The organism is Marinomonas sp. ATLA20 (assembly GCF_057180105.1).
In genome coordinates, this window is the sequence record NZ_JBXUKU010000001.1 from 57672 (window position 1) to 115342 (window position 57671).

Genomic DNA, 57671 nt, shown 5'->3' on the forward strand with positions numbered 1-57671 from the left:
AGCCTCCTCTTAAGATTTCCCAGAGAATGTTACGAAACACCGCGAGCGAAGATAGATCTGGTTTTAACCACATCATCAAACCCGTCGTTTTGTCAGTCTCTCTTCTAAAGTGAAGCATCAATTATGAACACTAAAGCCGCCAATTCTGGGTCAGGACAGACTCAGTCAGGACGTCCTGCGCGCCTAAGCTTGGCCGATTGGATGCCTAAAATCGTTATGGCCCCAACGGTACTGGTTACCTTGGTGTGCATCTACGGCTATATGATATGGACTGCCGTACTCTCTTTTACTGGTTCTCGTATGTTGCCGTCGTACAATTTTGTCGGCTTCGATCAATACGAGCGCCTATTCAACAACGACCGCTGGATGGTAGCCCTATCCAACCTTGGGATCTTCGGTGGTTTGTTTATTGCTATCTGTTTGTTCCTTGGCGTGACACTTGCCATTTTCTTGGATCAAAAGATTCGCGCTGAAGGCGCGATCCGCACTATCTATCTTTATCCAATGGCGATTTCTTTCATCGTAACCGGTACCGCTTGGAAATGGTTGCTTAACCCAACCAACGGCCTAGAAAAAATGATGATCGACTTCGGTTTTGAAAACTTCAAATTCGACTGGTTGATTAATCCAGACATGGTTATTTACTGTTTGGTTATCGCGGCCGTTTGGCAAGCTTCTGGCTTCGTCATGGCATTGTTCCTAGCTGGCCTTCGTGGCGTAGATGGCGATCTTATTAAAGCCGCACACCTTGATGGTGCCAGCACATTTACGACTTACCGTCGTATTATTTTGCCATCACTTAAGCCTGTCTTCTTCAGCGCCTTGGTCGTTCTGTCGCACATTGCCATTAAGAGTTTCGACTTGGTGGCGGCTTTGACCAATGGTGGCCCAGGCTACGCGTCTGATTTGCCTGCTAACTTCATGTACACCTACACCTTTACTCGTAGCCAAATCGGCTTAGGTTCGGCGTCTGCTATGGTGATGCTAGGTTGTGTATTGGCGATTTTGGTTCCTTATTTGTACTCTGAATTGCGAGGTAAACGCCATGAGTAACCTTAATTCTACAAGTAAACAGGCCGTTGGCCGTAAAACGTCTGGCCTAGACAAACTATTACGCGTTGCCTTGTACACCGTATTGATCGTGGTGGCAGCGTTTTATCTGATGCCGTTTATCGTCATGTTGATTACTTCACTAAAAGACGTAGAAGAAATTCGTACAGGAACACTGTTGTCTTTGCCTGCTACCTTGAATTTCGAGTCTTGGTCAAAAGCCTGGTCAAGTGCTTGTACTGGCGGTAGCTGTGGCGGTATCTCGCCTTACTTCATGAACTCGTTTCAAATCGTGTTGCCTGCGGTAGCCATTTCGACTTTATTGGGTGCTATCAATGGTTATGTTATTTCCCTATGGAAATTCCGTGGCAGCGATTTTTTCTTTGCCGCCATGTTGGTTGGTTGTTTCATTCCGTTCCAAGTTATCTTATTGCCAATGGCACAAACGCTAGGCTGGTTAGGCATTGCCAATACCACCTCAGGTTTGGTCTTCGTGCACGTGGTTTACGGTGTGGCCTTTACGACTCTGTTCTTCCGTAACTTCTATCAGTCGATTCCAGGTGAATTGGTGAAAGCAGCACGCCTTGATGGCGCTGGCTTCTTTACGATTTTCTACCGCATTATTTTGCCGGTTTCTACACCGATTATCGTCGTAACGGTAATTTGGCAGTTTACGCAGATTTGGAATGACTTCTTATTTGGTGTGGCCTTCTCTGGTTTTGATACTCAGCCAGTCACGGTTGCTTTGAACAACTTGGTAAACACCAGCTTCGGCGGTAAAGAATACAACGTCGATATGGCCGCGGCCATTATCGCGGCACTGCCAACACTGGCCGTTTACGTATTTGCAGGAAAGTACTTCGTCCGTGGTTTAACAGCTGGCGCTGTGAAGGGCTAAATAAAGGCCCTAAGCAAACTAGCGAACAATAAAGACAAAATGCACTCGTGCCTTTTACCTAACACAGCACGAGTGATCTAAAAAATTCGGAGTAATAACATGGCAAACCTAGTCATTGATAATGTTAAAAAACGCTACGGCGAGACTGAAATCTTAAAAGGCATCAATATTTCCATCAAAACGGGTGAATTCCTGATTTTGGTTGGACCATCTGGTTGTGGTAAATCCACCCTGATGAACTCGATTGCGGGCCTAGAAGATGTATCTGAAGGTCGCATCCTAATCGCAGACAAAGACGTGACTTACACCAGCCCAAAAGATCGTGATATCGCGATGGTGTTTCAGTCTTACGCCTTGTATCCAAATATGACCGTAGAGCAAAACATCTCTTTCGGTTTGGAAATGCGCAAAGTACCAAAAGAAGAACGTGACGTAGAAGTTCAACGCGTTGCTGAATTATTGCAAATTAGTCACCTGCTTGACCGCAAACCAGCGCAATTGTCTGGTGGTCAGCGTCAACGTGTTGCCATGGGACGCGCCTTAGCACGTCGTCCTCAGCTTTACTTGTTTGATGAGCCATTGTCTAACCTAGATGCTAAATTGCGTGTAGAGATGCGTACAGAGATCAAGAAGCTGCACAAAAAACTGGGCACAACCATCGTTTATGTAACACACGATCAGATCGAAGCCATGACGCTAGCGGATCGCATTGCGGTAATGAAAGACGGTGAAGTGCAGCAGCTTGGTACACCACAAGAAATCTACGATAACCCAGCAAATTTGTTCGTTGCAGGTTTCATGGGGTCACCAGCGATGAACTTCATTCCAGCGAATGTCATTGAAAAAGACGGAACGCCTATGTTGGAACTGGCTACTAGTACAACCGTTGCCTTACCATTCCCGAAACCAGAGGCACTAAAAGACTACGTAGGTAAAACTATCCTACTGGGTTTACGCCCTGAAATGATCACGGAGCCTCAGCCGCACAAAGAAGGTCAGCCTTTTGTGACAACAACGGATATCGAAGTCGAAGTAACTGAGCCTATGGGCGCGGATACCATGATTTTGACCCGTGTAAACGATGCCGAAATCAACTGCCGCTCTAACCCAATGTACCCAGCTGACGCAGGATCCATCATTAAAATGATGTTTGATACCTCAAAAGCGGTAGCCTTTGATAAAGAAACAGGTCGACGTCTAGATCTTTAATCGTTTACCACGACGCTAAACGGTTAACCTTTTAAGCAAACCTGCCACAACCTTTTTACTGTGGCAGGTTTTTTTTGGCTAAAATGCCAAGTAATTGCACAAATGGTCAAAATTACTGCACAGTCTCTCGAACTTGTCATAAATATGAGATACATTTTAAGAACTGTAATCAAACAAGCGACTCTAAAGTGGCCTTTGGTTATCTCGAATTGAAGCACTGTCGATTAATATCATGTAAAGGAATCAAACCATGAATTTTACTAAGCGTTTTATCACGCAGCTGGCCATTACTGGTGTCGCGTTATCTGTGACTGCATGTTCTATGATGGGACCGCAAAAGCCAGATTGGCAAGAAGACAAAGAATATCGAGTCACCATCTTGCACACCAATGACCACCATGGTCGTTTCTGGCAAAACGGCAATGGCGAATACGGCATGGCCGCTCGTAAAACCTTGATCGACAATATTCGTGAAGAAGTGGCATTAGACGATGGCAATTCCCTTTTACTATCGGGTGGTGACATTAATACAGGCGTTCCAGAGTCTGATCTACAAGACGCAGAGCCAGATTTCCGTGGCATGAAGATGCTGAAATACGATGCGATGGCATTGGGTAACCACGAATTCGACAACCCGCTTTCTGTCCTGAAGAAACAACAAGAATGGGCTGGTTTTCCTTTCCTTTCTGCGAATATTTTAGACGCAAAAACGGGCAAGCCTTTGTTTGACGCTTACAAAATTTTCCAAGTAGATGACCTTAAAATAGCGGTTGTGGGCTTCACCACTGACGACACAGCTAAACTGGGTAACCCTGAGTTCCTAGGTGGCATCAAGATCGAATCCCCGATTACTGTCGCGAAAAAACTGATCCCTGAGCTACGTAAAAAAGCCGACTTAGTGGTTGCTGTGACTCACATGGGTCACTACCAAGACGGCAACTACGGCGGTAATGCACCTGGCGATGTTACGCTAGCCCGCACGGTTCCTGGCATCGATGTCATTGTTGGTGGCCACTCACAGAATCCACTGTTCCAGCCGGATGAGCAAAACGGCACACTTATTCTTCAAGCACACGAATGGGGTAAATACGTTGGACGCTTAGACTTTGTCTACAAAAATGGCGCGATCGTTTGGTCTGAATACAAACTCATTCCAGTTAACTTGAAGAAAAAAGTCAAAACCGCCGATGGCAAATCTGAGCGCGTCTTCATCGAAGAAGAAATTGCACAAGATCTAACCATGCTTGAAATGCTAACGCCTTTCCAAGAAAAAGGTCAGAAAGAGCTTAATATTGAAATTGGTTTCTCAGAAGCAGATTTTGTTGGCGAGCGCAGCGTAGTGCGTAACCAAGAGACAAACTTGGGCAACTTAATAGCTTTAGCAATGAAGCAAAAAGTCAGCGCAGATATCGGCATCATGAACTCCGGTGGTATCCGTGACAACTTAGAAAAAGGCGTTGTGACCTACAAGAGCGTGTTGAAAGTTCAACCTTTCGGTAACATGGTGTCTTATGTAGATTTCAATGCAGACGAGCTAACGGATTACCTTTCTGCAGTGGCAGCAAAACAAGCTGGCACAGGCGCATTTGCTCAGTTCAGTGGCGTCTCTTTAACACTAAAAGATGGCAAAGCAACTAACATCATGGTGAATGGTAAAGCATTAGAAGCTGGCAAAACGTACCGCGTCGCGATGAATAACTACTCAGCATCAGGCGGTGATGGCTACCCTAAAATCGTTGATCATCCAAACTACGTTAACTCAGGTTATGTAGATGCTGACGTTCTAGTGGAATACATTCGTAATAACTACCCACTTAAAGGCGCTAAATTTGCCCCAACAGGTGCTGTGAAGCGTTAATAGAAAGACAAAGCCCACAAGAAAGCCCCAATAGACATCTATTGGGGCTTTCTTATTCATCACCTTAAGAGAAACGGCTTAGCAAAAGCGTTACTCTTTTTTATAGGACAAGGACCAGGTCAAAGGTGTCGGTAGCTTTTCGGATTCTAGCTTAACCGTAAACAGCAATTCATCATCACTTACTTGTTTCCACGTGTTGGTGCGTTTACCTCGCTCAGATTCAAGTACCACAACCACAGCATCATTCGTTTGCTGGTAGGTACCTGATATTTCGATGCCTTCTTCATCTTTCTTGATCACTTCGCCATTAGCGCTAAGCGGTATGTTATTGGCTTCTTCACTGTCACACTGCCATTGGAACTGTTTGGCTTGCCAACCCAAAGTCCATTGCTGACAAATCTGTGTTTGTTTTTTCAATACCGGTCGCGCCAAAGCACGAATGAAAAAATTCATCTCTTGCGCCACGTTTTCAACCGCTTCGTCCAGCTTGGCTTGCGTACTATCAGCGTTTTGCAACATCCACTTACCAGCCAAAACATCGCCTGATGCATATGCACCTGAACTAAGCACCATTGTGGCTACAACTCCAATACCAATCAGTTTCTTCACCTTGCTTCTCCTTATTTTTATTGTTGTTAGAGACCTTTCCACCAAGCTAATGCTTAACCATTGTGGATGGTATCTAATAGAATGATCGCAAAGAACCAATAGATTGTAAGGCGCAAAAACGCGCACAATGACTGACATTTAGCGCCAATCTTGGTGTTAAGCGTTTTGGAACTGCAATGGGAAAGTAATATCACCAGAAAGATATTGCGTTGCCAGGTCGACGTTGACAGGTTTAGAAAAGAAATACCCCTGATATTTCTCACACCCCATGTTTGCTAGAATGTCTTTTTCTTCCTGATACTCCACCCCTTCAGCCAACACAGATAGATTCATATGAGTCGCCATAGACACGATTGTATTAATGATCACATGGCTCTGTGGATCACTCGTTAAATCACGTACAAATGATTGGTCGATCTTTAATTGCGTAATAGGAAAGTGCTGCAAATAACGCAGTGAAGAATACCCCGTCCCAAAGTCATCAATGGAAAAACGTATATTGTGTTCTTTGAGTTGCCACATTTTCTCAGCAACAGAAGCGATGTTATCCACCAGCATGCCTTCGGTGATCTCTAAATCAAGCAAGCCTGCATCAACTTCGGAACGATCGATCACATCACAGACAATTTCAACAAAGCACTCCTTGGCAAACTGATATGGGCTGATGTTTATCGCTACGCCTTTAAACGTCGATGGCAAGCCCATGTCTTGCCATATTTTCAATTGCTGACAAACATTTTCTAACACCCAGTTGCCAACACTGTAAATTAAACCAACCTCTTCAGCGACTGGAATAAAGCGATTGGGAGGCACTAACCCAAGCTCTTCATTAAACCAACGAATAAGCGCTTCAAAACCTATTAGTTGCCCGTCTTGGTTTACTTGTGGCTGATACACCAAGTAAAACTCATTATTGCCAATCGCGCTGTGTAAGGCTTTTTCCAACTTAGCTCGCTCGGAAACCTGCTGTTGCATTTCTTGTCTATAAAAACGGTAAGCATTACGACCACTTTCCTTTGCTTCATACATGGCGGTATCGGCTTGGCGTAAAATCTGAGCATCGTTCGCCCCTTCAAACGGAAACAAGCAAATGCCAATGCTCGCTGATATAAATAAATCCGTTTGTTCTAAACAGAACACCTTAGATAACTGTGACAACAAGGTTTCTGCTAACAAAGTCACTTTGCTTTGTGCTTCTTCGAACGTCCTTCCCAACACAGGAATCAATAACACAAACTCATCACCGCCCATTCGAACCGCAATATCCGCGTCCGACAAACAAGCCAAAAGGCGTTTTGAGGTTTCAACCAAAAGGGCATCACCAACGTGATGTCCCATGGAGTCATTAACATTTTTAAAGCGATCTAAGTCGATAAATAACAAGCCACCAACATGATCATTATCCTGCGCGGTATTGATGACATTTTCGATGTTCTGATTTAAAAACCGTCGATTTGGCAAATTGGTCAGAGCATCGTAATAGACCAAAAACTGAACCTGTTCTTGATCTAATTTTCGTTGTGTAATATCTCGAAAAGAAGCCAAAAAATGCGCTTCATGATCCAAAGTAATAATGTTTCCACATACTTCGACCGGAAAGTCGACACCATTACTTCGACGATAGTTAGTTTCATAGACCTTAGCCTCGCCTTGAGGCCTCTTGGCCCATTCTTTCAACTGCTCTGGTGTATGATCAAAATCTATATGTTGAATTTTTAACGTCAATAATGTGGGTTTGTCATAAGCCAATAATCGACACGCCTCGCCGTTGCAGTCGAGAATTTGCCCTTTCAAATTGGTCAGTAACATACATTCACTAGACTGGTGCAGTACCGCTTTAAAGTAGGCTTCGCTTTTTGCCAGCTCAGTTTCGACCTTTTTCCGCTTATGCCAAAGTGCGGTAATAGTACGAGCCAAAATCCCCAACTCATCTTCTCGAGCAGTTTGCTTAAATTGCAGTTGCACAGGATCATTGCCGTCTTTTTCCAACCAACTTAATTGATCAATTAGCCGAGAAAGAGGCCGAGATATTTGTACATAAAAGAGAATAAAGATGGCAGCACCAAGTAGGAACGCAGATAAAAACGAAGTACTAATTAAACGGATATTACGACGTAAGAAAGCATTCGTTACCGCGCCACTATCGATCGAGACAATAACGGTTCCCACAGAAAAGTGAGTATTCCGCATTAACGTCAAGCGGAAATCCTGTGGCAATTCACTGAACACTTGTTCAGATAATCCCCGCAGAAACATAGGTTGCAAAGGACGATACGTGCTTGCCAGCTCGTTGCCCAAATCATCTTCCAAACGCGTTTTATAAAAACTACCCGAACGCATCAGTCCAGCAAGGACTTTTTTGGCTAAGCCCTCATCCAATAAATAGGCCGCTTCCGTCGCCGCACTCTCGGCAATGTACAATGTCGACATGACTTGGGATTTAATAGTGGCTTTCTCGTCTTGCCAGTCTACAAAAATCTGCAAAGAGCTCATCGACAAGCTCAACAATAAAATCAGTATCAATGCCCATTTGGCCTGTTTATAAGAAAGTCGTTTGCGTAATGCCAACATGCAGAGTTATAAACCTTCTTCCGAATATGGAATACCATAACGAACATAAATCGCTCTGGATTCGCCAGATTGCTTAATTGCTTTCAATCCCTTATTCAATTTGTCTCGCCACATACTGGCTCCCTTGTAAGATCGGCTAAAGCAAACCGTATAATACTTATACTCCATGTCTGTGATGTTATAAAAACTCAATTGATCAGCAATACCCAATGTATTGGCGACATAAGCGATACTTTCTTTCCCTGTCATAAATACATCGTGATTACGGCGCAACAGCAACGTCAAACCTTGTCTATCTTCATTAACAATACTGTAAGGTATTCCATTCGCATCCAAAATATTCATTGGTGCCCAGCCGTTTACTACTAACGTTTTGTATTTTTTTAACTCCTGTAATGAATGGCTGCCGTCTGATAAAAAATTACGTCGTGTGACGAAAGCAAGAGAGGAGCGACTGACTGGGTCGGAGAATAAAGAAAAGGGTTCTCTAGAAGGAAGAGGATGGCATGAAATACCACCAAGAATAAGGCCAGCCTCCACATCTCGCATAACCCGAGTCCAAGGCATTATTTTGTAGCGAACGGACACACCTTGAGTTGCATAGGCAGCACGAATTAAGTCCACATCTAACCCATACAAGCCATCGTCATGTTTGAGCGGCGTAGACGACGGGACTTCTTTAGAATCAATAGTGTAAGGAGGAAAATGCACCGTATAAAGTACAACCTCCTCCGCTTGAACCATTCGGCAGAAAAGAGTCCCAATAATACATAAAGCAATGCAGCAATAGCGACTCATAACTTCTCCAATGAAATCTAGGTAAATAAAATAACCTTATTGATTTTAAAAAGCAGTCGGCCTCAACAATTAACCTATATTAAATATGATGTATAAAACGCAGTACCTCAAGTAAATACAAACGATTACCGCCAAACTTAGGCACAAAAAAAACCAGACGCCGTATTTTGACGTCTGGTTTTCATTAATACATACCTGTTCTAAATCTTTATTTGTCGAACAAGGCCGCGCGCTGCGCTTCCATGATTTCATTAATTCCTTTGCGCGCCACAGCCAACATGCCCATCATCTGCTCATCACTAAAGGCTTCACCTTCGGCAGTGCCTTGGATCTCAATGAAACCGCCTTTGTCGTTCATGATAACGTTCATGTCTGTTTCAGCGTTTGAATCTTCTGGGTAGTCCAAATCCAACACAGGCACGCCTTTATAAACGCCCACAGAAATCGCTGCAATTTGCGATACGATTGGATTCGCTTTGATTTTTTTGTTCTCAACCAAGACACGCATCGCGTCCGCTAACGCAACAAAACCACCAGTGATAGACGCGGTACGAGTGCCGCCGTCGGCTTGAATCACATCACAGTCAATCGTAATCGTGTTCTCGCCCAATTTTTTAAGATCCACCGCCGCACGCAAAGAACGGCCAATCAAACGCTGAATTTCAACCGTACGGCCAGTCTGTTTACCACGGGCGGCTTCACGATCCACACGGCTGTGCGTAGAACGCGGCAACATACCATATTCTGCCGTGATCCAACCTTGGCCCTTGCCTTTCAAAAAACGCGGCACGCCATGAACCACAGTCGCAGTACAAATAACTTTCGTGTCGCCACATTCGATCAGCACCGAGCCTTCGGCATGTTTGGTAAAATTACGCGTGATTTTCAGGGGACGTAATTGATCTGCTTCTCTTCCGCTTGGACGCATACTTGCTCTCTCTATCGATAAACATCATAAAGGCGCAATTATAACGAACCCACATAAAATTGCGCCCCCAGCGACAGGAAAACATGACATTGAGCACACCTGTCGAACACAGTCTGGTTAGGCTACAATGTCGCCTCTATTTTTAACAAAGTACTGGCAAGCACAGTAATCGTGCAAAGGTCTCTCTATTTATTTTTTACTTAGGTACTCAACATGACAGCAAGCATGACCGCCTTCTCACGCCAAGAAGCCGTATACGATTGGGGAACCATCAGCTGGGAAGTTCGCTCAGTGAATCAGCGCTACCTAGAGCCTAGTTTTCGTCTACCAGAAAACTTCCGCGAGCTTGAGTTTGCTTTTCGTGACGTGCTGCGTAAAAAAATCAACCGCGGCAAACTAGAATGCCAACTGCGCTTCCAAGGCGTAGACAAAGCCGCTACCAATCTGACAATCAATCCAAATAACGCCCAAGCCTTAGCAAACGCCATAGAAACGCTTGGCACATGGTTCAAAGATCTGGATCCTGCCAATCCTCTCGACATTCTGAAATGGCCTGGCATCCTCAGCGAAGAAGGCAGTGACTTTGAGATCATCAAAAAAGCCGTGGTGGAACTCTTTAACCAATCGGTAGACGAACTCATCCAAGTTCGCCTACGTGAAGGCGCACAACTCAAAGACATCATCGAACAACGTCTTGATGCCATAGACGCCATCGTTGTAGAAGTACAAGCCAAGCTGCCAGAGATCATCGCGGCGCAAAAACAAAACTTACTGGATAAACTCGAAGCCGCCAAAGTCGACCTAGACCCAATGCGCGTCGAAGCGGAAATCGTCCTACTGGCCCAAAAAGCCGACGTGGCCGAAGAACTGGATCGCCTAGCGACCCACACCAAAGAAGTCCGCCGCCAGCTACAACAAAAAGGCCCCATCGGCCGCCGACTCGACTTCCTAATGCAAGAACTCAACCGCGAAGCCAACACCCTTTCGTCAAAATCCATCGTCGTGGAAACCACCCAAAGCGCCGTGGAATTAAAGGTGTTGATTGAGCAAATGAGGGAACAGATCCAGAATATTGAGTAAGGCATTCTTCTATATAAGCTGCCTATAAATGCAGTGAAGAGGTGAACTTCACCTCTTCACTAGCTCTCTAATTCTGGTTATGGAATAGCGTTAACTTAATTTAACTCTGACCCGTTTTATTCAGAGGTCTACACAAACTGACTTTATCGGTAACAACCTGTAGACCTTGTATTTATTGTGAATTGAAAAGTTTGTTTTACTTTCATTGAAAAAGCGCTGCATTTTCCTGTTTGCGCTGATCCAATGTATTAGCAATCGCAGACACTGTTGTTTTACTGATCCCTTGCTGCTGTGCCAGATACGTAAATTGACTGATGGCTTCTGCGACTTCTTCAATGACTTGTCTTGCATCATTCCAATTCGAAAAGCCAGCACTGGTAGCAAGTTTTTGCATCACCTTAAGCGGTGGCGCTTTGCCATAACCTCCGAACGCAGTGGCGTGTTCGTTAAATGGATGCGGGCTGTAGGTAACATCGTAAAAAGGTGCAGGATCCCATTGACCGTCGTCCGCTTGCAAAAACGCCCAGTTTTTACTGTGGTCGTCTTGATTAGACGACAGCAGGTTAAAAACGGCGCGGCGAAATTGCAGTTGTCCAGCCGCTGGAGATTTACACAACTGACGGCTGGCTTTAATTAAATCAATGTAATCTAAACTTGGTGTTCGAAAGTCTGCATCCAGCAGCCCACACGCGCTGTGCATATGCAATCGACCTGAACTACGATTGCTGCCTAAGTCGGCCTGTTCAATGACATAATCAAAACGCTTAAGCGCTAACCACGCAGGCGCACCGCTTGAGGATGGTGCTTCAATGAGTTGCCATAGCGGTGGTTGACACTTAGCTTGCTCAGCCATTTGTAAATAGACTGCCTCACACAAACCTTCTTCATGGCCGAGCGCGAGATTTTTAGAAGTAAATTTAATCAGCCACGCTTCATCACCAGGCTTTGCAAAGGTTCGACAATGCCGAGCTTCTCCAGCAGGGATATAAATCTGTGCCTTTGGTCTTGCCCCACCCGAACTACCTCCGGCGACTAATGCGGCCAACACCTGTTGCGTATGCCCATCTAACTCATCGTGATTATCATCCATATAATCTGACATCGAAGAATCGAACAGCGTTTGTGCTTCTAAGCCTAACGTCGCTAAATCAATATCCGCGTGCGTGGTGGCTGAAAACTCAGATACTGGAGAAAAAGACAATGCTCCCATGCCTTTATCACCGACAAAGGCCAGTCTATCCATCGCCGTTAATTGATTAGGTAGGATGCCCTTTTGCCGGAAAATACGATCTTGCAACAGCATGCCCCAGCCATCGGGTAAACAATCTCCAAATACGCCATGTACACCTTGATGCAGTGCTTTAGGTGCAACTTGAACTTGCGTATTCGCTTGCAAGGTAAAAGGCGATAAATTGCCAAACTGCTGCAAATAGCTGTCTGCATACTGAAAAAACACGCCTTGCCGATTCTGCGCCAAGACCCCGGCAGCGAGCTGCTCGCCAGAGCTTAATGTACGAGTTACATTAAGCTTCTGAATGGGTTTAAAACTCATCTTTTAGCACCTCATCAATACTCGTGGGTATAGTAGCGCGTTCTTTGCTCGGCTGTGTGAGCTGATAAAGCCTATCCAATGAGTCGAGGGTCTGCCATAGCAATAGCAATTGGCGAAATGAAATTTGCCCAGTCAACTCAAACTTCTTAATGGTGGCCGCAGGTACGCAGCTTCGCTCAGCAAGCGTCGCTCGTGACAGCTTTGCCTGCTTTCGTAACTCACGTAAATAAGCCGCATAGGCTTGGCTTACATCGGTATCATCAAGTAAAGTAAAATTCATCCGCAAAGACCAAATAGATACAGTTATATCCATTATAGCGAAATAAAACAAAAAGTGGATATTATTGTATCCATTATTAAATGAAGTGTTGACAAATTTACTCGATAAAGCCTTTCAAAACTGCTATTTCTAGACCCTAACAGCAGCATAAAAACGGCACGGTTTTTCCATTGCTAACCACTAAGATTTTAGTAAAAGCCAGAGGCAAGTGGTGGGCAGTTTGGTGGGCAAACAGGCATTTTTGATCGGTTTCTTTTCGATAACTCATTGAGTTTGTTAGGATCTAGGCCGCTACTCAATGAGCAGATTCAGAATATTAAGTAAGGCATTCTTCTATTAAGCTACCTGTAAAATGCACCGAAGAGGTGAGCTCCACTTCTTCACTAGCTCTCTGATTCTGGCTATGGAGTAGCGTTAGCTTAATTTAGCTCTGATCTTTTTTGTTCACTTTCTTTTTGCTTAACTCTCTTTACAGCAACCGTTGCACTCGAACACTTTGGGTTGTTGCGTAACACTGTAGAAACCTGAAAAATGAGGAGGATACTCCCCCTCATTTTTCATAGGGGACGTCAGTCCCAAGCTGTCCTTCGCTAAAATTCGGATAGAGCTATAGGTGCTAGTCGTCCCTACCTCTTGCGAGTAGGTACGACTAAGCTACCTATATGAAGAAACTGCATAGTAATTTACTCATCGAAAATAGCTTATAATGCCCCCATAAACCTTTATAGACAAAAATCCAATCACTGTAGGAATAACTAAATGAGTAAAAGGAATTTCAGAATCCCATCTTCACCACTTGGAGTTATTCTCCTATTCATCGCTATACTTCTGATCTATGGACTTTTAAGTTTACTTCTTATCCCTTATCTTATGTTTGACGAATGGAGCTTACTAGATAATATTCGGAGCTTAATCCCTGATGATGATGGAAACACAAGCATTCACGCTGGAGATTTATTTGTCTCTTTTGCCGCATCAGCTCTACAAGATATCTTTTTTTTCCTATTCACAGGCTTGATTTTGCTGGCGTTCTCAATGAAAAAGCCTGAGGATGAGAATCTTGCTCAAAAACTAACCTACCTATTTCCTCAAGCAAAAGAAGATCAAATCCTTCGTGAGTACCTAGAAACGTCAGTAAATAAACTAGGTTGTATCTCCGATAAATCGAGTTTCAAATTTACTATACTAGCTCATGATGAAAGTGTTGACGCTTTCAAAATACAGGTTCACTTTGAAAGCCATCTTAGGAACTTACACAACAAAGATAGCTACTCAGACCCGATGCTAGGTATGTCTTTAGAATCAGATCTTGAGGACACGCCTTCTAATGGACTGTATGGCCAATTAGAGCATGTAAAAGTGTATACTTTCGATAAGAGCGGCATCTTAGACATTATCGAGTCATCACACGAGTATCCGGTCAACATGACAGAGAAATTGTTCAAACATAAATGTAACTTCTCTGTTAAGCCTCAATCTGTAGCTTTGTTTGATGCAAAACATTGGGATTGGAGTCCTACAAAGAAGACTCACAATTTGAGAGTCTCTAGATTTACACGAGCAATTGAGTTTATATGCATCAATAATTCCGGAGTTCCTGTCGAAATCGAGCTGAACTCCATAGGCTCAACAGACAAAGCTACTTCAAAAGACTTGGAAAGCCATGAACATACATCAATGCAACTGGTTGATGTGCATCCAGGAAAGGGAATTTCCATCCAGATAAACACAAAAACAGAATAAAAAAAATTTACTTATACTAAAATGGAATATAAAATAGTTGGATGTTGTACTTTGCCCTTGGTAGTATTTTCATAACAAGACGTGAAGCCATTCGTATCTAGTACCTACGGCTCGTCTTGTTGGTCTATACTATCGTTATAGTTAGATAACTGGTTTCCAAGGAGAAACGTATGTTTAGCAATGACTTCACAGGCTGGTAAGATTCTCTTAGAGAGCCTATACAATAAGACTTAATTCAAAAGGGGCCACATTTAGGCTCCTTTTTGATTTCTGCAACTCAGCTCCTTAGAATCTGAAATCTCACCTATGGCGACAGCTTATCTCATTCCACACTCAAAAACCTTTGAGAGCGTAAGGTTACTCATTTTGAAGATAGATTAGCCCTGCAGTGAAAATCTCCGAGTAATCATTCGCTTGACCTGAATCAATCAGATTTATAGCTTCTTGAGCATCATCATTAGACAAGTAATGTATTACAGCATTAGTTAACCGATAATCAGCTATAGAAATATTCGCTACAGCTTTCTTATACCCACAACTGTCATCGCTGCATTCTTGCGAAGATATCTTTTCTATCGTTTGGCAAGCCATATAATAGTCGGTAGGCAGAGGGGAGCAATAGTTTACCTTGTAGCTATGGCTCTTAGATGGTTGTATGTTGTGAAGTGGATCTAACAGAAGAACATTGAAAAACCAGTGCTCATCGAAAAAACCAACGACTCTTCCATTAGCTTTTGATATTTGAAATTGAACAATAGGAAACTCTTGTTCATTTTTCAGATAGTTACTAGGAAGCCAATCAAGCTGTTCTCTTTGTATAGGTATATTTTTTTGAGTCCAGTTGATCTCGTGAAATCTGTACCCCGAACTACTTTGCGAAGCCCCATCTTTAAGGAAGTCAGAAACTTTCCTATCGGATAGATCGCCTAGCCGTTCTAGCAATGAAGAAAACCAAGAAATCTTTGTATTGCTTTGGTCAAAGCCAAAGTTTTCAATCTGACGAAAGTACTTAAAGCTAAAGATCCAATTGATTTCATCTCTCAATAGATTGAAATCTAATTTAGGTTGAACTCTTTTAGGATCAATTAAATCATCAGATATAACCGGTTTAGGTCGTTTTTTCCCAGACATTTAAGAAAGACGCTTTGCATAGAATCGTTGCATCAGACCTTCATCGATCTCGACTTCACATCGAGCACTATCTGGTAAACCATTTCGAGCATGTAACCAAGGGTCCTCTTGGTGAGTCATATCTTCTAGTTGACTGCCTGATAATCCTGCGTAAACATCTAGGACATCATCTACGGCTACCCTCTCATTTTCACCAAGATTATCTTGCCCACCTAGACAATCTTCTGTATTCAAAGACGAATACATATACTTAGTCTTAACAAATCTATCGTAGATTTCGCGACTAACAGGACCATGAACCCACGCCTGAAACTTCCCATCAAACAATGGTTCATCTTCTATTGCTAGATTCCATGCCTGAACGTAATAGAGAAGCTTTTGAACTTTCAATACCGATGGGAACTCGCCAGCCTCGACAAGCTTAACAATAATGTAGTCGCAAACATCATGTATCGTAGCCATAAGCTAATCTCCTTACCGAACAGCGTACCTAAGTATAGAGCGAAGATTGTACGCAAACTCCTTAAGTTAGTCTATTAAGTATACAATAGATTATTGGAAATCACTTTTTATCCTAGCTACAACCAACTACATCATCTGGCAAGTTTTTCCCAAGATCCCAGCTTTGAAATAAGGAACTTAAATTATCACATAAACAATTTATTTTTTATTTTTTATAATTATTCAGATCCAGAATATTGAGTAATTTAGACCAGCACCTGAATAGCTCTTTTCATTGCATCAAAGAGCATTCATGCTAGAATTTATTCCACGACTCAGCCTTGTACGCAGCGATTCAGTTACGCTGGCAGTTAAGGCGAAAAAACCGGCTTCGGCCGGTTTTTTCATATCTAAGGAGCAAGAAAGAACGGGGTTCTTCAATGATGGGTATCCCTCTTGGACAACTTAGTTGCTAACCACTGTAGTGATCTAACATAACCTACCCCACCGCCAGTTTTGCGGCCTGTTGCCACATGAAGTGCGGCATAGGCGTTTTCAGTTGCCATGTAATGCTCATCGGTTGCGAACCGGTGTGAGACACGTATGCCACTTCTCCATAGTTAACAAAGCCCATGGTACGGCCATATTCGTCTTTGGTTTGCTCTCGCACAAACAAGAATAGACGTTTGCCGATTTTTTGATGCTGGATGTATTCCAAGCCACGCCCTCGATCCGGTCTTGCGCTGTTTTGTGATTGCCAATGAAACAATGACTCGTTGATGGCGTAGTCGTGGTACATAGTAGTCGGTGAAAACTGCTTTTCGTTTTTGTCGAGCGTAACGAACATTAGCTCTATATTTTGATCTTGAATAACAAACACACCTTCTCGGGCAGGCGGTTGACGTTCAAACGTCGTCGCACCAAATGCCGCTAAGATCTGCTCTCTGGCGTAGCGAGCATGCACTTTAAGAGGCACATCTGGCAGCTCGTTCATATCTACCAATTCATGCTTTATACGTGCCAGCTGCAAGTGAATCACGTCGGCAAGTTCCTCCGCCACACCTAGGTGACTGAGCTGTTTGATACTTTGTGCTAATGACGCAAAGCCAGCATCCGGGCCCGGCTTTTGCCAGAAGTCATAATGGCACATCACCGTACGACGATCGTCAGCACTGATGCCGCTGAAGTCAGACTGACAAAGCAATGCAAGAAAGTTTAAATAACCATGATCGTCACAGGTCAGAATGCGGTTATGAATTGCTTTACGCACTATTTTAAAGGCTTCACCGATCCGCGAGCCCTCGTTAATTTCATCTTTGGATTTCGCTACCAGCTCAGCCCAGCTGCCACGTTTATACAGCTCATTTAAATCAATGTGCGGATGCTGAGCAATAAAGTTCGCTAGTGTCAGAGGTTGTGTGGAATGCTGTGGAAATTGGCGAATCATGTCCGCCAGACGACTTTTAGTAAGTGTTGCTAGACGAATGTTACTCAAGACCAGCTCTTGGGTGCGTTTCGTCAGCTCAATTCGGCACCCTAACGGCGCATGAGGGAAGCCTTGTTTGATTTCATCAATGATCGCTTTTGGACTTCTATCGATTAACGCTCTGAATTTATTGGCAAAATCGTACTCTGGTCGTGAGTTTCCAACGAAGTCTAATACCGTACAGCACTCCTTTCCTTCAGCTAGGCGCAAACCACGGCCAAGCTGTTGTAAGAAAATGGTGAGACTTTCCGTTGGCCGTAAAAACAGCAAGGTATCGACTTCTGGAATATCGACCCCTTCATTGAAAATATCCACGACACACAACACATTGATTTGTCCGCTACGAATCGCCTGCTGCTTCTGTTGACGCTCATCGCTGTTATCACTGGTCAGCACATCCGCCTTAATACCTTTAAGCACAAATTGGCTCGCCATATACTTTGCATGCTCACGGCTAACACAGAATGCCAATGCCTTCATTTGGCTAATATCGGTAACGATCTCCTGCAAACTCAGCAGTATCTTGTCAAAACGAGCTTGGTTGTGAGTATAAAGATTGGTGAGCTGCGCAATATCGTAACGGCCACGGTTCCATGGAATCGACCGTAAATCCGTATCGTCATCAACACCAAAATACTGGAACGGTGATAAATGACGCTGGTTGATGGCTTCTGGTAAACGTAACTCAGCAGCAATGACACCACCAAAGTCGGCCAAAATATCACCGCCATCATGACGCTCCGGTGTCGCTGTTAAGCCCAACAATAAACTCGGCTGAAAATAGTCCAACACAGCACGATAGCTATTCGCTTTAATATGATGCACTTCATCAATCACGATGTAATCGTAAAAGTCTGACGTAAGCTTGAGCTGATCCAATTGGTTATTGAGCGTCTGGATCGAAACAAATAACTGACGATAATGCGCTGGCGAATGGCCGCCAACCCAAAGCTCACCAAAGGCACCATCGCGTAATACACCACGGTATGCCGCACGAGCCTGCTTTAAAATTTCTTCTCGATGCGCCACAAATAAGAAACTCGCGTTCGGCTTCATTTTCACAAAACGAGCAAAATCAAACGCGGAAATCAGCGTTTTGCCTGTACCGGTTGCGGCCACAACAAGATTTCGAAAGCGTTGGTGAATTTCTCGCTCTACGGTCAACTGTTCCAAAATCTCACTTTGATGCGCAAACGGCGTGACATCAAAAAAGTGAGTAGTGCTTTGTTCATCGCCACCACGCTGTTGTCGCAAGGCTCGATTGAGCTTTTCTGTGCTGCTTGTATCGCCATTAAATAACTCAAACTCATTGGAAACCCAATAGGTCTCAAATGTACTCAACGACTTGTCGATGATATGAGGGATTTCTTGTGACGTGATCTTTAGATTCCATTCCAAGCCATTGGTCAGGGCGGAATGGGATAAGTTAGAAGAGCCAATGTAGCCCGTGTGAAAGCCGGTATTGCGAAGAAACAAATAGCTTTTAGCATGGAGACGTTCGCGTTCGGTGTTGTAGCTCAGTTTTACTTCGGTATTGGGTAAACTCGCCAAGTACTCCACGGCTTTCGCATCGGTCGCGCCCATGTAGGACGTTGTAATAATCTTTAGCTCTCGACCGCTGGCGGTGAACTCTTCAAGCTCTTTGCGGAAGATTCGAATCCCCGCCCACTTGATGAAGGATACCAACCAATAGATCTTATCCGCAGACAAGATCTCTCGCTTCAATTCGGATTCAAGGGATAAACCCGCATTGCTGCCACAAAACAGTTCGCTTTGCGTCAGTCCCGTCAGTGGAAAGACATCTTCCACATATTGCTTAAGATTGGCTGCGACAGGGTTTTCCAGCTCATATAAAGCAGTCAGAATTTTGCCTTGGCTATCAACCAGGTTTTCTTCGATTAAGCCATCATCCTGCAAACGCTCTTTCAACCAAAGCAGCAATTCATTAGACAACTCTATTTGCTGCTGTAATTGTTGGTCACCCTTAGGTATAGAACCAATAGCGTAGTCGAGAATGTTGCCCAAAAAACGAGACAACCACACTGACGCCTCAGCTGCTGTCAATTCGCGTTCACCTACATAGAAACGCTCGCGATCGAGACGCTTTTCTACTAGCTGAGTAATCAGCTGTTCATATATGCCAGACTGTTGCATAAACTCCCTTTTGTACGATTTCAGCATAGTGATTAAAAGCAAGCCTCAGAGGCATTCGCTCTTATAACGGTGAACTATATTCCCACTTTTTAAAAACGAATGGGACCATAAAACTACGTTTAACCGTAAACCATCTACCAAAAGCATGTGGAGAGCAATCAGAACTCTCACTCCTTCCCTTTTTTCATCTCCCGACGCAGTTCCTTCAACTCTTGCTGTAGTTGTTGCATTTGCTTCTGTGTCGATATCTTCTTTGTGTTCATCGTCGTGCATGGTTTGTACAGCGCTAACGATGACGGCGATGAAGAGGTTGAGCAGGGTTAGTGTGTTTGGCTAAGTAGTGTTAACTAAGGATTTATCCAAATAGCCCTAAAAGCCCAAGGGATGGCGTGCTACTTTGAAGCTTCCTACTCAAAACCCGATTTTGATGAGTCGTATGGATTGAGCTTTGATATGTCGATACCATCGACATATCAAGCTTTCATGTCGAAATTCTCCAACTTTTTCGACATGAGAAAACGAAATTCTTATGACATGTCTATTTTTTCGAATTTTTTATACATAACCCTACAAACATTAATCGATTTTTGTTTAGCAAGTTGTGCGCTGAGGCGGATGCAGGGCTGATTTGCACAGCATTGAAGAGGTTAAGCATGTTTCAGGTCGCCATCTGAATAAAAGGAGCAATATTTTTACAATTCCCCTATCTTCTTAATCTTTCGAAAGATCTCCCCCTCTCCTCTGTCAGCATATCGTCACTAGAGTGTCATATTTTCACGTTAGAGTGGATGTCACGCTCCCAATGAATTAAATCAAATCAACCATCATCTCATGGGTAAGGAAGACTTTATGAAACGCCTTTGCACACTCGCTTTTACATCTGTCATCGCCGCTAACGCTGCGTACGCGGATTTTTCTCTAGATAGCCGCTACGTGGATAACGATAACGATCTGGTAGCTGATATTCCTACGGATAAATCTAAGCTGACAGACCCTAGCACGTTGATTTTTGCCTACACACCAGTGGAAGACCCAGCAGTATACGAAGATGTTTGGTCAGACTTTTTAGAACACATGGAAGACGTAACAGGTAAAAAAGTAAAATTCTATCCTGTTCAATCCAACGCGGCGCAAATTGAAGCCATGCGTGCAGGTCGTCTTCATGTAGCGGGTTTCAACACAGGTTCAAACCCTCTAGCTGTTGCGTGTGCGGGCTTTCGTCCCTTCGCGATGATGGCGGCAGCAGATGGTTCATTTGGTTACGAAATGGAAATCATCACTTACCCAGGTTCTGGCATTAATAAGCCAGCAGACATCAAGGGTAAGAAGCTAGCCTTTACTTCTCAAACCTCGAACTCTGGCTTTAAAGCGCCCTCTGCGATTTTGAAAGCAGACTTCGACATGCTTCCTGAGCGCGATTTTGAACCTGTTTTTTCTGGTAAGCATGACAACTCTATCCTAGGCGTTGCGAATAAAGACTACCCAGCCGCAGCCGTTGCTAACTCTGTTTTACACCGTATGGTCGAGCGTGATGTCGTGAAAGCCAATCAAATTAAGTCCATTTATAAGTCTCAAACCTTCCCAACTACGGGCTACGGTGTGGCGTATAACCTAAAGCCTGAGCTACAAGAGAAGATCAAAGAAGCGTTTTTCACGTTTAATTGGAAAGGCAGCAAACTGAAGCAAGAATTCAAAAGTGAAGATCAATTCTTACCTATTACATTCAAAGAACATTGGAACGTTATTCGTAAAATTGATACCGCCAATGGCGTTTCTTACAGCTGCAAATAGGCGATCACGTGTTAAAACTTGAACATTTAAAGAAACGCTATAAATCTGGCCCTTGGGTACTGAAAGACATTAGCTTTGAAGTACCTGAAGGAGAAATCGTTGGATTAATCGGCCCCAGTGGGGCCGGTAAATCTACCTTGATCCGCTGTATCAATCGTTTGATTGAACCATCCGAAGGTAACATTTACTTGGCAGACGCTTGCCTTAGCAAGCTGTCCACCAGCCAAATGCGTACCCAACGTCGTAAAATCGGTATGATCTTCCAAGAATATGCGCTGGTCGAACGATTAAGCGTGATGGAAAACGTTTTATCTGGTCGATTGGGTTACCTGCCATTTTGGCGTAGCTTCTTACGAAAATTTCCAAGCGATGATATCGAGAACGCGTTTGAATATCTGGACCGAGTTGGCTTAATCGATCACGCCAACAAACGTGCAGATGAGCTATCCGGAGGCCAACGCCAACGTGTCGGCATTGCTCGTGCTCTGGCGCAGGACCCACGCCTTTTACTGGTCGATGAACCAACAGCAAGCTTAGACCCAAAAACCTCACGCCAAATCATGCGTCTGATCCAGTCTATCTGCCGTGAGAACGGTTTGCCGGCCATCATCAACATCCACGATGTGCCATTAGCCCAGCAATTTGTGGATCGTATTATCGGTCTTCAAGGTGGCGAAGTCGTATTCGATGGCAAGCCAGATGAACTGACCGAAGATGTGCTGACGCGTATTTATGGTGACGAAGACTGGCACCCGGAACCACAAGATGATGCGGATGAACTTGAACAGGCGGAGGTGGCTTAATGCGTACTTGGCAAAAGCCGCATTACCTAGTCCCCAATAAACGCTGGCGTTTAGCGCTGTGGGTTATGTTTATTGCCTATTTAGTGGTTGGCATTGGTAGCGTCGAGGTTAACTGGATGCGTGCTTATGAAGGTTTAGATCGCGGTGCAAAATTCCTTGCTGGCTTTTTACAGCCAGACTTTACCAGCCGAGCGAAAGACATCTACGCAGGGATTTTAGAAAGTCTGACGATGACGGTCACCTCGACCGTAGTGGGTATTCTGCTGTCGCTGCCTTTTGGGGTGGGTGCAGCGCGTAATATTTCTCCTAAACCTGTGTACTTGTTCTGTCGCTCTTTCATCGCTTTGTCGCGCTCTATGCAAGAGATCATTGTGGCGATATTCCTTGTCGCCTTGTTTGGCTTTGGTGCATTTGCCGGCTTCCTAACGCTGACTTATGCCACTATTGGCTTTCTTGGTAAGTTACTGGCTGAAGAAATCGAAGGCATTGACCGCAAACAGTTAGAAGCAATCAGTGCCACTGGCGCCTCTTGGTTGCAGCGCGTTCACATGGCCATTTGGCCGCAAGTGATGCCGCGTATGATTGGTTTGTCTTTTTATCGTTTTGATATCAACTTTCGCGAATCCGCGGTGATCGGCATTGTTGGCGCTGGCGGTATTGGCGCGACCTTAAATACAGCCATCGATCGCTACGAATACGACTCAGCTGGCGCCATTCTTCTTATCATTATTGTCATTGTTATGGCGTGCGAATATTTATCAGGATGGATTAGAAAATGGGTCAGTTAGATCAATCGACGCTTTGGCATAGCAATAATCGTCGCCACGCGCGGATCGTCTGGGGGTTCTGGTTTATCACTGTGCTGCTAACGGTCTACTGCTGGCAGGTGATGAATGAAGAAACCATGTGGGTGTTTGTCTACGATGCTCCCGAGCAAGGTGCAGACCTTCTAAGCAGGATGTTTCCACCCAACTGGCTTTATATAAACCAGCTGTACGAAGCCTTGTGGGACACGCTCAACATCGCTACGTTAGGTACTTTACTTGGTGTGATATTGGCGTTTCCAGTTGCGTTTTTAGCGGCCAGAAACACCACGCCATCAACCAAGTTTGTTCGCCCTGTTGCGCTGTTTATCATCGCGGCATCACGCTCTATCAACTCCTTGATCTGGGCATTGCTACTGGTGTCTATCTTAGGGCCTGGGATCTTGGCTGGCATCATCGCCATCGGCTTACGCTCTATTGGTTTTGTCGCCAAGCTGCTTTATGAAAGCATAGAAGAAACCAATGGCACCAGTGTGGAAGCAATCGAGTCTACGGGAGCATCACGCTTTCAGGTGATCAACTACGCAATCATCCCGCAGATATTGCCAGCCTTCTTGAGCATCGCGATCTTTCGCTGGGATATTAATATTCGAGAATCGACGATTCTAGGACTCGTTGGCGCGGGCGGCATCGGCTTGTTCTTATCCTCGTCACTGAATACCTTGGCGTGGCCTCAAGTCACTTTGATCATCCTTGTGATCCTTGCCACCGTGGTCATATCGGAATACTTCTCGGCAAAAGTACGTAGTTTGCTTATCTAAACCAATTACACCATTAGACCTCATGGCTAATGGTGCAAATGGGTTCCTTTAGTTCCTACGATTTATTCATATCTCGACGCAGTGCCTGTAATTCTTGCTGGAGCTGTTGCATTTGCTCCATTAGCTGTTGCTGTGTCGCTTTTTCAGCGTCTATCTCTTCTTTGTGTTCATCGTCATGCATGGTTTGCACAGCATTGACGATGACAGCGATGAAGAGGTTAAGCATGGTGAAGGTAGCAATCAGAATAAAGGGAATAAAAAACGCCCAAGCATAAGGGAAGGCTTCCATGACAGGACGCGCGATGCCCATAGACCAGCTTTCTAAGGTCATCACTTGGAACAGGGTATACAAAGACGCGCCTAGGCTACCAAACCATTCAGGAAACGCCTCACCAAATAATTTGGTCACCATCACCGCAGCCACGTAATACACCAGCCCCAACACCATAGCGATAGACAACATGCCATTTAGGGATTTGATTAACGCCCCAACAATTTTTCGCATCGATGGCACGAAGGTCAGCACGCGTAAGACCCGCAAGACTCTCAGCGCACGCAACACAGCAAAAGGACCACTAGCAGGAACTAAGGCAATCCCCACGACGATGAAGTCAAAGACATTCCAACCATCTTTGAAAAACGCAAAACGATGTACCAGCAAACGAATGCTGAGCTCAATCACAAACACCGTCAAAATAGCCTTGTCCAATGCAATTAAAAACGGACCAACGGCTGCCATTACTTCAGGCGACGTTTCTAAGCCTAAAAGAACGGCATTGATTAAAATCAGCGCCAATAAAATTCGCTGCACAGTGATATTTTCAATAAACACCTTTAAGCGCTGACGCACGGAACCTGTTGGAACAAGCGATGTACTAGACATGTATAACCTCAATCTCAAGCAACCCAAAACTGGGATTAAATTGACGCCATTCTATGCCAGAGTAGAAGAAGGTCAATCTCTTTTGCTGCAAACACTTGGGGCTGTTTAAGCGTTTTTCCATACGGCTTTTCGACAGAAAGAAAGAGCAACAACCTGTAAAACCCTTTATCCTAAGTTAAATCAAAATAGTGGCTTATCCTTTACAAAGCTTTTTGTTAATCTGTAAAGACTCCTAACAATAAAGAGGTTTGAACATGAAGTTTCCATTATTAGTCATTGCTGTAACACTTGCATTAGCTGGCTGCGCAAATACTTGGGAAGGCGTGAAAGAAGATTCCTCAAAAGCTTACGACAGCACGAAAGAAACGATTCATGAAGCAACCGAATAAATCGTTTTTATAGGTTATGACAGTATTTTAAAAGCCCGCTTCTACGCATGGTAGAAGCGGGCTTTTTCACATACAAAGGTCAGCAGAAAACGCATTTTTACAGGCGTCAAATAACCATTGATGAGCGGGGCCGCGGTTTGCACCTTTTTTGTAAACAAGATCCACCGGAACGGACCAAGGCTTGTGGTCAAAAGTCACGTCGATTTTATGAATGTTGCCGGTTTGAATAAGTGGCTGAACCAAGGATAAAGGCAGGTAAGCCCAGCCTATTTTTTGTTGCATCAATTCTAAAACAGCGTAATAACTTGAACACCACCAGACACTGGGCGTCATGCTAATCAATGCTTGGGGCTCTTTTTTCAAAGTGCCACGTACGGCAATTTGACGATACGGAGCAAGGTCCGATTCCGATAGCAAACTCAGTTCGGCCAACGGAAAATCACGGTGACAAACAGCAATAAAGTCCACACCGCCAACATAGCAAAAATCGACCTGCTTGTTCGCTTCCACTTCTGAAAACATCACGCCTATGTCGACATTGCCATTAGCAACCGCGTGAATAATATCGGATGAGGTTAGAGAAAGAATATCCAGTTGGACATAAGGAAATTCATCAGCAAAAAGTGCGAGCACTGTCGACATATTGGGTACAAACAGCGCGTCGTCAACGGCTATCGTCAATGCGCTTTCCTCATTGCGAATAATAGATTCGGCAATTTTTTCAAGCTCATGGGATTGGGCTAACAGTGCTTTTGCACTGCGGATTAAGCGCTCCCCTTCTGTTGTTAGTCTTGGACTGCGAGATGAGCGATCAAACAGCTCGACTCCCAAGTCTATTTCTAAGTTACTGATGCCATGGCTCACGGCAGACTGCACCTTGCCGAGTCTTCTTGCACACGCTGAAAAAGACCCTAATTCAGCGGATAACACCAGCATATTGATTTGCTCTAAACTCAACATATGAAAAATATCGATAGTTAATAACTTTTTATCATCATAAATATCGATACTATAAAAAGCAACTTCGCCTACTTAAGTGCGAATATTTTTTGTATGGAGTAATAAACATGAGTTGGGTCTATTTGCTATTAGCAGGGCTTACTGAAATCGGCTGGCCCGTTGGATTAAAAATGGCGCAATCAGGCGGATCAAAACTGTTAGGAGTGGCCATTGCCATTTTCTTTATGGCAATAAGCGGTACCTTGCTTTGGTTGGCACAAAAAGAGATCCCTATGGGCACCGCTTATGCGGTTTGGACAGGAATCGGCGCATCAGGCACCTTTTTGTTGGGTATTTGGTTCTATGGCGATCCGACATCATTGCTTCGCTACATGGGCGTGTTGCTGATCATCCTTGGTGTAGTAGTTTTGAAGTTCGCTCACTAAAACAAGCACTTGCACGATAGATTCCCTTACTTTCCCCACCGCTCGATCCGATATTGTCTTGGTGATTTGCCCAGCGCTTTTTTAAAGAAGGTGATAAAAGCGCTGACGGAGTCGTAGCCTAGCTCTTCGGAGATGGTTTGGATCGGCATGTTGATCGCTAGCTTTTGCAGAGCAAGAACAATGTGAAGCTGACTTCGCCACTGACCAAAAGTGAGCTCTACATGACGCTTAATCATTCGCGCCAAAGTGCGTTCGCTCATAGCGAAGTCGCTGGCCCATTCGCCTAGAGTGCGTTTTTCGTTCGGTCTGGCAATCAGTTCAAGAGCGAGACGGTTGAGTGTTGGTTCGTCTGGAATGGGGAAATCAAACTCTTCCCGCTCCAACTGAATAAGCTGGTCGATCAGGACATCAACCAGCCGATCTGTTGCAAGGTCGGTTTCTTCATAGCGTTGTTGCGAATGCAAATGCAATATCAGTTCACGTACAAAGGGCGTGACCGTCAAGGTACAAGCAACTTCTGGCAGCGGTAAATCACGGCCATCAACAAACAACATACAAACGTCAGCATTGGGCGATATCTGGTTGCGATGCATCTCATTACTTGGAATCCACACTGCGCAACGTGGCGGCACAAGCCACATTTTGTCGTCGATAAAGCTAGTAACAACGCCAGTGAGTGGTAAAACCAGTTGGCCTTTTTGATGTTTGTGCCAAGGTGTTTCTTCACTATGCGGCACGGATTGCGAGCGCAAAACAAGAACGCGATGCGGATAATGATCCGCAAAACAAAGGTCGGTCAGTGTCTCAAAAATGCTTTTGTCTGTATTTCGCAATTTATTGTCCAAGTCTCTCAATTCAGTAAGCAGAGTAACCCATATAATAGCGAATCGACAATATCTCCCGAAAACCTCTTTTTCGAAATGGACGCCATGAAACGAATACTTAAATTAGCGCAACACGACGCGGCATTTTTACTCTTGTTTATTTTTTTGGTGGCGCTGAGTTTACGCGGCCCCGTAACAGGTTTGCCGCCGTTACTCGATAGAATCAGTACCGACCTGCATTTAAGCAGCTCCCAATCTGGTTTGCTCACCAGCTTGCCGCTGCTGGCCTTTGGTTTTTTTGCGCCGGTAGCGTCTTGGCTGACTCGCCATTTTCGCATTGAACGTATCTTAGCTTCTGGCGTGGCTTTGATTGCGATTGGCATGGTGATTCGTGCTTTTGGCTCAATAAGTACCTTGTATGTTGGTGCGATATTTATTGGCGCAGGCATTGCCATTGGTAATGTCTTGTTACCCAGTTTACTGAAACGCGAATTTCCGAATTACGTGGTTCAGCTCACGGCGATTTATGTGCTGATGATGAGCATCGGCGGCTTTTTGATGTCGAGTCTTGCGGTGCCGTTGAGTTTATATGCCGAACAGCCAAGTTTTGACCTACCAATGAGTGGTTGGTCGTTTGCTCTGGCCTGTCAGAGTTTGTTGATTCTGTTACCTCTGGTGGTGTGGTTTAGCTGCAAAATAACCCAACATCAACCGCCGCAAACCGGTAACGTTGAAATACCAACATCCGTCTGGCGCTCTGTCACAGCATGGCAAGTAGCGGGATTTTTGGCGGTCAATTCGCTAGTGAATTACGTAGTGGTCGCTTGGGTGCCGGCTATTTTAATGAGCAACGGTTACACCGATTCAACGGCTGGCTTGTATCAAGGTTATTTGCAATTGGCAGGAGCGGTTCCTTCGTTGATTTTAGCGCCGTTTATCCATCGCTTAGGCAGCCATAGACGACTCTGCTTAATTGCCACTGGATTAACGACATTAAGCTTAGCTGGCTTTTTGTTCATTCCAAGCTGGTCTGGCGTTTGGTCGGTGTCTTTTGGCTTTGGTGTCAGTATGGGCTTTATCTTAGGCTTGTCTTTTGTCAGCTTACGAACCAACAGCCCAAAACAAGCCGCAGCCTTGTCTGGTATGGCGCAGTTAATCGGTTACACACTCGCGGCTATTGGTCCTGTTTTGCTTGGTGCACTTTATGATTGGCAGCAATCGTGGACGGCATCCCTCTATGTCATGTTAAGCATTGGCGTAATTTGGATGGGTTTGGGTTGGATGGCGAGTCCAAAGCCAGACCGTTAAGTTTATGGCGAATGGTAGGCTTGAGTCGTACGGCTCAAGCGCCATAGCCTCACACTACGAGCAGCAAACACTCCGCTAAATACGCCATAAAGCAGCGATAATCCATCCACAACAAATGACAGAGTGAGAAAAGAACTCTGCATGCCTTCCATCACACCGACCGTGTATTTAATAGTAAAAATTCCCAAAATAAGAAACAGAGGTCGCCAGCTACCTTGAATAAAAAAGCATTGCATCGACTCATCAAAACGAGCCTGCTGCGATGGAAAAATCAATACACCAATCAGTAACGTCGCCACAAAGCTAACGCCCCAAAACAACAAAGAATCAAAACCACCACCAAAGCTTGATATCACTCCGTGCAGAGAAAATACGATCATCACAACGGGCAAAATAAAGGCTCTATTTTTCGGCACTTGTCGATCACGACTTTGTTTTATGCCTAAATAAACCAGAAAGCCTAACAGCAACCAAACCCATATTGGGGTATGCGTAACAATGTCTAACACCTTTGACTCCTATGAAAAGTTCATTTTAGAGGTAAGTACACATCCGTAATGAGTTCATGCTCAGCCACCTCTGGGAAATGGTTTTGATATTGAAAAAAACATGGCGCATCTCTCGGCTCTTCCCCGCTGCTCGGTAACCATTCGCCATAAAGGAAATACAAGCAACGACTAATACTCTCATAAGGACCAAAATGGCGAACCACGGCGTAGCGACCGCCTTCGAGGGTACTGTTGATGACACCATATTCATTGTCATCCACTTCGCTCATCACTTCTGCTGCAATGTCACAACGAAAATCTTCTGGAGCCACCACCGCGGGATCTTCATAAACGATGTTGAAAGTTCGACTTTTCGATATAGGCAACAAGCCAGATGCTTTGCGCCACTCTCTAAATATGGCGACCGATTCCATAATTCGGCTCGGTGCCCCTCGGTGCTTTAGCAGTGCGATCTTGGTCGTATCGAAATGAACGATGTCTACTGTCATGTTTGGCTCTAGCTGCCTATCTAGCTTATGAAAGTGCAAACCTAATTTTTCTAAGTCTGGATGGCGACGAAAGTCACTTGGAGATTGTGAATAGGCTTTTTTGAAGGCTCTGGAAAAGGATTCTGGATGATCAAACTTTGCGCTCATTGCAATTTCAATAATGCGCTTATCTTTCATAAACACCAACTCATAGGAGGCTCTTTTTAAGCGCAACTGCTGCACAAATTTAAACACACCAACGCCTATAAAATGCGTAAACTGACGGTGAAAGTGGTATTTAGAAAAACACGCCACATCACACAAAGTTTCGACGCTAAGATCGTCATCTAAGTGTTTATATATGTAATCACATACCGCTAGCATGCGCTTTTCGTAATGCTTTATTGATGCCACTTTATGAGCGTTCCATCCAATTCAGGGAGTTAGGACAGAATACCCTGTTTCTATCGAAGCGGTCATGACAGAAGTTGCTAAAGTGTCTCGCTCTCTGCCTCCTCATCCTTTTGAAGTTGTAACGGAACAGACAGAGTAAATGTCGTTCCAACGCCCACTTCTGACACAACATCAATGTGTCCTTTCATGAGTTTATTCGTCCATTGGCTTACTAGATGGAGTCCTAAACCTGTATGTTGATTTGTGCGGCCGGTAGTCACAAAAGGCTCAAAAATACGAGCTTGAATTTCTGACGAAATACCTCTGCCATTATCTTTAATCACAAGAACGAGGTTGTCTTGCTCCTTTTTCGCAACGAGTGAAATCACGCCTTTATCCAATCGTTGGAAAGCATGATCGAGTGCATTATCGATAAGATTTTGAATAATTTGAGACATGACGCCAGGGTAACCAGACATGCTAATGTCTTCTGGGCATTCACTCTCAATATGAAGGTCCGAACGTTTTTTCAATACGGGTTTATAAGTAAACAAGATGTCATTAACAACGTTATGAAAGAAAAATTCCTGCATATCCTGAGCCGTTCTATCCGACACAATACGTTTAAAGCTGGTTACCACATCTAATGCGCGAACGAGATTCTTTTCCGCGATCATTAATGAACTATCTATTTTCTCAAGCCCTTTAGAAGGCTGTTGCTTGGCCTCTTTATCCAGCCAGACCTTGCACGACGATAACGCCATTCTGACACCACCAAGTGGTGTATGCATTTCATGAGCTAAACCGGCGACCATCAAGCCTAGAGAAGACAGCTTGCTGGTTTCAACTAGCTCGTCTTGAAGGTCTACTAAACGCTTATTCGTCAGACTAAGCTTGCGGTTAGCCTGCTCCGCTTGAGCTTTTTCTTGCTGTACCAATTGAAGTAATCGATAGGTTTCAAATTGAGCGGTCACTTGTCGCCAAACCAACCATGCAATCAAGGCATAGAGAGCGACAGCTCCTCCGATTATGCTAAGAATTAACCTCATTCGCCACGCAGAAAATGCGTCAGAATTAGAACGGGCAATAAAATACAAAGATGGCGTTTGCGAACTTTGGACATCCGCCTCCTCATCTATATACAGCTTCAAGAGACTCCATAAACGGCCATCATCGAAAATTCGCTCTAGCCCGTCCACATTATCCATTTCTTGCCAAATAGCCGGAAAATGCGTTTTGATATTAAAGCTCAAGTTGTCAGGATAGAGTACTCCACCCCACTCAAGGCTTTTGTCAGCCGCTAATACCCAATTGCCATTCAAGTCCAATATTTCTAAATACACCCCATCACTGCTAAAGGTCCGAGCAAGCTCAAATAATTTACTCAGATCATAATTCACCACCAAAATTCCAGGTATGTCGCCCTTCACTCTGACGACTCCACGAACCGTTGGCTGAAACGGGCGAACAATTTCTTTATTTTCAATATTCAAATCCAAAGAGGAAATATATACCTCATTAACGCCATCAGGCGCATTTTGCACATAATGCCGATCCGCTTTGTTTTGTAGTTGACCCTCTGGTACACGAGTTATGGCACCGGCTTGGGAGTTGATTCGAATGTGCTCTTGGCCACCTGGCATAATCCAGCGCACTTGAGAAATAAGCTTAGATGTTCGAGCAAATTGATTAAATTCATCCACCACCTGAGCTTCCCAGTTACTTGGGAGTGTCTTTTCGCTCTGTGTAGATAAGCGAGCGTTAACGCTGTTACGTAGTAGCAAGGTAACGCGCTTAATATGTCCCATTTCACGGCTAAAAACACTGGCGCTACGGGACAATACTTCCGATTCATTCCATGCTAGTTCACTGATTTTGTTATCTAAAAAGAATCGATAACTGCCCCAACTTAGCAAAATTGTGAAAATTAAAATACCTGATAAATATATGAAAAGTAATGACTTTTGTGACATCCGTTTACCAAAAATCATATTTTATAATCCTGATTTAACCCAACTAACGGTATCGTCTAATGACATAGGTTTAGCAAATAAATAGCCTTGCCCATCCTCACAACCTAAGGCCTGCAAATGTATTTTTTGCTGTTCTGTTTCAATGCCTTCGGCGATAACTCTGAGCCCTAGGGAATCACCTAATTCAATAATCATTTTTAGAATTTCCCAGTCCTTCTCTGACTCTTCCATACGCCAGACAAAACTATGATCAATTTTGAGAGTTGACACTGATAAGGTAGACAAATAGGCCAAAGACGAATAACCCGTTCCAAAATCATCGATATTGACGTTGACACCTAATGTTTTTAAGGCTGTTAAATGCTTGTTAATATTACTTTTTTCTTCAATTATTTGAGACTCTGTTATTTCTAGCTCGATCATTTCGTTCGACACGCCTTCCTCTTCAAGCAGTCGTCTAAAGTTCTCAAAGTAATTAGGACGAATGATTTCATTACCAGCGACATTGACCGAAATAGGCACATTAATACCGATACTTTTCAGTGTGTTAATAGCTTGGCAGGACTGCTGCAACATCTGCTGATCCAGTTTATCAATCAGACCACTGCTCTCGGCCAAGGAAATAAATTGATCTGGTGGGATATTACTGCCATCTTTATGAGTCCATCGTGCCAACGCTTCAAACCCAATCAACCTATTGCCTTTCAAGTTCATCTTAGGCTGAAAATACGCTCTGATTTCATTGTTTAGAATGGCTTCTCGCAGATCTTGTAACAACTCATAGCGCCCAAACATAGCGGATGCCAAGCTTTCAGAAAACGCTAAATAAGATACGCCTTTGTACTTAGCTCTTTCTAAAGTGCTTTTGCCAACACTGACTAATTGTTCGGCCTCATAAGTTGGAAAGTCAGAGAATTTCACCGAGCTGACGGTCAAATCGAGAGCGTGTAAGGAGTTTTTAACTTCAATACTGGTATGAATAATATTTTCAAGTGAGGCTTCGTTGTAGTCCTTATCGTCATACACGATCAACACTAATGTATCTCTTTCAAGCAAGGCGATATCAACCGTTTTATCAAAAAAGTGACTCAGATAATCGTACAAAGACAAGGTGAGTTTATCGCAGTATTTTGATCCTAAAACCGACTCGGTATAGGCCAAATCTTCCACATATAACATTAATAAAGTGGCTTTCTCTCGCTCCCAAGAAAACATATTGCGTATTTCACGCACTAACCAGTTTTTATTATGAATTCCTAATGCTGGTTCAACGTAAGCAAGCTCGGTTAATTTATTATGTAAAGCAACATTGCGGAAACCAGCACTTATGTTTTCACAAAAAACTTGTAGCAGGTTAATTTCATTACTGGCAAGGTTGCGATCGAGCTTTACCACCACCATGTATTCTCGGTCTTCCAACTCCTTATTCGAGAAATACAACACAGAAAAGCCATCCTGAAAAACATGTGCTTTTTGCTTATTGGCTAGCTCTACCGCTTCTTTTAGAAGGCTCTCTTGAATAGCGGATAAAAAATACCGATGGATATGAGGAGAAAATTCCCCACAAGCAGCGACAATTAAGGCTTTTTCTAAATGCTCTTCTTCAGGGTGGAAGAAACACACAATACCTCCACTGTTCATTTTTAACAGCAGCCCAATTTCTTCCAAAATAGAATGGGTGTAATCCGTAATATCACTCTTTGAGGCGATCCTCTGACTCGCAGCAAGTAACAATTGCATACCATGGCGAGCTTCTTTCATATCAGAAAGGTGCTCCCAAGTACGTAGATTACTTAACACTATGGTTTGTAAGTGCGCCTGAGTGAGGTCTGATTTGCACCAATAGTCGTCTATATCGTATTGACCAATAAGATCATCCACTGGGGCCATACCTGGCTGGCCAGTCAGCAGGACAATGCGCACCAGATCATTACCAATTACCTCACGAATAGTACGAATTAGGCGTAACCCAGCAACATCTGTCTCCATCACCACATCAAGAAAAATCACCGAGATATCAGGGTGAGCAGCGATAACCGTTGCAGCATCGCTCGCGGATGAAGCCGTCAGGAACTCCACCTCTTTGCCATCATAATTTAACGCACTCAGGCCATTCATTAGTGCTTCTTGGTAATCAGGATCATCTTCTACAGACAGGACTTTGCAGTAACTTCGCTGTTTAGACATTGTTTGAAATGATATTTGGTCGCAAGGTAAATCCATTGCATTTCCCTTCCTTGTAATCATGCTTTATCTGTTAAGTACTTAATCCTTGAAGCTTAGTCTTGTTTATCAAAAAAGCATCTAGAACCGCTAAAAACTTTGTAACGATTTTTTACCAACCCAAAAAACAATGATACTTAACAAAAATACCATGAAAAATTAGCTTACACGTTAGACAAAGACTCCTGTTAAAAACCACTAATATCGACAATAATCTCTGGCTAAGAACAGGCATTTTGTTTGTGATATAGTACGACGTTGAAAAGACAAAGACTGGCGGATAAAACAACCCATGGACAAACATAAAGGCAATTTATTCATCTTATCGGCTCCATCAGGAGCGGGTAAATCGACCTTATATAAAGCGCTACTTAAGCAAGATGATAAGGTGAGAATTTCTATTTCTCATACTACTCGTGCACCACGAACTGGCGAAGAACATGGTAGAGAATATTACTTTATCGATGATGAATCCTTCTTGGACATGATTGCTGAAGACGCCTTCTTCGAGCATGCACAGGTTTTTGATAATTATTACGGCACATCAAAAGAGTCTATTTTTGGTATGCTAGAACAAGGTCTAGATGTGATTTTAGAGATCGACTGGCAAGGCGCTCGCCAAATTCGTCAGCTCTATCCAGAAGCCATCGGAATATTCATTTTACCGCCGTCATTACAAGCGCTTGAAGAACGCCTAAGAAAACGCGCTACAGACTCTGATGAAGTCATTCAGCGTCGTATGGCAAAGGCCGTGAATGAAATGTCCCACTACCATGAATACGATTTTGTCATCGTAAATGACGATTTTGATGCTGCGCTTTCACAAATCTCCGCTGTTTTTCAAGCAATGCGCTCAAAAACAACGGTTATGCAGGAAAAAAATGGCAATCTTATAAATGATCTCTTGTCTTTGTGAGAAGCCGTTAAGTAGAATTACCCTTGGAAAAATAGATAACCGAACACAGAGGTCAAAATGGCTCGAGTTACCGTAGAAGATTGTTTAGAAAACGTTGATAACCGCTTCGAATTAGTGATGGTCGCGTCAAAGCGCGCTCGTCAACTAGCAACGGGTGGTGAAGACGCAAAAGTGCCTTTAGAAGGCGACAAAGTTACTGTAGTTGCACTACGTGAAATTGCGGAAAACTTGATCAACGCAAAAAATGTTGATCAACAAAAACGCCCTTTACACGAGTTTTAATCTCTATGGTGTCGCTCATAGCACAGCTGTCGCGCTTTCTTTTTGCCTTAGTGAGGTGAGCGATGTATACCATTGAAGATTTAGCACTGACCTTGAGTCAGTATTTACCTTACGAACAAGTCGCCAAGGTAAAACGCGCCTACTATTACGCCGAACAAGCCCACGATGGGCAACGACGTAAAAGTGGCGAGCCCTATGTCACCCATCCTCTCGCTGTCGCCGAAATTCTATCGGAACTTCGAATGGATTGTGATGGATTGACAGCGGCACTTTTGCACGACGTTATTGAAGACACAGGCATCAGCCGTGAAGCCCTTACTGAACAGTTTGGTGAAGGTGTTGCGAGTCTTGTGGATGGGGTCAGTAAGTTAACCCACCTTGAATTCAATAGCCAAATCGAAAAGCAAGCCCATAACTTCCAAAAAATGGCCATGGCCATGGCGGATGATATTCGTGTCATCTTGGTGAAGTTAGCGGACAGACTGCACAACATGCGCACATTAGATGCCATGCCAGCCCACAAAAAACGCCGTATTGCCCGCGAAACACTCGACATTTATGCACCGATTGCAAATCGTCTGGGTATGTACAAGGTTCGGGTAGATCTAGAATCTCTTGCTTTCCAAGCGTATTACCCAATGCGCGCACGCATGCTCCACAAAGCCATCCACAAAAAGTATGGCCAGCAGCGCATTAAAGACACTCAAAAGCTTGAAGATACGATCCGATCTGAGCTGGCCGCCGATTACATTGAAGCCAGTATCAGCGTTCGAGAAAAACACATTTACAGCATTTATCAGAAGATGGACAAAAAGCGCCGTTCTCTAGATGAAATAATGGACGTAATGGGCGTACGCATCGTTACCGACCGCCATGACAGCTGTTATCGAATTCTCGGCGTTATTCACGCTCTGTTCAAACCTATTGAAGGTCGCTTTAAAGATTACATTGCGGTACCAAAGTCCAATGGCTACCAATCTCTTCATACAACCGTATTAGGCACCAATGGTATTCCTATGGAAGTCCAAATACGTACTGAAGAAATGGATTTGGTTGCTAATAATGGCATTGCGGCTCATTGGGCATACAAAGTCAGCGGCACATCAAGCATGCCAAGCAACCATGACCGTGCAACGAAATGGGTGAAAAGCCTGTTAGAAATTCAACAAAAAGCGCGGAACCCCGTCGAATTTGTTGATAACGTGAAAAGTGATTTGTTTCCAGATGAGGTGTATGTTTTTACGCCAAATGGACAAATTATTGAATTACCTTCCGGCGCGACACCCGTCGATTTTGCTTATGGTGTTCACACAGAAATCGGCAACACCTGTATCTCTTGCCGAATTAACCGTCGTCTTGCACCACTCAGTACACAGCTAGAAAGTGGGCAAACGGTTGAAATCATTACCGCGAAAAACGCTCAACCGAATGTTGCTTGGTTAAGTTTTGCGATTACCGGCAAAGCGCGCACCAACATTCGCCATTATTTGAAAGACAAGCAGCGAGAAAATGCGATATCTATCGGTCATCGTCTGTTAACTCGCTCCTTAAACGCCTTTAAAACCAATGTTGAAGAACTAACAGCAGAACAAATTGCACAAGTATTAGCCAACCACCAGCTGGAATCCATGGATGACTTGCTAGAATCCATCGGCAAAGGTCGTCATGTTGGTTATCTGGTGGCTCGTGAACTCTTCCCGAATATCGATGAAGACACCTTGGTGACACCAAAATCCTTTAAGGTGAATGGCTCAGAAGGCATGCTTATTTCTTATGCCAAATGTTGCGCACCGATTCCTGGCGACCCGATTGTAGGTTATGTCCAGGTTGATAAAGGCATCATTATTCACCACCTCAATTGCCCTAACGTTCAAGATCATTTATCTAATCCTGAACGCTTTATTCATATGGCATGGGGCAAAGAGATCGAAGAAGAACTACACATAAGCCTGATCGTTACCTACATCAACGAACGTGGCGCCGTGGCAAAAATAGCCAGCTCGATCAGTGATACCGATTTCCAAGTGTCGAATCTCGATATTATTGAACGCGGTAGAGTCAGTCGTTTACGGCTAAGCATCACGATTTCCAGCCGTGTAGGCTTAGCGGATGTAATGCGTCGCATAAAAGCGGTTCGCTGTGTGGAAAAAGTCTCACGCGAAACCATTGTTGGGCGCTAATAAGACTTAATTTATTCTGTTACTTACCATTTCACTTACTAGATAAAGGATACTTATTTATGTCAAAACAAGTCATTCATACTGAAAACGCACCTGCCGCTATTGGCCCATATTCTCAAGCGGTTCGCGCTGGCAACACAGTGTATTTGTCTGGTCAAATTCCTTTGGTACCTGAAACAATGGAAGTCATCAGCGAGGACATCGTTGAACAGACAACTCAAGTATTCAAAAACCTACAAGCCGTTTGTGAAGCGGCTGGCGGTTCTTTAGAAAACGTTGTGAAATTCAACATTTTCATGACAGACTTGGGCAACTTTGCCACAGTTAATGAAGTGATGACGCAATTTGTTAAACAACCTTACCCAGCTCGTGCAGCAATGGGCGTGCGCGCATTGCCAAAAGGCGTTCAAGTAGAAATCGAAGGCATCATGGTGTTGGAAGACTAATCTTCTCGCTTTGATACTGATAAAAAAAGAGGCTCCGGCCTCTTTTTTTATATCTCGTGTTTGTACTTTTATCATTTACTCAAAGATCGAAATTCACGCAACAGCTCGTGATAGCCAGACACATAGCTCGGATATTGCAAATGCCAACCTTGCGACAATAGATATTGACCTTGAATACGCTTCCCAGAAGTCGGCACAAAACCATCGCCACCATTCACAGCAACCCTAGCGTCAAGACAGGTTGCCAGCCAAAGCTTTACTTCCCACATGGAAACCGGTGTTTGATCCGTCACGATGACATTGTTCGGTATGCTTTGTTCATTTAGTGCCGCGTGGCTCAATAAGACTAAAGCGGAAACGACATCGTCTCGATGAATACGATTGGTCCAGCTGTTGGTTCCCCACTCTTTTTCGCTTAATACAGTTTCTAATAGTCTAAAACGCCCTGGACCATAAATGCCAGAGCAACGCACGGCCACACTAGAAAAAGCAGACGCTAGCGATCGTTCTGTTTCCACTAAAACCTTAGCGGTAGCGGATGTGGGCTGTGCTGGTGTGGTTTCATCTATCCACTCACCTTGGCTTTGGCCGTAGACACTAGTACTGGACACAAAAAACACCTTGGGCTGCTTCGCCATAGCGTTATATCGACGAATCAACACTTGTGCCGTATCAAAATAAGCCGCGCGATACGCTTCTTCATTACGACCATTAGGCGTCATGATCAAAAAAACGAGATCTACATCAGGCAAGTCATCGTCGCTCATGGCAACAAGGTCACCCGTTATGCCAATTACGCCTTGCGGAAATTCATTTTTTGTACGGCGAATACCAGTGACGATATGGCCTTGGGCAACTAACTCAGCAGCCAAACCAGAACCCAAATCACCGCAGCCAGCGATTAAAATGTTTGCCATTTATCTTCCCCCAATAACCTCTGATGCTCTTAGTCACTAAAGAACGAGTATACTTTATCAAATTATGTATTATCATAGTTATTAACAATGAATCAGCCGAACGAAAGGTGTGCCATGACATTAACGGAATTGAAATACATTGTAATGCTAGCCGAAGAAAAACATTTTGGCCGTGCAGCAGACCGCTGCTACGTTTCACAACCTACGCTCAGTGTCGCCGTGAAGAAGCTAGAAGAAGAGCTTGGCACCGCCATTTTCGAGCGCAGCAAAAGCTCTGTTTATATCACACCATTGGGCGAGCAAATCATCACTCAGGCCAAGCGGGTGCTGGATCAAGCCAACATGATTAAAGAGCTGGCGACCTCTGGTAAGAACCAATTAAAAGGCCCACTTAAAGTTGGCGCTATCTACACCATCGCCCCGTATTTGTTCCCTTTTATGATTCCTGCCTTGCATAGCGAAACCTCTGGCATGCCATTGATCATTGAAGAAGATCTCACTGAAAACTTACGCCCTAAACTGCGTAACGGCGAATTAGATGCCATCATAGTGGCGCTTCCGTTCCGCGAACCTGATGTTGTCACTCAGCCAATTTATGAAGAAGAATTTGTGGTTCTGATGCCCAAAAACCACCCATGGACAAAACTCTCACACATAGAAACCGACCAACTCTCCACTGACAACTTGTTACTGCTTGGCAAAGGTCATTGTTTCAGTGAGCAAGTATTAGAAGCTTGTCCTTTGGTAACAGAAGGCGAATTTGGTGATGGTCGCACTATTGTTAATGGCAGCTCGTTAGAAACCATTCGTTACATGGTAGCGTCTGGTTTAGGGGTAACTGTATTGCCAAAATCCGCCGTCACCAATATTAATCACGATATGTTGGAAGTGCGTCCTTTTACGGATCCCGCACCGAAACGTATAGTCGCTTTAGCATGGCGAGCCAGCTTCCCGCGCCCGAAAGCCATTGAAGCCGTGAGCCAGTCTATCCGTGATGCTTGCAAACATCTGAATTTATAGAGAACAGCATGATCGACGGATTAGACACTCAGGATGTTCGTGAGCTAAAAGGCGTTGGTGATGCCATGGCCGAAAAGCTGGCCAAGCTGCATTTGAATACAGTACAAGATCTGCTGTTTCATCTACCCATTCGCTATCAAGACAGAACACGTGTTGTGCCAATCGGCATGCTGCGTTTTGGGGATGAGGCGGTTATTGAAGGCCAAGTCACTGGCGCAGAAATCAAAATGGGCAAACGCCGCAGTTTGCTGTGTCGGATTAAGGACCATACTGGCACCCTGTGTTTGCGCTTCTTTCATTTTTCCGCCGCGCAAAAAAAACAGCTAGAATCCGGCAAGCGAGTTCGTTGTTTTGGAGAAATCCGTCGAGGCAGTACTGGCTTTGAAATCTATCACCCAGAATACAAGGTGATTGGTGACGACGAAACACAAGAAGAAACGGCGCAGCTTACGCCAATCTATCCGCTAACCGATGGCTTAACACAAACCAAGATTCGCCAACTGTGCGAACAAGCCTTAGAGCGTTTAACCCCATACAATCTACAAGAATGGCTGCCAGACGAAATTCGCACTCAGTTCAATTTACCACCGCTGAGCGATGCCATTCACTTTCTGCATCATCCGTCGCGAGAAGCCAACTTAGAATTACTCAGATCGGGAAGCCATCCTGCGCAATATCGCCTATCTTTTGAAGAACTTATGGCCCATCAGCTTTCCCTAATTGGCAAGCGCATGAAAGCCAAGCAAGACGCCGCAATCAAAGTCCAAACTGCCGGCGAGCTCAGCCAACGACTCTTACAGCAACTGCCCTTTTCACCAACCAATGCACAGAATCGTGTTTTCCAGGAAATCCTTAAGGATCTCGGCACAGGCCACCCTATGCTGCGCTTGGTACAAGGCGATGTGGGATCAGGAAAAACCTTAGTTGCAGCGTTAGCCGCAGCGTCTGTCGTACAGGCGGGCTACCAAGTTGCGATCATGGCACCGACGGAAATTCTCGCTGAGCAGCATTATATTAATTTCAGTCAATGGTTTGAGCCACTCGGTTTAAAAGTCGCATGGATGATCGGCAAACTCAAAGGCAAAACCCGCGAGAAAGAACTCGCCGATATCGCATCTGGCGCTGCGCAGATTGTCGTCGGGACACACGCATTATTCCAAGACACGGTTGAGTTCGATCGTTTAGCTCTCGCCATTATCGATGAGCAACACCGCTTTGGTGTGCATCAGCGTATGGCACTACGTGAAAAAGGCATGAAGCACGGTTTTCAGCCTCATCAGCTTATTATGACGGCGACTCCAATTCCCCGAACCTTAGCCATGTCAGCCTATGCCGATTTGGATTGCTCCATCATTGATGAGCTGCCACCAGGGCGAACACCTGTAAACACGATTGTGGTATCGGATCAGCGTCGACAAGAAGTCATTGACCGAGTGAAAAGCGCCTGCGAAGAGGGCAAACAAGCTTACTGGGTCTGTACCCTGATTGAAGAATCAGAAGCCCTGCAATGCCAAGCCGCAGAAGACACAGCGATTTTGTTACAAGAGCAACTTGGAGGATTATCCATTGGCTTGGTGCATGGTCGACTCAAGGCGCAGGAAAAAGCCGATATTATGGCCAAATTTAAAGCGGGAGAGATTCAGTTATTGGTCGCTACAACCGTTATCGAAGTGGGTGTGGATGTGCCAAACTCTAGCCTTATGGTGATAGAAAACCCTGAACGACTTGGCCTTGCACAGCTTCATCAGTTGCGAGGACGTGTTGGTCGAGGACAAACCGCCAGTCATTGTGTGCTACTTTATAAAGCACCACTAGGACAACAAGGCAAAGAGCGACTTTCTACCATGCGAGAAACCAGCGATGGCTTTAAAATCGCAGAGAAAGACCTAGAGTTGCGTGGTCCAGGTGAATTACTCGGCACCAGACAAACCGGACTTTGGGAATTCAAAGTCGCGGATTTGCAGCGCGACAAAAACTTGCTTGATGATGTTCAAAAAGCGGCCACGCTACTTCACCGTCAATATCCTGAACGTGTCTCGCCACTTTTATCCCGATGGTTACCGAACCACGATCAGTATTTGAACGTCTAAATACCTTTCTCGCTGAAATAAAGGCGGTATTAGCTTGCACATGTGCAAAATTTGATCAAAAATTCCGTAAGCTAAAAAGCCGACATAATCGATTCGCAAGAAGGAACTCACATGAATGCTTTAAACCAAGCACATCTAACGATCCAAGGCTGCGGCTATCGAATCGAAAATGACAGAGTCATTATTACCACTCAGCGTATTAACAGTGATAGGCCAGCGGGAAACCTCAGTGGTACATTACGCATACAATTACGAGCGCTGCGTCAAAATATAGGAAACTCAGACAGTGTCGTGCTCGCTTCAACTACACTAGGTGAAATGAAAGGCCAGCATTTTCTTTCAGACTGCTCCTATGATTTAGCATTCCAACAACCTCACCCAGGGACTTGGCAGCTCGTATTGCAACTTAGCGAATGGAATGGAGCCGATTACACCTTGTGTGATTCAGCCTATTTCGATGCGCCTTACCACGTTGAAGCGCCTTCAGATTACTCTATTCCGACGATGCAAATTAACGAACCAGAGATAGAAAAGGCAGTATCGACACCAAAAGTAGCAACAGAAAACCCTGCCGTAAAAAAGTCGAAAAACGTAAAAAAAAACGTCACTGGTTACGCCGATGGCTATCTCGTCATCAATAAATCAAAAGTGGACAAGCTTCTAAAAGTGAAAGGCGTGCCGAAGAAAATACTTGAAAAACTCGTTGCAGAGCGCCCTTTTCACTCAGAAAAATCCGTACTTAATGTAAAAGGGATGGGACCTGTAATGCTGGGAAAAATACTCGCTGAATTGACAAAATGATCCGTATTAAGCCTGCGTAGGCAGGCCACTTTACTAGATTATTTTCTAAGGAATGTTGACCACTGTGGTGTTTTTCACCTCTTCCATTGCGACATAAGTGCGAGATTCTCGAACATGAGGCAGTGTTAGTAAGGTTTCACCAAGCAAAAGACGATAAGAGTCCATGTTGGATACTCGTGCTTTCAAAAGGTATTCGAAGTCACCGGCAATCAGGTGACATTCCAAAATCTCAGGAATTTCAGTCACTGCCGCTTTAAACTCATTAAAACCTTCAGGTGAGGTGGTTTTAAGGCGAATCTCGACAAAAACCAGCAATCCTGCATCCACTTTCTTTGGGTTAACCAAAGCGCAATAGCCCGTAATGTAACCGTTACGTTCCAAACGACGTACGCGCTCCAAACAAGGAGTAGCACTTAACCCGACACGGCTAGCTAACTCTACATTCGATAAACGGCCATTAATTTGCAGTTCACGAAGAATTTTTTTGTCTAAGCGATCAAGCGGTTTTGCTGAGTTATCCATCTGATGTGGATCTCCTTACATGACTTCAATTAATGGTTAAGTCTACCATGCAGATCGCAAATTATGGAAAGCGCTTTATTCAATAAATTGCGTGTGGGTATTCAAATTAAGCACAACAAATTTCATAAAGCACCAAAATGATGCAAAAAATTCATTTAGCACAAAATAGAGCCATCTGTTTCAAATTATGCCCCATATCTGTGCATCAAAATACATGCTATTTCCTCAGAAAGCCTTGTTTTCTCTCGCTTTAATAAAAAGATATATTCAGCTAAGCTGATTAATTAATAGCGCTTTACATGCTCAAAAAGTGTAAAAACTAAGCATACAACACAGCTTTCCTGACATTTTATCCTTGACTACTCCTCAAAAGAGTAATTCTATAGGGGTATGGGATGATCTTTTAGAGGAATCGTCTGCATATACCTTACAACAAGAATAATTAAATGTTGGCACTAACTTTGCTGTGTTTAAAACACAGGTTTGAAAATCTGCAATGTAGAATCAAGCAAGTTACAACATATATAAAAAACGCCTGGGAGGCTCAATATAATGAAATCGAATGTTGGTAAATTACTTTCGACTGCTGCAATCGCAGCAACCATAAGTACCGGTGCTGCTGCGGCAACACTTGATGACGTCAAAGCAAAAGGCTTTATTCAATGTGGCGTCAGTACAGGTGTTCCAGGGTTCTCTAATGCTGATGACAAAGGTAATTGGAGCGGTATCGATGTAGATGCTTGTCGTGCGGTTTCCTCTGCAATTTTTGGTGACCCTCAAAAAGTTAAATTCACTCCCCTTTCTGCTAAAGAACGTTTCACCGCTCTACAATCTGGTGAAATCGATATTCTTGCTCGTAACACAACTTGGACTTACACACGTGACGCGTCTTTGGGTCTAGATTTCACAGCGGTTAACTTCTACGACGGCCAAGGTTTTATGGTTCGTAAAGACCTAGGCGTTAAATCTGCAATGGACCTTGATGGTGCAACGGTTTGTACAGAGCAAGGTACAACAACAGAATTGAACATGGCGGATTTCTTCCGTAAACACAAAATGTCTTATGTACCAGTTGTGGTACAAAAAGCAGATGAAGCGTTGTCAGCATATGACTCTGGTCGTTGTGACGTTTACACAACTGACAAATCAGGTCTTGCGGCTCACCGTACCAAGCTAGCAGATCCATCGGCTCACCTAATTCTTCCAGAAACCATTTCTAAAGAGCCATTAGGCCCAGTTGTTCGTCACGGCGACAACCAGTGGAAAGACATCGTTACTTGGGCAATGTTTGTTCAGGTTAACGCTGAAGAAATGGGTATTTCGTCCAAAAACGTCGCTAAGATCAAAAAAGAGTCCAATGATCCAGGTATCAAACGCTTACTAGGTGTTGATGGTGATATGGGTGCTCAACTAAATCTTCCTGCTGACTGGGCGTATAACATCATCGCTAACGTAGGTAACTACGGTGAAGTGTTTGAGCGTAACGTTGGACCTTCTACTCCTGTAGATCTTCCACGTGGTCTTAATGCACTTTGGACTGAAGCTGGCGGCATCATGTATGCGCCACCAGTTCGTTAATACCTAAAGCAAATAATTCTCTGCTTGGGTATTTACCCAGCGACTAGATCGTCGCTGGGTTTCTTCCCCCTTTCTTACACATCTGACGAGCATTTCATTGCCTGAACCAAGATGAGCGAAAATACAACTCCGAGCAATAACAGCTTTTTGAACGACGCGGGAAATCGTGCGCTTATATTTCAAATTTTGCTGCTAGCGATGGTGGTTTTTGCAGGTTATTACTTATTTAGTAACCTTCAGGCCAACCTCGATAACCGAGGGATTTCCACTGGTTTCTCATTTTTTAATGAACCTGCTGGCTTCCCGATTCTTATTCACCTTATTGAATACACAGAGGCTAATACCTACGGACGAGCGTTCGTTGTTGCCTTAATAAATACCTTTGTTATCTCCCTACTGGGGATTGTCTTAGCCACCATTATTGGTGTGATAATGGGTCTAGCCCGTTTATCGAAAAACTGGTTAGTAGCTCGCCTAGCTACTGTCTATATTGAGACTCTGCGAAACATTCCATTGTTGCTGCAGATGTTCTTTTGGTATTTTGCGGTACTTGCCGCGTTACCTGCACCACGTGAGAGTTATGAGTTTGCCGATTTTTTACTTAATAAACGCGGTATCTACTCACCAAACCCAATCACTCAAGATGGCTTTGGACTTGTAATCTTCGGTTTCATTCTATCGATTGTCGCTTCTATCGCTCTTATCATTTGGGCCAAAAAACGCCAGACAAAAACAGGACTGTGGTTTCCTGCCTACTGGTCTTCATTGGGTGTTATTGTCGGTATTACCTTTATTTTCCTTGCCATGGCAGGGTTTCCAATAGAGTTTGATTTACCGCAAAAAAGTCGCTTTAACGTGACCGGTGGTATGGTGCTTCCGCCAGAATTTGTAGCGGTGCTCGTCGCCTTGTCTACTTACACGGGTGCTTTTATCGCCGAGATAGTGCGTGCAGGCATATTGTCTGTTAACTGGGGGCAAACTGAAGCCGCTCGTTCTTTAGGCTTACGTGACAATATGACACAACGACTGATTGTCTTACCTCAAGCATTGCGCGTAATTATCCCGCCACTCACTAGTCAATATTTGAACTTGGCGAAGAACTCTTCGTTAGGTGCTGCTATTGCTTACCCAGAGTTGGTTGCTGTGGTCATGGGTACGACGCTGAACCAAACGGGTCAGGCGATTGAAACCATTGGTCTTTGTATGTTGGTGTACGGTTCATTAAGTCTATCGATTTCGGTATTCATGAACTGGTACAACAGTAAAATGTCATTAATTGAGCGCTAGGAGGCAGATCATGGCTATTATCTTTAAACCATCACCAAGCCTCCCACCACCAGTGGCATCGGTTGGTGCAGTGGCATGGGTGCGTCAGAACTTATTTTCGTCCCCTCTTAATATATTTCTAACCTTCTTTAGCATTTATATCTTGTATTTGCTTGTTCCCCCTGTCATTGAATGGGCTTTTATCAATGCAACATGGGAAGGTTCATCTAAAGCGGCTTGTACTGCTGGCGGTGCCTGCTGGGCTTTCGTCGGCGTGTACTTTGATCAATTCATGTACGGTTTGTATCCAGAAGCGGAAACATGGCGTATTAATTTAGCCGTGATTCTACTAGTGGTTATGGTAGGGGCTTTTGCCGTTAAGACGATTAATAAGCTTTATCTTTCTATCGCTATTATTGTCGTTTATCCCATTGTGGCTTACTTCTTGTTTGCTGGTGGTGTATTTGGTCTAGAAGTTGTAGAGACCTCTTTGTGGGGTGGCCTTTTCCTTACAGTACTACTGGGTGTTATCGGTATCGTAGCGTCTTTCCCACTAGGGGTTATATTAGCGCTTGGTAGACGTTCGGAGATGCCGATTGCGAAATCTGTTTGTGTGGTATTTATCGAAACCATTCGTGCAGTACCATTGATCACAATTTTGTTCATGGCGTCCGTAATGATTCCGTTGTTTTTGCCAGAAGGGCTGAACTTCAACAAGTTATTACGTGTTCTGATTGGTATTACTTTGTTCTCTGCAGCCTATATGGCCGAAGTGGTTCGTGGTGGTCTACAGGCGATACCTAAAGGCCAGTATGAAGCCGCTGATGCTATGGGTTTAACCTACTGGCAATCAATGGTTCTCGTTATTTTGCCACAGGCATTAAAGCTGGTTATTCCAGGCATAGTAAACTCCTTTATTGCTTTGTTTAAAGATACAACATTGGTGTACATAGTAGGTATGTTTGACTTCTTGGGTCGAATTCAAGCCGCTAACCACGATTCAAACTGGTTGGGTACCACCGTCGAAGGTTATGCTTTCGCCGCTTTGATATACTGGGCAATTTGTTTTGGCATGTCCCGCTACAGTATGTCGATTGAGCGTAAATTAGAAACTGGGCACAAGCGTAATTAGTTAAGAATTTGAGGTCTTTGCAATGACAAATACAAATATGGCTCGTGCCCAACTAGCGGCAGGCGAACAGAACATCATCGAATTTAACGATGTAAATAAATGGTATGGTGATTTTCACGTACTAAAAAATATCAACTTCAGCATCAAGAAAGGCGAGCGCATCGTTGTGTGTGGTCCTTCTGGTTCTGGTAAGTCGACTATGATCCGCTGTATCAACCGTCTAGAAGAGCACCAAAAAGGCTCAATTCTGGTTGATGGCGTAGAGATGAACAACAACTTGAAAAACATCGAAGCGATCCGTAAAGACGTGGGTATGGTGTTTCAACACTTTAACTTGTTCCCTCACTTGACCATTCTAGAAAACCTAACTTTGGCACCGATTTGGGTTCGTAAAACACCCAAGAAAGAAGCTGAAGAAATGGCGATGCATTACCTAGAACGTGTGAAAATAGCTAACCAAGCATTGAAATACCCAGGTCAGTTATCTGGTGGTCAGCAACAGCGTGTGGCGATTGCTCGTGGTTTGTGTATGCAGCCTCGTATCATGCTGTTTGATGAGCCAACTTCAGCACTAGACCCTGAAATGATCAAAGAAGTATTGGACGTAATGGTTCAGTTAGCCGAAGAAGGCATGACCATGGTGTGTGTAACGCATGAAATGGGCTTTGCTAAAACGGTTGCTGACCGTGTCGTCTTCATGGATGCCGGTGAAATTGTTGAAGCCAATGAGCCTCACGAATTCTTCGACAACCCTCAACACGACCGTACGCAAATGTTCTTAAGCCAAATTTTGAATCACTAATCAGAACGAAAACTTAAAAGAGACCTTTGTACGATGTGACGAGCAAAGTCAAGACTAGGCAAAAATAGACGAAAAAGCGGATAACTACATGGATGTAGTTATTAGGGCGACGCAGGAAGCCAAAGCCGAGTTATGGGTTATAAATGAGCATTTTGAGTCTGTTTTTAACAAAGTATTGATGAGCACAGTAGTCGTACAACGATCTCTATAAATCTGTTATATTCACAAAGCCCCGCATCGGGGCTTTTTTTGTGTCAGCCATTTTAACAGGAAAATGTATGGAATCTTCCGTAGACCTTCAGCCAAACCAAAGATTACGGGTGGTACATTTAGCCGATCACACAGGTCGTTTGCAGGTTATTTTTCCTGAAAGCAACATGCTAGACATCTCCGCAGTCTCTCGTATTACTAAACGTCGTTTTGAGCCTGTCAGCAATTTTCAAAGCTCAGGCGATCCACTGATCAAGCCAAATAGTGTCGCGACCATACTCGAAGCCAGCATGCTACAAGATTCAACCTATTCGATACGCACTAAAGTCGATGGGCCTTATCACGACATTAACTCTATGGCACTAAAAGAGCTGTTCTCTGGTCCATTAAATCGCTTTGAAAATATTTCCATTAACACGCAGGCGATATCTCGTCCTGTCGATAATCACGAAAACGACGAAGAACAAATTCTTAAAGCACTTGGACGCTTTCAATCTATTCGTCTCAAGCAGCGCATCGAAGAAACATTAGAAATCCCCCCATTACCAGCGTCTTCACATCGTATAATACGCCTTTCAGCCGACAAGACCGCCGGCACAGATGAGTTATGCGAAGTCATTGCACTCGACCCTAGCTTAGCCGCTCAAGTCATCAGCTGGGCGTCATCCCCCTACTATGGCGCCCCTGGCTCTATAGAATCAGTAGAAGATGCGATCATCCGAGTTCTAGGCTTTGATATGGTGATGAATTTAGCGCTTGGCTTATCAATGGGTAATGCCTTTCAAACTCCAGAAGACGGCCCACGTCATTATGAAGACTTTTGGCTCGATTCCGTTTCTAACGCCGTTTTGATGGAATCCTTAGTCAAAACGATGCCGGTACAAAATCGCCCTAAACTAGGTCATGCTTATCTTGCAGGCTTATTACATAACTTTGGCTACTTGGCAATTAGCACTATTTTACCGCCGCACTTTTCGATTCTGTCTCGATACCAAGAAGCTAATGCTCATCTATCGTCTGAATTGATCGAGATGCAAATATTGCACTTTACCAAGGAACAATTAGGCTCTTGGTTGTTACGCTACTGGAGTTTGCCTGACAACATTTGGACAGCCATTCGCTACAGCAAAAAGCCTCATTATTATGGCGAACATGCCATTTTGGCGAAGTTGCTTAACGTTTCGTATCAATTACGCCATAACGACGTCATTGAACCATCCGTATTGTTAGAAGTTGGATTGACGTTAGAAGAAGCGGAAGCTTGCAGAGATGCCATCTATCAAAAATCAACAGAGCTCCACAAGATGGTCGCCTTAATTAATAAAATGAACGCCTAATTAATTATGACGTTAATGAACGCTTCTGCCGCGCAGCAATTTGACTACCGATGGTCGCCCATACACCAAATTAGTAAGGTAAAAGTACCGAAAAATTTATGGCCTTGGCTCGTCACTCAAGACTCTTTAACAGCAAAGCTTAGACGCCTAGGAACATTGACGGTTGATGTGCTTGAAGACTCTTGGGGGATCCCAACAGCAAGAGAACGAAAACGCTTAGCGTTGCGACCAAGAGAAGCGGCACGCATTCGTACTGTCTTGCTTAACGTCGATGGAAGAGCCGTTATTTATGCTCGCTCAATCATTCCGGCGAGGTCATTGAAAGGCCATTGGCGACATGTAAAGCATTTAAAAGACAAGCCATTAGGTGGCTATCTGTTTCAACATAAGGCCCTGTCTCGAAGTTGCATTGAGGTCACTCAGTTACCAAAACGCATGTTTCCAAACCAACCTAATGCTTTGTGGGCGAGACGCTCTGTGTTTCATCAGTTTGGCCCTGGAATATTGGTCAATGAAGCTTTCTTTGATGAGATCAACCAACTAAAACCGCCGTTTGGATTGTTATGAACAAACTTAAAGACTACGCAGAACTCACTCGATTCAACCGCCCTATCGGTTCATTCTTACTGATGTGGCCAACATTATGGGCGCTATGGCTGGCAGCCGATGGTATGCCTCAATGGCATTTGATCGTTATCTTTATCTTAGGCGTTTTCAGCATGCGATCTGCGGGTTGCGTGATTAATGACTACGCGGATCGAAAGGTCGATGGTCATGTTGATCGTACTAAAAACCGCCCGCTACCGTCGGGCCGAGTATCTAAAAAAGAAGCACTTGTTCTGTTTTGTGCTTTGTCGATTTTAAGCTTTGTTTTAGTACTTTTTACCGATCTGCAAACGATTTTACTGTCGTTCGTAGGCTTAGGCTTGGCTGCTCTGTATCCGTTTATGAAACGCTATACCCATCTACCCCAGTTGTTTCTTGGCTTGGCTTTTTCGTGGGCAATTCCCATGGCCTACAGTGCACAGGGAGGAGATTTAACCGATCCTGAGCTATGGATGCTGTTTGTCGCCAATTGCTTTTGGACCATTGCCTATGATACCTATTATGCAATGACAGACCGTCCAGATGACCTCAAAATAGGCATCAAATCCACCGCCATCTTATTTGGCAGATATGATTTATTCGTCATTGTTTGCCTACAAGGTCTAACCTTGTCTTTATTGACCTGGATTGGTCTACTAGCCGGATTACATTGGCTATACTTTGTATCACTCGTGGTGTGTATTGGACTCTTTTATCAGCAATTTAATCAAGCTAAAGAGCGTGATCGACAAGCTTGCTTTCGCTCATTTTTAGACAATAACCGCGTTGGTTACTGTGTTTTCATCGGTCTGGTCGCAAGCTATTTTATGTAATATGTGGCAAAGTTGTGACAATGTAACCGAATTGTCACATTAGATCGCTTTAATGAAACCGTTCCTGAGATGAGGATGAATCCTGTGACCGGTAAAAAAGTATTAATTATTGACGACGAATCTTCCATACGCGAAATGATCGCCATTGCACTTGAAATGGCGGGCTACGAGTATTTGGAAGCAGAAAACATTCAGCAAGCCCATGAAATCATTGTGGACCATCGTCCGGATTTGATTCTTGCCGATTGGATGATGCCTGGCGGTAGCGGCATTGAGCTGACTCGCAGATTGAAAAAAGACCCCACAACGGCAGAAATTCCAGTCATTATGCTGACTGCGAAAAGTGAAGAAGACAACAAAATCCAAGGTCTAGAAGTCGGCGCTGACGATTACATCACCAAGCCATTTTCACCTCGTGAGTTAGTTGCTCGACTCAAAGCCGTATTACGACGCGCGACCCCTCAAGGCGTAGATGAACCAATTGAAATCGAAGGTCTAACCCTTGACCCAATCAGTCAGCGGGTTACCATTGGTACTCGCCCCTTAGACATGGGGCCTACAGAATACCGTCTACTAAAATTCCTCATGACACACCAAGAGCGTGCCTATTCAAGAGCGCAATTGTTGGATCAAGTATGGGGAGGAAATGTCTACGTTGAAGAACGTACCGTTGATGTTCATATACGTCGTTTACGCAAAGCCATTGGTAGTACTCATGATTTCTTGATACAAACAGTACGAGGAACAGGCTACCGCTTCTCAGCAAAAAGGTCCGTATGAAAACAGTTTGGCGAAACACTATTATTACTTGGCTCGCAGGATTCGCGGCTTGTATTGTAATAGGCCTAATAATAGGTCAGTTGTTGGGTGTTTTGCTGCTGTACGTTTTAGGGTCTTTGTACTGGCAGCTTTATCAGCTCTACCAATTCCATAATTGGCTTCGCCATTCTGGTCGTGCTGCACCACCAGAAGCCAGCGGAATTTGGGGAGAAGTATTCGATGCGGTTTATCGATTACATAAGAAACAACGCAAATCCAAACGTCGCATGCGCCAAGCGCTAACCCGAATTGAAAGCTCCACCACCGCCTTAAAAGAAGGCGTTATCATGGCGGATAACCAAGGTAACTTGGAGTGGTGGAATAACTCGGCGGCTCACTTTCTCGGCTTAATGCGTCCTGTCGATCGCGGCCAAATCATCACTAATATTGTCCGTAGCCCAGAGTTTTTCCGTTACTTTAGTCAAAAACGCTTTGGTGAGCCTTTGGTCATCAAGTCACCCGCCAAAGATGGCGTCTATTTAGAAATTCAAACCACATTGTACGATAAAAATGATCACCTGATTTTTGTTCGTGATGTGACGCGCTTACACTTGCTAGAACAGATGCGCAAAGACTTTGTTGCCAACGCTTCCCATGAATTAAAAACGCCGCTTACCGTTATTAAGGGCTACTTAGAAACCCTCGACATGTTCAAGGACAGTCTGCCAAAAAGCATGCAAAAAGGCATTGTTAATATGTCTGAGCAATCTGAGCGGATGGAACAACTCATCGAAGATCTGTTACTGCTTTCTCGCTTGGAGAGTAATGACAAACGCGAAGAGAACCAATGGCATAAAGTTTCAGACTTAGTACAAACCATTACCAATGCAACTACGCCAGTGTTGACGGACAAACACTCTATTAATTTGCAAATTCCCGAAGAAGCTCGCTTGTACGGCTCTTACAAAGAGCTCTATAGTGCTTTTTCCAATCTGATTTTTAACGCCATCAAATACTCACCAGATGGCGGCGAGATTGAGATCAAATGGGAGTCCAGTGAGTTTAATGGTGTGTTCTCTATAAAAGACTCTGGCATTGGCATAGAGCCAAGATACATTCCTCGACTCACAGAACGTTTCTTCCGAGTCGACAAAGGGCGAGGCTCTAAAACCGGCGGTACAGGTCTTGGCCTAGCCATCGTAAAGCATGTGCTATTACATCACGATGCCAAGCTACAAATTCGCAGTCAGCCTGGCTTTGGAAGCACCTTCTCTTGTCATTTCCCAGCAAATCGCACCAGAAATGATACGATTCCAGCGCTACCTATTTCTACAGATAATAATAACCAAGATTCCCCAAGTCATTAAGTACAACCCCCTCCCAGCCTCCCCCTTTACAAGAGGGAGGAGCTAGATCGATTCTCCACCTTTCTCTTCAAGAGAAGGTACTAGATTAAGATTTATTCCCTCCCCTTATCTTCAAGGGGAGGGCTAGGGAGGGGTTGGTAACGAGATTTATAAACTATCAAACAATTGGCTAATAAAAGCCTCTTTCTCGCTGTCTTGATCGATCAGACTCAAGGTAACGGTTAAAAATGTCGAGTTATGTTTTTTCTCTGTCGTCGCAACGGACTGCACATAATAATTTAAGCGATTCGTCACGCCTTTATGCTCCAAATCCAATACCGATTGCCCCAATACTTGCGGCACGACGTCGTCACTCTTAATCAGCATGGTCGCTTCGGTCTTGCTAAACTGGATAACCATGCAACGGAACTGTTTGCTTTCGAAACGCACCATGGTCGGGATTTTGACATCCTTTACTGATACAACGGGCGCGTCGGGGTTGGTAAACTTAGTGGCTTTTACCGGAGCGGATTTGCCCGCTCCCATCAATACGTCTAGCGATGCTGAGCTGACGCCACCAGGAGAGACAGATTCACGAGATTTCTGTGACGTTAGTTTTTTATCAAGACCATGCTTTTTCGCAGCGGATATGACTTTATTGGCTAACTGCTCACTAGAAAACGGCTTGCCCAAATAATCCGTCACGCCAGACTGCACAGCTTCCACCACATGGCTTTTGTCACCACGGCTAGTAATCATCACAAATGGCACATCTTCTTTTTTGTATTTAGGCTGCTCTCGACACCATTTAAGCAGCTCAACACCAGTCATTTCAGGCATTTCCCAGTCACACAACACCATGTCAAACTGAGACTTTGTCAGCATTTGCTGTGCTTTTCGGCCATTTACCGCTTCTTCTATTTCCACTGCTGGAAATTGCTTTTTCAATGAGCGGCGAATCAAATCACGAGTGAAAGAAGCATCATCTACTACCAAAATTTTTAATGACATTACAAAGTTCCATTAGTGCGATCTAACAAGGCAGAAAAATCCCCATGCTCTGATCTAAAAATCGAAATCCACAAAAGTGTGGCTGCCACTACAGCAATTGGCATAACGAATAAGTTAAAGAAAGGAATCGTCAATCCGACCATTACTATCCCGCCAAATGTCCAACATAACAAAGGTTTAGAGCGTAACGCCATTCTCATATCATGGAATTTAACCTTGTTATTATCGAAAGCATAATCCATATATTGAAGGGATAACATCCAAGCTGAAAATAATAATAACAAAACTGGCGCAATCACATTAACCAGAGGAATAAAAGACAATAACAACAGCAAAACAAAACGCGGTAAAAAATACAATATTTTCTGGCACTCTCTCTGTAAACTACGACCGACAATCGCCATAAGAACGCCAGCAGTCAACGTTTCATCAAAGACTTTCCCCGTATCTTTCTCTTCTACTTTTTCCGCCAAAAACGCCATAAAAGGCGCCGCTAAGATATTCACCCCAACAGAAAAACTATAGAACAAAAGCACGCTAATAATGGCCGCAAAAATCAAATAAAACAGCCAATTTAAAAAGGAGACCCATTCGGGTAAATACCCCATGGCAGAATCCATTAATGTCTGAAAATAGCTAAAAGCGACCATGTACAATAAGCCGACCAATACAAAATTCGCTAACAAAGGCGCTAATATAAACAGCCTTAAATCTTTTGAAAAAACTAAAGGGAACGCTTTAAAAAAAGCTCCCGCGGCTTTAAATGGGTGTGTAATCACGATGCCAAATCACTCCTAAAGTTGAGGCTTAGTAGACTTATTCGCATCTTCCTAAGCCCCTTCGATCAAATATTATCTAATAACCACAGAATATCATGACGACTTTCTCGGCTCCACAAAGCCTTTCAAATGAAAGGCTATAAACTGAAGCCGCTTCTCGTTCAAGCGCTTTAGATGCCAAACCAGCCATTTCCATCACTCTTTTATAAAACTTACATTTATCAGACGCATGACCTGATACGCAATTTCGATTGTGACCTTTTGTAAATTGGTGAACTATGAAAGCGTAAGACGAATACACGCCAGTGCAGGTACGCGTCTAAATATAAAAAAATTGCACACAAAAGCTAACTAACAAGGGACATACTCAACATGAAAAAGACATTACTCGCCAGTGCCATAATGGCTACTACTCTTTTCGCCATGCAAGCCCAAGCGGCAGACGTACCAGCAGGCGTAGAACTCGCCGCTAAACAAGAACTTGTTCGTGGTGGTGGTGCAGAACCAGCAACACTTGATCCACAAAAAATGGAAGGCACGCCAGGCTCTATTCGTTCAAAAGACCTGTTTGAAGGTTTGTATAACCAAGATGGCGACGGTAACCAAGTCCCAGGTGTGGCAACAAGCTTCGATGTAAACGCTGACAACACGCAATACACCTTTCACCTCCGCAAAGATGCCAAATGGTCTAATGGCGACCCAGTCACCGCTGAAGACTTTGTTTACGCTTTCACACGTGCGGTTGACCCAGCGCTTGCTTCACCATATGCATGGTTCATGGAAATCCCATCGATTGTCAACGCAACTAAAATTATTGCCGGCGAAGCCGATCCTTCTACACTTGGCGTCAAAGCACTAGACCCTTACACATTCCAAGTAACACTTGAGCGCCCTGTACCTTACTTTGTAAAAATGACCGCTCACCAAACCATGTTCCCAGTACCTAAAAAAGTGGTCGAGAAATGGGGCGACGATTGGACAAAACCAGAGCACATGGTATCTAACGGTGCTTACAAAATGGACGAATGGATCGTCAACGAAAAAATGGTCTTCACTCGTAACAAAAACTATTGGAATGATGCTAAAACCATCATTAACAAGGTTACTTATCTACCAATTGAATCCCCTAACGCTGAGCTGAAGCGCTTCCAAGCGGGCCAAATGGATCTAAGCTATGAGATTCCGAATGACCACTTTAAACAACTAATGCGTGATATCCCGGATGAAGTTGTTGTTACACCAAAATTAGGTACTTATTACTATCAGTACAACATAACAAGAGCACCGTACAACGACGTACGCGTACGTAAAGCCTTGTCTTACGCTATCGACCGCGATGTGATCACAAAATTCGTCACAGGCACGGGGGAACTACCTGCATATTCTTTTACGCCAGAAGTGGTAAATGACTTCTCTCCAGCGACACCTGAGTATGCAACTTGGACACAAAAAGAGCGTAACGAGAAAGCCTTAGAATTGTTAGAAGAAGCGGGCTACAGCAAAAGTAACCCTCTGTCTTTCAGCTTGCTTTACAACACCAACGAAAACCATAAGAAAATCGCCATTGCGATTGCGTCAATGTGGAAAAAAACCTTGGGGGTAAACGTCACACTGGAAAATCAAGAGTGGAAAACTTACCTAGAAACGAAAAAACATCAGCAATTTGATGTGGCACGTGCAGGTTGGATTGGAGACTACAATGAAGCCTCTACCATGCTAGATCTTCTAACCACCACTCACGGTAACAACGACGGCAAATACAGCAACGCAGAATACGACAAGCTGTTACACGATGCTCGTACCATGCAGCACCCTGCGGCGAACTACAACAAAGCAGAGGAAATCGCCATTGAACAGGATATGGCCGTTGCGCCTATTTACCAATATACCGAAAAACGTTTGGTAAAAAGCTACCTAGGCGGTTACATGCCTAACCCAGAAGACAACGTTTATGTGCGTGATATGTACATCATCAAACACTAAGATTTTGTCTTCTCGATTAAAAAGTACTTAGAAATTTAAAAAGTACTTAGAAATTAAAAGTACTTTTTGTTAACACCATGCCCAGCGTTTTTGCGCTGGGCATCTCTTAAATTCCCTACAGGTTCCTAGTATTGGCCGTTATTTATAGCGTCTAATCCGGTAATTTTTATGCTGACATTTATTTCAAAACGCATTTTAGAAGCCATTCCAACGTTGTTGATTTTGATTACGGTTTCTTTTTTCTTAATGCACTCTGCTCCTGGCAGCCCATTTTCAAGCGAGCGAGCTTTGCCACCAGAAGTATTGGCGAACATTAACGCCAAATACCATTTAGATGAGCCGGTCATTAACCAATATTTTTATTACCTTGGCGGCTTACTCCAAGGCGATCTTGGACCCTCTTTTCGCTACAAAGATTTCACTATTAATGAGCTCATAGGTCAGAGTTTTCCTGTCTCTGCAGAAATTGGCATTTGGTCTTTTCTGGTCGCCCTTCTCATTGGTGTCGGCTGTGGCGTTATCGCCGCATTACGCCAAAACTCTTGGTTAGACTAC

General features: G+C 44.1%; 51 protein-coding genes (1 of these 51 only partly in view). 31 read left to right on the forward strand and 20 right to left on the reverse strand.

The genetic code is table 11. From position 1 onward, the window contains the following. Nucleotides 1-123 precede the first annotated feature (123 nt). The 4 genes from AC2A4J_RS00235 to ushA all read left to right on the forward strand — a co-directional run bounded on the left by AC2A4J_RS00235 (nt 124) and on the right by ushA (nt 5015). Complete coding sequence (locus tag AC2A4J_RS00235) at nt 124-1053, forward strand: carbohydrate ABC transporter permease (protein WP_255827192.1); 930 nt, start codon at nt 124-126, stop codon at nt 1051-1053. Next, nucleotides 1046-1948 carry a carbohydrate ABC transporter permease gene (locus tag AC2A4J_RS00240; RefSeq protein ID WP_484174457.1) on the forward strand — a complete coding sequence of 301 codons (903 nt, stop codon included), beginning with the start codon at nt 1046-1048 and terminating at the stop codon, nt 1946-1948. The genes AC2A4J_RS00235 and AC2A4J_RS00240 overlap by 8 nt, the downstream gene beginning before the upstream one ends. 99 nt (nt 1949-2047) lie before the next feature. Continuing rightward, complete coding sequence (locus tag AC2A4J_RS00245; RefSeq protein ID WP_484174458.1) at nt 2048-3157, forward strand: ABC transporter ATP-binding protein; 1110 nt, start codon at nt 2048-2050, stop codon at nt 3155-3157. Nucleotides 3158-3407: 250 nt separating this feature from the next. Continuing rightward, on the forward strand, nt 3408-5015 hold the full coding sequence (ushA, locus tag AC2A4J_RS00250; RefSeq protein ID WP_484174459.1) for a bifunctional UDP-sugar hydrolase/5'-nucleotidase UshA: 1608 nt from the start codon (nt 3408-3410) through the stop codon (nt 5013-5015). A 90-nt stretch (nt 5016-5105) separates the two neighbouring features. On the opposite strand, the gene AC2A4J_RS00255 is transcribed toward ushA, so the two are convergent. The 4 genes from AC2A4J_RS00255 to rph form a co-directional block, all read right to left on the reverse strand. Beyond that, a complete protein-coding gene (locus tag AC2A4J_RS00255; protein ID WP_484174460.1) occupies nt 5106-5624 on the reverse strand; it encodes a hypothetical protein in 519 nt (172 codons plus the stop codon). A gap of 156 nt (nt 5625-5780) precedes the next feature. Continuing rightward, a complete protein-coding gene (locus AC2A4J_RS00260) occupies nt 5781-8195 on the reverse strand; it encodes a putative bifunctional diguanylate cyclase/phosphodiesterase (protein WP_484174461.1) in 2415 nt (804 codons plus the stop codon). A 6-nt stretch (nt 8196-8201) separates the two neighbouring features. Next, nucleotides 8202-8993 (reverse strand): substrate-binding periplasmic protein, encoded by a 792-nt coding sequence (locus AC2A4J_RS00265; RefSeq protein WP_484174462.1) that lies wholly within the window; start codon nt 8991-8993, stop codon nt 8202-8204. Between the two features lie 208 nt (nt 8994-9201). Continuing rightward, nucleotides 9202-9921 carry a ribonuclease PH gene (rph, locus tag AC2A4J_RS00270; RefSeq protein WP_114411413.1) on the reverse strand — a complete coding sequence of 240 codons (720 nt, stop codon included), beginning with the start codon at nt 9919-9921 and terminating at the stop codon, nt 9202-9204. Nucleotides 9922-10134: 213 nt separating this feature from the next. Here rph and AC2A4J_RS00275 point away from each other — a divergent pair, with 213 nt between their 5' ends. After that, nucleotides 10135-11001 carry a YicC/YloC family endoribonuclease gene (locus tag AC2A4J_RS00275; protein ID WP_205116489.1) on the forward strand — a complete coding sequence of 289 codons (867 nt, stop codon included), beginning with the start codon at nt 10135-10137 and terminating at the stop codon, nt 10999-11001. A gap of 202 nt (nt 11002-11203) precedes the next feature. Here the strand turns inward: AC2A4J_RS00275 and AC2A4J_RS00280 are convergent, their stop codons facing one another. Both AC2A4J_RS00280 and AC2A4J_RS00285 read right to left on the reverse strand, forming a co-directional pair. Continuing rightward, complete coding sequence (locus tag AC2A4J_RS00280; protein WP_484174463.1) at nt 11204-12553, reverse strand: type II toxin-antitoxin system HipA family toxin; 1350 nt, start codon at nt 12551-12553, stop codon at nt 11204-11206. After that, nucleotides 12543-12866 carry a helix-turn-helix domain-containing protein gene (locus tag AC2A4J_RS00285; protein ID WP_484174464.1) on the reverse strand — a complete coding sequence of 108 codons (324 nt, stop codon included), beginning with the start codon at nt 12864-12866 and terminating at the stop codon, nt 12543-12545. The genes AC2A4J_RS00280 and AC2A4J_RS00285 overlap by 11 nt, the downstream gene beginning before the upstream one ends. Before the next feature lie 726 nt (nt 12867-13592). Between AC2A4J_RS00285 and AC2A4J_RS00290 the strand changes: the two genes are divergently transcribed. After that, nucleotides 13593-14576 (forward strand): hypothetical protein, encoded by a 984-nt coding sequence (locus tag AC2A4J_RS00290; RefSeq protein WP_484174465.1) that lies wholly within the window; start codon nt 13593-13595, stop codon nt 14574-14576. A 357-nt stretch (nt 14577-14933) separates the two neighbouring features. Here the strand turns inward: AC2A4J_RS00290 and AC2A4J_RS00295 are convergent, their stop codons facing one another. The 3 genes from AC2A4J_RS00295 to AC2A4J_RS00305 form a co-directional block, all read right to left on the reverse strand. Then, entirely contained in the window at nt 14934-15707 is a 774-nt protein-coding gene (locus AC2A4J_RS00295; protein ID WP_484174466.1) for a hypothetical protein, read from the reverse strand. Continuing rightward, nucleotides 15708-16169, reverse strand: coding sequence for a Panacea domain-containing protein (locus AC2A4J_RS00300; RefSeq protein ID WP_484174467.1), 462 nt, complete (start codon nt 16167-16169; stop codon nt 15708-15710). Nucleotides 16170-16647: 478 nt separating this feature from the next. Then, nucleotides 16648-19788 carry a DEAD/DEAH box helicase gene (locus tag AC2A4J_RS00305; RefSeq protein ID WP_484174468.1) on the reverse strand — a complete coding sequence of 1047 codons (3141 nt, stop codon included), beginning with the start codon at nt 19786-19788 and terminating at the stop codon, nt 16648-16650. An 849-nt stretch (nt 19789-20637) separates the two neighbouring features. Here AC2A4J_RS00305 and phnD point away from each other — a divergent pair. From phnD to phnE (AC2A4J_RS00325), 4 genes are read left to right on the forward strand one after another with little or no spacing between them, the layout of a single operon-like run. Next, complete coding sequence (gene phnD / locus AC2A4J_RS00310) at nt 20638-21579, forward strand: phosphate/phosphite/phosphonate ABC transporter substrate-binding protein (protein WP_484174469.1); 942 nt, start codon at nt 20638-20640, stop codon at nt 21577-21579. 8 nt (nt 21580-21587) lie between these two features. After that, a complete protein-coding gene (phnC, locus tag AC2A4J_RS00315; RefSeq protein ID WP_484174470.1) occupies nt 21588-22382 on the forward strand; it encodes a phosphonate ABC transporter ATP-binding protein in 795 nt (264 codons plus the stop codon). Beyond that, a complete protein-coding gene (gene phnE, locus AC2A4J_RS00320; RefSeq protein WP_484174471.1) occupies nt 22382-23170 on the forward strand; it encodes a phosphonate ABC transporter, permease protein PhnE in 789 nt (262 codons plus the stop codon). The genes phnC and phnE (AC2A4J_RS00320) overlap by 1 nt, the downstream gene beginning before the upstream one ends. Then, nucleotides 23158-23967 (forward strand): phosphonate ABC transporter, permease protein PhnE, encoded by an 810-nt coding sequence (phnE, locus tag AC2A4J_RS00325; RefSeq protein WP_255827211.1) that lies wholly within the window; start codon nt 23158-23160, stop codon nt 23965-23967. Before phnE (AC2A4J_RS00320) ends, phnE (AC2A4J_RS00325) begins: the two co-directional genes overlap by 13 nt. Before the next feature lie 55 nt (nt 23968-24022). Here the strand turns inward: phnE (AC2A4J_RS00325) and AC2A4J_RS00330 are convergent, their stop codons facing one another. Next, nucleotides 24023-24850, reverse strand: coding sequence for an ion transporter (locus AC2A4J_RS00330; protein ID WP_484174472.1), 828 nt, complete (start codon nt 24848-24850; stop codon nt 24023-24025). Nucleotides 24851-25104: 254 nt separating this feature from the next. Between AC2A4J_RS00330 and AC2A4J_RS00335 the strand changes: the two genes are divergently transcribed. Further along, nucleotides 25105-25239, forward strand: coding sequence for a hypothetical protein (locus tag AC2A4J_RS00335; protein ID WP_255827214.1), 135 nt, complete (start codon nt 25105-25107; stop codon nt 25237-25239). Between the two features lie 66 nt (nt 25240-25305). On the opposite strand, the gene AC2A4J_RS00340 is transcribed toward AC2A4J_RS00335, so the two are convergent. After that, on the reverse strand, nt 25306-26199 hold the full coding sequence (locus tag AC2A4J_RS00340; RefSeq protein ID WP_255827215.1) for a LysR family transcriptional regulator: 894 nt from the start codon (nt 26197-26199) through the stop codon (nt 25306-25308). A gap of 107 nt (nt 26200-26306) precedes the next feature. Between AC2A4J_RS00340 and AC2A4J_RS00345 the strand changes: the two genes are divergently transcribed. Then, nucleotides 26307-26624 (forward strand): DMT family transporter, encoded by a 318-nt coding sequence (locus AC2A4J_RS00345; RefSeq protein ID WP_484174473.1) that lies wholly within the window; start codon nt 26307-26309, stop codon nt 26622-26624. 26 nt (nt 26625-26650) lie between these two features. Here the strand turns inward: AC2A4J_RS00345 and AC2A4J_RS00350 are convergent, their stop codons facing one another. Continuing rightward, a complete protein-coding gene (locus tag AC2A4J_RS00350; RefSeq protein ID WP_255827217.1) occupies nt 26651-27457 on the reverse strand; it encodes an AraC family transcriptional regulator in 807 nt (268 codons plus the stop codon). A gap of 96 nt (nt 27458-27553) precedes the next feature. On the opposite strand from AC2A4J_RS00350, the gene AC2A4J_RS00355 reads away from it, so the two are divergent. Continuing rightward, on the forward strand, nt 27554-28756 hold the full coding sequence (locus AC2A4J_RS00355) for an MFS transporter (RefSeq protein ID WP_255827218.1): 1203 nt from the start codon (nt 27554-27556) through the stop codon (nt 28754-28756). A gap of 2 nt (nt 28757-28758) precedes the next feature. On the opposite strand, the gene AC2A4J_RS00360 is transcribed toward AC2A4J_RS00355, so the two are convergent. The 4 genes from AC2A4J_RS00360 to AC2A4J_RS00375 all read right to left on the reverse strand — a co-directional run bounded on the left by AC2A4J_RS00360 (nt 28759) and on the right by AC2A4J_RS00375 (nt 34321). Beyond that, complete coding sequence (locus tag AC2A4J_RS00360; protein ID WP_484174474.1) at nt 28759-29265, reverse strand: DUF6622 family protein; 507 nt, start codon at nt 29263-29265, stop codon at nt 28759-28761. A 20-nt stretch (nt 29266-29285) separates the two neighbouring features. Continuing rightward, nucleotides 29286-30146: an AraC family transcriptional regulator gene (locus tag AC2A4J_RS00365; protein WP_484174475.1), complete on the reverse strand. Its 861-nt coding sequence runs from the start codon at nt 30144-30146 to the stop codon at nt 29286-29288. 77 nt (nt 30147-30223) lie between these two features. Continuing rightward, nucleotides 30224-32098 carry a sensor histidine kinase gene (locus AC2A4J_RS00370; RefSeq protein WP_484174476.1) on the reverse strand — a complete coding sequence of 625 codons (1875 nt, stop codon included), beginning with the start codon at nt 32096-32098 and terminating at the stop codon, nt 30224-30226. A 21-nt stretch (nt 32099-32119) separates the two neighbouring features. Next, nucleotides 32120-34321, reverse strand: a complete 2202-nt coding sequence (locus tag AC2A4J_RS00375) for a bifunctional diguanylate cyclase/phosphodiesterase (protein WP_484174477.1) — start codon at nt 34319-34321, stop codon at nt 32120-32122. 292 nt (nt 34322-34613) lie between these two features. Between AC2A4J_RS00375 and gmk the strand changes: the two genes are divergently transcribed. The 4 genes from gmk (at nt 34614) to AC2A4J_RS00395 (ending at nt 38145) form a co-directional block, all read left to right on the forward strand. Beyond that, entirely contained in the window at nt 34614-35237 is a 624-nt protein-coding gene (gene gmk, locus AC2A4J_RS00380) for a guanylate kinase (protein WP_255827223.1), read from the forward strand. A gap of 57 nt (nt 35238-35294) precedes the next feature. Then, a complete protein-coding gene (gene rpoZ, locus AC2A4J_RS00385) occupies nt 35295-35519 on the forward strand; it encodes a DNA-directed RNA polymerase subunit omega (protein WP_012072045.1) in 225 nt (74 codons plus the stop codon). 62 nt (nt 35520-35581) lie between these two features. Then, nucleotides 35582-37699, forward strand: coding sequence for a RelA/SpoT family protein (locus tag AC2A4J_RS00390; RefSeq protein ID WP_255827224.1), 2118 nt, complete (start codon nt 35582-35584; stop codon nt 37697-37699). A gap of 59 nt (nt 37700-37758) precedes the next feature. Further along, entirely contained in the window at nt 37759-38145 is a 387-nt protein-coding gene (locus AC2A4J_RS00395; protein WP_024024215.1) for a RidA family protein, read from the forward strand. A gap of 71 nt (nt 38146-38216) precedes the next feature. Here AC2A4J_RS00395 and AC2A4J_RS00400 read toward each other — a convergent pair whose 3' ends face one another. Continuing rightward, on the reverse strand, nt 38217-39062 hold the full coding sequence (locus AC2A4J_RS00400; RefSeq protein WP_484174478.1) for an NAD-dependent epimerase/dehydratase family protein: 846 nt from the start codon (nt 39060-39062) through the stop codon (nt 38217-38219). 114 nt (nt 39063-39176) lie between these two features. On the opposite strand from AC2A4J_RS00400, the gene AC2A4J_RS00405 reads away from it, so the two are divergent. From AC2A4J_RS00405 to AC2A4J_RS00415, 3 genes are all read left to right on the forward strand, one after another. Beyond that, nucleotides 39177-40082 (forward strand): hydrogen peroxide-inducible genes activator, encoded by a 906-nt coding sequence (locus tag AC2A4J_RS00405; protein ID WP_484175081.1) that lies wholly within the window; start codon nt 39177-39179, stop codon nt 40080-40082. Between the two features lie 8 nt (nt 40083-40090). Next, complete coding sequence (gene recG, locus AC2A4J_RS00410; protein ID WP_484174479.1) at nt 40091-42172, forward strand: ATP-dependent DNA helicase RecG; 2082 nt, start codon at nt 40091-40093, stop codon at nt 42170-42172. Between the two features lie 111 nt (nt 42173-42283). Beyond that, complete coding sequence (locus AC2A4J_RS00415; protein ID WP_484174480.1) at nt 42284-42973, forward strand: ComEA family DNA-binding protein; 690 nt, start codon at nt 42284-42286, stop codon at nt 42971-42973. A 45-nt stretch (nt 42974-43018) separates the two neighbouring features. Here the strand turns inward: AC2A4J_RS00415 and lrp are convergent, their stop codons facing one another. Further along, nucleotides 43019-43495, reverse strand: coding sequence for a leucine-responsive transcriptional regulator Lrp (gene lrp, locus AC2A4J_RS00420; protein ID WP_110577100.1), 477 nt, complete (start codon nt 43493-43495; stop codon nt 43019-43021). A 552-nt stretch (nt 43496-44047) separates the two neighbouring features. On the opposite strand from lrp, the gene AC2A4J_RS00425 reads away from it, so the two are divergent. From AC2A4J_RS00425 to phoR, 9 genes are all read left to right on the forward strand, one after another. After that, nucleotides 44048-45073 carry an amino acid ABC transporter substrate-binding protein gene (locus tag AC2A4J_RS00425; protein WP_255827228.1) on the forward strand — a complete coding sequence of 342 codons (1026 nt, stop codon included), beginning with the start codon at nt 44048-44050 and terminating at the stop codon, nt 45071-45073. 111 nt (nt 45074-45184) lie between these two features. Continuing rightward, complete coding sequence (locus tag AC2A4J_RS00430) at nt 45185-46360, forward strand: amino acid ABC transporter permease (protein WP_255827229.1); 1176 nt, start codon at nt 45185-45187, stop codon at nt 46358-46360. A 10-nt stretch (nt 46361-46370) separates the two neighbouring features. Then, nucleotides 46371-47471, forward strand: a complete 1101-nt coding sequence (locus AC2A4J_RS00435) for an amino acid ABC transporter permease (RefSeq protein WP_484174481.1) — start codon at nt 46371-46373, stop codon at nt 47469-47471. Between the two features lie 22 nt (nt 47472-47493). Next, nucleotides 47494-48273: an amino acid ABC transporter ATP-binding protein gene (locus AC2A4J_RS00440; protein ID WP_484174482.1), complete on the forward strand. Its 780-nt coding sequence runs from the start codon at nt 47494-47496 to the stop codon at nt 48271-48273. A gap of 278 nt (nt 48274-48551) precedes the next feature. Beyond that, nucleotides 48552-49820: an HDOD domain-containing protein gene (locus tag AC2A4J_RS00445; RefSeq protein ID WP_255827231.1), complete on the forward strand. Its 1269-nt coding sequence runs from the start codon at nt 48552-48554 to the stop codon at nt 49818-49820. Between the two features lie 6 nt (nt 49821-49826). Further along, nucleotides 49827-50387, forward strand: coding sequence for a chorismate--pyruvate lyase family protein (locus AC2A4J_RS00450; RefSeq protein WP_255827232.1), 561 nt, complete (start codon nt 49827-49829; stop codon nt 50385-50387). Next, on the forward strand, nt 50384-51238 hold the full coding sequence (gene ubiA, locus AC2A4J_RS00455) for a 4-hydroxybenzoate octaprenyltransferase (protein ID WP_484174483.1): 855 nt from the start codon (nt 50384-50386) through the stop codon (nt 51236-51238). The genes AC2A4J_RS00450 and ubiA overlap by 4 nt, the downstream gene beginning before the upstream one ends. An 84-nt stretch (nt 51239-51322) precedes the next feature. Beyond that, complete coding sequence (phoB, locus tag AC2A4J_RS00460; RefSeq protein WP_484174484.1) at nt 51323-52018, forward strand: phosphate regulon transcriptional regulator PhoB; 696 nt, start codon at nt 51323-51325, stop codon at nt 52016-52018. Continuing rightward, nucleotides 52015-53364 (forward strand): phosphate regulon sensor histidine kinase PhoR, encoded by a 1350-nt coding sequence (phoR, locus tag AC2A4J_RS00465; protein ID WP_484174485.1) that lies wholly within the window; start codon nt 52015-52017, stop codon nt 53362-53364. The genes phoB and phoR overlap by 4 nt, the downstream gene beginning before the upstream one ends. Nucleotides 53365-53511: 147 nt before the next feature. On the opposite strand, the gene AC2A4J_RS00470 is transcribed toward phoR, so the two are convergent. Beyond that, nucleotides 53512-54354 (reverse strand): response regulator, encoded by an 843-nt coding sequence (locus AC2A4J_RS00470; RefSeq protein WP_484174486.1) that lies wholly within the window; start codon nt 54352-54354, stop codon nt 53512-53514. Further along, nucleotides 54354-55133 carry a sulfate transporter CysZ gene (gene cysZ / locus AC2A4J_RS00475; RefSeq protein WP_484174487.1) on the reverse strand — a complete coding sequence of 260 codons (780 nt, stop codon included), beginning with the start codon at nt 55131-55133 and terminating at the stop codon, nt 54354-54356. Before cysZ ends, AC2A4J_RS00470 begins: the two co-directional genes overlap by 1 nt. Before the next feature lie 372 nt (nt 55134-55505). Here cysZ and AC2A4J_RS00480 point away from each other — a divergent pair, with 372 nt between their 5' ends. Both AC2A4J_RS00480 and oppB read left to right on the forward strand, forming a co-directional pair. After that, complete coding sequence (locus AC2A4J_RS00480; RefSeq protein ID WP_255827238.1) at nt 55506-57116, forward strand: peptide ABC transporter substrate-binding protein; 1611 nt, start codon at nt 55506-55508, stop codon at nt 57114-57116. 168 nt (nt 57117-57284) lie between these two features. Next, nucleotides 57285-57671, forward strand: the 5' portion of a protein-coding gene (oppB, locus tag AC2A4J_RS00485) for an oligopeptide ABC transporter permease OppB (RefSeq protein WP_255827239.1). It continues 534 nt past the right edge of the window; 387 of the gene's 921 nt are visible here — the first part of the coding sequence; the start codon lies at nt 57285-57287; its stop codon lies off the right edge, out of view.

Excerpts from the sequence above, each read along its gene's own strand:
- AC2A4J_RS00235 (WP_255827192.1), top strand. The coding sequence starts at position 124 with ATGAACACTAAAGCCGCCAATTCTGGGTCAGGACAGACTCAGTCAGGA.
- AC2A4J_RS00240 (WP_484174457.1), top strand. The coding sequence starts at position 1,046 with ATGAGTAACCTTAATTCTACAAGTAAACAGGCCGTTGGCCGTAAAACG.
- AC2A4J_RS00245 (WP_484174458.1), top strand. The coding sequence starts at position 2,048 with ATGGCAAACCTAGTCATTGATAATGTTAAAAAACGCTACGGCGAGACT.
- ushA (WP_484174459.1), top strand. The coding sequence starts at position 3,408 with ATGAATTTTACTAAGCGTTTTATCACGCAGCTGGCCATTACTGGTGTC.
- AC2A4J_RS00260 (WP_484174461.1), bottom strand. The coding sequence starts at position 8,195 with ATGTTGGCATTACGCAAACGACTTTCTTATAAACAGGCCAAATGGGCA.
- AC2A4J_RS00265 (WP_484174462.1), bottom strand. The coding sequence starts at position 8,993 with ATGAGTCGCTATTGCTGCATTGCTTTATGTATTATTGGGACTCTTTTC.
- rph (WP_114411413.1), bottom strand. The coding sequence starts at position 9,921 with ATGCGTCCAAGCGGAAGAGAAGCAGATCAATTACGTCCCCTGAAAATC.
- AC2A4J_RS00275 (WP_205116489.1), top strand. The coding sequence starts at position 10,135 with ATGACAGCAAGCATGACCGCCTTCTCACGCCAAGAAGCCGTATACGAT.
- AC2A4J_RS00280 (WP_484174463.1), bottom strand. The coding sequence starts at position 12,553 with ATGAGTTTTAAACCCATTCAGAAGCTTAATGTAACTCGTACATTAAGC.
- AC2A4J_RS00285 (WP_484174464.1), bottom strand. The coding sequence starts at position 12,866 with ATGGATATAACTGTATCTATTTGGTCTTTGCGGATGAATTTTACTTTA.
- AC2A4J_RS00290 (WP_484174465.1), top strand. The coding sequence starts at position 13,593 with ATGAGTAAAAGGAATTTCAGAATCCCATCTTCACCACTTGGAGTTATT.
- AC2A4J_RS00295 (WP_484174466.1), bottom strand. The coding sequence starts at position 15,707 with ATGTCTGGGAAAAAACGACCTAAACCGGTTATATCTGATGATTTAATT.
- AC2A4J_RS00300 (WP_484174467.1), bottom strand. The coding sequence starts at position 16,169 with ATGGCTACGATACATGATGTTTGCGACTACATTATTGTTAAGCTTGTC.
- AC2A4J_RS00305 (WP_484174468.1), bottom strand. The coding sequence starts at position 19,788 with ATGCAACAGTCTGGCATATATGAACAGCTGATTACTCAGCTAGTAGAA.
- phnD (WP_484174469.1), top strand. The coding sequence starts at position 20,638 with ATGAAACGCCTTTGCACACTCGCTTTTACATCTGTCATCGCCGCTAAC.
- phnE (WP_484174471.1), top strand. The coding sequence starts at position 22,382 with ATGCGTACTTGGCAAAAGCCGCATTACCTAGTCCCCAATAAACGCTGG.
- phnE (WP_255827211.1), top strand. The coding sequence starts at position 23,158 with ATGGGTCAGTTAGATCAATCGACGCTTTGGCATAGCAATAATCGTCGC.
- AC2A4J_RS00330 (WP_484174472.1), bottom strand. The coding sequence starts at position 24,850 with ATGTCTAGTACATCGCTTGTTCCAACAGGTTCCGTGCGTCAGCGCTTA.
- AC2A4J_RS00335 (WP_255827214.1), top strand. The coding sequence starts at position 25,105 with ATGAAGTTTCCATTATTAGTCATTGCTGTAACACTTGCATTAGCTGGC.
- AC2A4J_RS00340 (WP_255827215.1), bottom strand. The coding sequence starts at position 26,199 with ATGTTGAGTTTAGAGCAAATCAATATGCTGGTGTTATCCGCTGAATTA.
- AC2A4J_RS00345 (WP_484174473.1), top strand. The coding sequence starts at position 26,307 with ATGAGTTGGGTCTATTTGCTATTAGCAGGGCTTACTGAAATCGGCTGG.
- AC2A4J_RS00355 (WP_255827218.1), top strand. The coding sequence starts at position 27,554 with ATGAAACGAATACTTAAATTAGCGCAACACGACGCGGCATTTTTACTC.
- AC2A4J_RS00370 (WP_484174476.1), bottom strand. The coding sequence starts at position 32,098 with ATGTCACAAAAGTCATTACTTTTCATATATTTATCAGGTATTTTAATT.
- AC2A4J_RS00375 (WP_484174477.1), bottom strand. The coding sequence starts at position 34,321 with ATGGATTTACCTTGCGACCAAATATCATTTCAAACAATGTCTAAACAG.
- gmk (WP_255827223.1), top strand. The coding sequence starts at position 34,614 with ATGGACAAACATAAAGGCAATTTATTCATCTTATCGGCTCCATCAGGA.
- rpoZ (WP_012072045.1), top strand. The coding sequence starts at position 35,295 with ATGGCTCGAGTTACCGTAGAAGATTGTTTAGAAAACGTTGATAACCGC.
- AC2A4J_RS00390 (WP_255827224.1), top strand. The coding sequence starts at position 35,582 with ATGTATACCATTGAAGATTTAGCACTGACCTTGAGTCAGTATTTACCT.
- AC2A4J_RS00395 (WP_024024215.1), top strand. The coding sequence starts at position 37,759 with ATGTCAAAACAAGTCATTCATACTGAAAACGCACCTGCCGCTATTGGC.
- AC2A4J_RS00400 (WP_484174478.1), bottom strand. The coding sequence starts at position 39,062 with ATGGCAAACATTTTAATCGCTGGCTGCGGTGATTTGGGTTCTGGTTTG.
- AC2A4J_RS00405 (WP_484175081.1), top strand. The coding sequence starts at position 39,177 with ATGACATTAACGGAATTGAAATACATTGTAATGCTAGCCGAAGAAAAA.
- recG (WP_484174479.1), top strand. The coding sequence starts at position 40,091 with ATGATCGACGGATTAGACACTCAGGATGTTCGTGAGCTAAAAGGCGTT.
- AC2A4J_RS00415 (WP_484174480.1), top strand. The coding sequence starts at position 42,284 with ATGAATGCTTTAAACCAAGCACATCTAACGATCCAAGGCTGCGGCTAT.
- lrp (WP_110577100.1), bottom strand. The coding sequence starts at position 43,495 with ATGGATAACTCAGCAAAACCGCTTGATCGCTTAGACAAAAAAATTCTT.
- AC2A4J_RS00425 (WP_255827228.1), top strand. The coding sequence starts at position 44,048 with ATGAAATCGAATGTTGGTAAATTACTTTCGACTGCTGCAATCGCAGCA.
- AC2A4J_RS00430 (WP_255827229.1), top strand. The coding sequence starts at position 45,185 with ATGAGCGAAAATACAACTCCGAGCAATAACAGCTTTTTGAACGACGCG.
- AC2A4J_RS00435 (WP_484174481.1), top strand. The coding sequence starts at position 46,371 with ATGGCTATTATCTTTAAACCATCACCAAGCCTCCCACCACCAGTGGCA.
- AC2A4J_RS00440 (WP_484174482.1), top strand. The coding sequence starts at position 47,494 with ATGACAAATACAAATATGGCTCGTGCCCAACTAGCGGCAGGCGAACAG.
- AC2A4J_RS00445 (WP_255827231.1), top strand. The coding sequence starts at position 48,552 with ATGGAATCTTCCGTAGACCTTCAGCCAAACCAAAGATTACGGGTGGTA.
- AC2A4J_RS00450 (WP_255827232.1), top strand. The coding sequence starts at position 49,827 with ATGACGTTAATGAACGCTTCTGCCGCGCAGCAATTTGACTACCGATGG.
- ubiA (WP_484174483.1), top strand. The coding sequence starts at position 50,384 with ATGAACAAACTTAAAGACTACGCAGAACTCACTCGATTCAACCGCCCT.
- phoR (WP_484174485.1), top strand. The coding sequence starts at position 52,015 with ATGAAAACAGTTTGGCGAAACACTATTATTACTTGGCTCGCAGGATTC.
- AC2A4J_RS00470 (WP_484174486.1), bottom strand. The coding sequence starts at position 54,354 with ATGTCATTAAAAATTTTGGTAGTAGATGATGCTTCTTTCACTCGTGAT.
- AC2A4J_RS00480 (WP_255827238.1), top strand. The coding sequence starts at position 55,506 with ATGAAAAAGACATTACTCGCCAGTGCCATAATGGCTACTACTCTTTTC.